At 49.9% G+C, this 57,671-nt stretch carries 48 protein-coding genes (2 of these 48 cut by a window edge); 5 read left to right on the top strand and 43 right to left on the bottom strand.

Annotation, left to right across the window (positions count from 1 at the left end):
* Positions 1-329, bottom strand: partial view of a hypothetical protein gene (locus tag VIS48_08765; protein ID HEY9166237.1) — the 5' portion only. 73 nt of this gene lie to the left of the window's left edge; 329 of the gene's 402 nt are visible here — the first part of the coding sequence; it begins with the start codon at positions 327-329; its stop codon lies off the left edge, out of view.
* A gap of 265 nt (positions 330-594) precedes the next feature.
* Here VIS48_08765 and VIS48_08760 point away from each other — a divergent pair, with 265 nt between their 5' ends.
* Positions 595-2,466, top strand: coding sequence for an ATP-binding protein (locus VIS48_08760; GenBank protein ID HEY9166236.1), 1,872 nt, complete (start codon positions 595-597; stop codon positions 2,464-2,466).
* Positions 2,463-3,776 carry a sigma-54 dependent transcriptional regulator gene (locus tag VIS48_08755; GenBank protein HEY9166235.1) on the top strand — a complete coding sequence of 438 codons (1,314 nt, stop codon included), beginning with the start codon at positions 2,463-2,465 and terminating at the stop codon, positions 3,774-3,776. The genes VIS48_08760 and VIS48_08755 overlap by 4 nt, the downstream gene beginning before the upstream one ends.
* A 4-nt stretch (positions 3,777-3,780) precedes the next feature.
* On the opposite strand, the gene VIS48_08750 is transcribed toward VIS48_08755, so the two are convergent.
* The 10 genes from VIS48_08750 to VIS48_08705 form a co-directional block, all read right to left on the bottom strand.
* Entirely contained in the window at positions 3,781-4,956 is a 1,176-nt protein-coding gene (locus tag VIS48_08750) for a redoxin domain-containing protein (GenBank protein ID HEY9166234.1), read from the bottom strand.
* A gap of 220 nt (positions 4,957-5,176) precedes the next feature.
* Positions 5,177-5,647 (bottom strand): universal stress protein, encoded by a 471-nt coding sequence (locus tag VIS48_08745; GenBank protein HEY9166233.1) that lies wholly within the window; start codon positions 5,645-5,647, stop codon positions 5,177-5,179.
* The gene (locus tag VIS48_08740; protein ID HEY9166232.1) at positions 5,628-6,206 is read right to left on the bottom strand and encodes a cyclic nucleotide-binding domain-containing protein; all 579 of its coding nucleotides are present in this window, start codon (positions 6,204-6,206) and stop codon (positions 5,628-5,630) included. Before VIS48_08740 ends, VIS48_08745 begins: the two co-directional genes overlap by 20 nt.
* A gap of 11 nt (positions 6,207-6,217) precedes the next feature.
* Positions 6,218-7,141, bottom strand: coding sequence for a branched-chain amino acid transaminase (locus tag VIS48_08735; protein ID HEY9166231.1), 924 nt, complete (start codon positions 7,139-7,141; stop codon positions 6,218-6,220).
* 18 nt (positions 7,142-7,159) lie between these two features.
* The gene (locus VIS48_08730) at positions 7,160-8,278 is read right to left on the bottom strand and encodes a hypothetical protein (GenBank protein HEY9166230.1); all 1,119 of its coding nucleotides are present in this window, start codon (positions 8,276-8,278) and stop codon (positions 7,160-7,162) included.
* 53 nt (positions 8,279-8,331) lie between these two features.
* Positions 8,332-9,567: an aminotransferase class I/II-fold pyridoxal phosphate-dependent enzyme gene (locus VIS48_08725; protein ID HEY9166229.1), complete on the bottom strand. Its 1,236-nt coding sequence runs from the start codon at positions 9,565-9,567 to the stop codon at positions 8,332-8,334.
* A gap of 135 nt (positions 9,568-9,702) precedes the next feature.
* Positions 9,703-11,949, bottom strand: coding sequence for a two-component regulator propeller domain-containing protein (locus VIS48_08720; protein ID HEY9166228.1), 2,247 nt, complete (start codon positions 11,947-11,949; stop codon positions 9,703-9,705).
* A gap of 8 nt (positions 11,950-11,957) precedes the next feature.
* A complete protein-coding gene (ribE, locus tag VIS48_08715; protein HEY9166227.1) occupies positions 11,958-12,422 on the bottom strand; it encodes a 6,7-dimethyl-8-ribityllumazine synthase in 465 nt (154 codons plus the stop codon).
* A gap of 11 nt (positions 12,423-12,433) precedes the next feature.
* The gene (locus VIS48_08710) at positions 12,434-13,267 is read right to left on the bottom strand and encodes a PHP domain-containing protein (GenBank protein ID HEY9166226.1); all 834 of its coding nucleotides are present in this window, start codon (positions 13,265-13,267) and stop codon (positions 12,434-12,436) included.
* Between the two features lie 31 nt (positions 13,268-13,298).
* Positions 13,299-13,982, bottom strand: coding sequence for a Crp/Fnr family transcriptional regulator (locus VIS48_08705; GenBank protein HEY9166225.1), 684 nt, complete (start codon positions 13,980-13,982; stop codon positions 13,299-13,301).
* Positions 13,983-14,153: 171 nt separating this feature from the next.
* On the opposite strand from VIS48_08705, the gene VIS48_08700 reads away from it, so the two are divergent.
* Positions 14,154-15,335 (top strand): cysteine desulfurase family protein, encoded by a 1,182-nt coding sequence (locus VIS48_08700; GenBank protein ID HEY9166224.1) that lies wholly within the window; start codon positions 14,154-14,156, stop codon positions 15,333-15,335.
* Here VIS48_08700 and VIS48_08695 read toward each other — a convergent pair.
* From VIS48_08695 to VIS48_08540, 32 genes are all read right to left on the bottom strand, one after another.
* Positions 15,316-16,629 carry an RsmB/NOP family class I SAM-dependent RNA methyltransferase gene (locus VIS48_08695; protein HEY9166223.1) on the bottom strand — a complete coding sequence of 438 codons (1,314 nt, stop codon included), beginning with the start codon at positions 16,627-16,629 and terminating at the stop codon, positions 15,316-15,318. The genes VIS48_08700 and VIS48_08695 overlap by 20 nt on opposite strands.
* On the bottom strand, positions 16,626-17,576 hold the full coding sequence (locus tag VIS48_08690; protein HEY9166222.1) for a Ppx/GppA phosphatase family protein: 951 nt from the start codon (positions 17,574-17,576) through the stop codon (positions 16,626-16,628). The genes VIS48_08695 and VIS48_08690 overlap by 4 nt, the downstream gene beginning before the upstream one ends.
* Positions 17,549-18,403: a 50S ribosomal protein L11 methyltransferase gene (gene prmA / locus VIS48_08685; protein ID HEY9166221.1), complete on the bottom strand. Its 855-nt coding sequence runs from the start codon at positions 18,401-18,403 to the stop codon at positions 17,549-17,551. Before prmA ends, VIS48_08690 begins: the two co-directional genes overlap by 28 nt.
* Positions 18,400-19,368: a M28 family peptidase gene (locus VIS48_08680; GenBank protein ID HEY9166220.1), complete on the bottom strand. Its 969-nt coding sequence runs from the start codon at positions 19,366-19,368 to the stop codon at positions 18,400-18,402. The genes prmA and VIS48_08680 overlap by 4 nt, the downstream gene beginning before the upstream one ends.
* 37 nt (positions 19,369-19,405) lie before the next feature.
* Positions 19,406-19,795 carry a hypothetical protein gene (locus VIS48_08675; GenBank protein HEY9166219.1) on the bottom strand — a complete coding sequence of 130 codons (390 nt, stop codon included), beginning with the start codon at positions 19,793-19,795 and terminating at the stop codon, positions 19,406-19,408.
* Positions 19,767-20,480: a ComF family protein gene (locus tag VIS48_08670; protein ID HEY9166218.1), complete on the bottom strand. Its 714-nt coding sequence runs from the start codon at positions 20,478-20,480 to the stop codon at positions 19,767-19,769. Before VIS48_08670 ends, VIS48_08675 begins: the two co-directional genes overlap by 29 nt.
* Positions 20,477-22,492 (bottom strand): excinuclease ABC subunit UvrB, encoded by a 2,016-nt coding sequence (uvrB, locus tag VIS48_08665; GenBank protein HEY9166217.1) that lies wholly within the window; start codon positions 22,490-22,492, stop codon positions 20,477-20,479. The genes VIS48_08670 and uvrB overlap by 4 nt, the downstream gene beginning before the upstream one ends.
* A 144-nt stretch (positions 22,493-22,636) precedes the next feature.
* A complete protein-coding gene (locus VIS48_08660) occupies positions 22,637-23,539 on the bottom strand; it encodes a proline dehydrogenase family protein (protein HEY9166216.1) in 903 nt (300 codons plus the stop codon).
* An 11-nt stretch (positions 23,540-23,550) separates the two neighbouring features.
* Positions 23,551-23,940 carry a DUF2203 domain-containing protein gene (locus tag VIS48_08655; GenBank protein ID HEY9166215.1) on the bottom strand — a complete coding sequence of 130 codons (390 nt, stop codon included), beginning with the start codon at positions 23,938-23,940 and terminating at the stop codon, positions 23,551-23,553.
* Positions 23,941-24,409: 469 nt separating this feature from the next.
* A complete protein-coding gene (locus VIS48_08650; GenBank protein ID HEY9166214.1) occupies positions 24,410-25,360 on the bottom strand; it encodes a serine hydrolase in 951 nt (316 codons plus the stop codon).
* A gap of 210 nt (positions 25,361-25,570) precedes the next feature.
* On the bottom strand, positions 25,571-27,526 hold the full coding sequence (locus tag VIS48_08645; protein HEY9166213.1) for a T9SS type A sorting domain-containing protein: 1,956 nt from the start codon (positions 27,524-27,526) through the stop codon (positions 25,571-25,573).
* 106 nt (positions 27,527-27,632) lie between these two features.
* Entirely contained in the window at positions 27,633-31,700 is a 4,068-nt protein-coding gene (locus tag VIS48_08640) for an FG-GAP-like repeat-containing protein (protein HEY9166212.1), read from the bottom strand.
* Positions 31,697-32,059 carry a response regulator transcription factor gene (locus VIS48_08635; protein ID HEY9166211.1) on the bottom strand — a complete coding sequence of 121 codons (363 nt, stop codon included), beginning with the start codon at positions 32,057-32,059 and terminating at the stop codon, positions 31,697-31,699. The genes VIS48_08640 and VIS48_08635 overlap by 4 nt, the downstream gene beginning before the upstream one ends.
* An 881-nt stretch (positions 32,060-32,940) precedes the next feature.
* Positions 32,941-33,582 carry a response regulator transcription factor gene (locus tag VIS48_08630; GenBank protein ID HEY9166210.1) on the bottom strand — a complete coding sequence of 214 codons (642 nt, stop codon included), beginning with the start codon at positions 33,580-33,582 and terminating at the stop codon, positions 32,941-32,943.
* Entirely contained in the window at positions 33,575-36,730 is a 3,156-nt protein-coding gene (locus tag VIS48_08625) for a two-component regulator propeller domain-containing protein (GenBank protein HEY9166209.1), read from the bottom strand. Before VIS48_08625 ends, VIS48_08630 begins: the two co-directional genes overlap by 8 nt.
* 194 nt (positions 36,731-36,924) lie before the next feature.
* Positions 36,925-37,686 (bottom strand): prolyl oligopeptidase family serine peptidase, encoded by a 762-nt coding sequence (locus tag VIS48_08620; GenBank protein ID HEY9166208.1) that lies wholly within the window; start codon positions 37,684-37,686, stop codon positions 36,925-36,927.
* A 218-nt stretch (positions 37,687-37,904) separates the two neighbouring features.
* Positions 37,905-38,900: a hypothetical protein gene (locus VIS48_08615; protein HEY9166207.1), complete on the bottom strand. Its 996-nt coding sequence runs from the start codon at positions 38,898-38,900 to the stop codon at positions 37,905-37,907.
* Between the two features lie 91 nt (positions 38,901-38,991).
* The gene (locus tag VIS48_08610) at positions 38,992-39,219 is read right to left on the bottom strand and encodes a T9SS type A sorting domain-containing protein (protein ID HEY9166206.1); all 228 of its coding nucleotides are present in this window, start codon (positions 39,217-39,219) and stop codon (positions 38,992-38,994) included.
* A gap of 167 nt (positions 39,220-39,386) precedes the next feature.
* Complete coding sequence (locus tag VIS48_08605) at positions 39,387-40,085, bottom strand: response regulator transcription factor (protein HEY9166205.1); 699 nt, start codon at positions 40,083-40,085, stop codon at positions 39,387-39,389.
* A 50-nt stretch (positions 40,086-40,135) separates the two neighbouring features.
* The gene (locus VIS48_08600) at positions 40,136-43,111 is read right to left on the bottom strand and encodes a two-component regulator propeller domain-containing protein (GenBank protein HEY9166204.1); all 2,976 of its coding nucleotides are present in this window, start codon (positions 43,109-43,111) and stop codon (positions 40,136-40,138) included.
* A gap of 424 nt (positions 43,112-43,535) precedes the next feature.
* Positions 43,536-44,894, bottom strand: a complete 1,359-nt coding sequence (locus VIS48_08595) for a hypothetical protein (GenBank protein HEY9166203.1) — start codon at positions 44,892-44,894, stop codon at positions 43,536-43,538.
* Between the two features lie 392 nt (positions 44,895-45,286).
* The gene (locus tag VIS48_08590; protein ID HEY9166202.1) at positions 45,287-46,300 is read right to left on the bottom strand and encodes an LPP20 family lipoprotein; all 1,014 of its coding nucleotides are present in this window, start codon (positions 46,298-46,300) and stop codon (positions 45,287-45,289) included.
* Between the two features lie 14 nt (positions 46,301-46,314).
* On the bottom strand, positions 46,315-47,694 hold the full coding sequence (locus VIS48_08585) for a hypothetical protein (GenBank protein HEY9166201.1): 1,380 nt from the start codon (positions 47,692-47,694) through the stop codon (positions 46,315-46,317).
* 8 nt (positions 47,695-47,702) lie between these two features.
* On the bottom strand, positions 47,703-48,302 hold the full coding sequence (locus tag VIS48_08580) for a penicillin-binding protein activator LpoB (GenBank protein ID HEY9166200.1): 600 nt from the start codon (positions 48,300-48,302) through the stop codon (positions 47,703-47,705).
* A gap of 106 nt (positions 48,303-48,408) precedes the next feature.
* Positions 48,409-49,128, bottom strand: coding sequence for a hypothetical protein (locus tag VIS48_08575; protein ID HEY9166199.1), 720 nt, complete (start codon positions 49,126-49,128; stop codon positions 48,409-48,411).
* A 25-nt stretch (positions 49,129-49,153) separates the two neighbouring features.
* The gene (locus VIS48_08570) at positions 49,154-49,726 is read right to left on the bottom strand and encodes a hypothetical protein (GenBank protein HEY9166198.1); all 573 of its coding nucleotides are present in this window, start codon (positions 49,724-49,726) and stop codon (positions 49,154-49,156) included.
* Between the two features lie 301 nt (positions 49,727-50,027).
* Positions 50,028-51,425: a hypothetical protein gene (locus tag VIS48_08565; protein HEY9166197.1), complete on the bottom strand. Its 1,398-nt coding sequence runs from the start codon at positions 51,423-51,425 to the stop codon at positions 50,028-50,030.
* Positions 51,426-51,435: 10 nt separating this feature from the next.
* The gene (locus tag VIS48_08560; GenBank protein HEY9166196.1) at positions 51,436-52,038 is read right to left on the bottom strand and encodes a hypothetical protein; all 603 of its coding nucleotides are present in this window, start codon (positions 52,036-52,038) and stop codon (positions 51,436-51,438) included.
* A 9-nt stretch (positions 52,039-52,047) separates the two neighbouring features.
* The gene (locus VIS48_08555) at positions 52,048-52,545 is read right to left on the bottom strand and encodes a hypothetical protein (GenBank protein ID HEY9166195.1); all 498 of its coding nucleotides are present in this window, start codon (positions 52,543-52,545) and stop codon (positions 52,048-52,050) included.
* Between the two features lie 604 nt (positions 52,546-53,149).
* Entirely contained in the window at positions 53,150-53,587 is a 438-nt protein-coding gene (locus VIS48_08550) for a hypothetical protein (GenBank protein HEY9166194.1), read from the bottom strand.
* A gap of 238 nt (positions 53,588-53,825) precedes the next feature.
* Positions 53,826-54,824: an L-glyceraldehyde 3-phosphate reductase gene (gene mgrA / locus VIS48_08545; protein ID HEY9166193.1), complete on the bottom strand. Its 999-nt coding sequence runs from the start codon at positions 54,822-54,824 to the stop codon at positions 53,826-53,828.
* A 115-nt stretch (positions 54,825-54,939) separates the two neighbouring features.
* Positions 54,940-56,409 carry a hypothetical protein gene (locus VIS48_08540; GenBank protein ID HEY9166192.1) on the bottom strand — a complete coding sequence of 490 codons (1,470 nt, stop codon included), beginning with the start codon at positions 56,407-56,409 and terminating at the stop codon, positions 54,940-54,942.
* A gap of 284 nt (positions 56,410-56,693) precedes the next feature.
* Here VIS48_08540 and VIS48_08535 point away from each other — a divergent pair, with 284 nt between their 5' ends.
* Complete coding sequence (locus VIS48_08535) at positions 56,694-57,653, top strand: NAD(P)-dependent oxidoreductase (protein ID HEY9166191.1); 960 nt, start codon at positions 56,694-56,696, stop codon at positions 57,651-57,653.
* Between the two features lie 4 nt (positions 57,654-57,657).
* Positions 57,658-57,671, top strand: the 5' end (the start) of a protein-coding gene (locus tag VIS48_08530; GenBank protein ID HEY9166190.1) for a beta-galactosidase. Its footprint extends 2,143 nt past the window's final position; 14 of the gene's 2,157 nt are visible here — the first part of the coding sequence; its start codon is at positions 57,658-57,660; its stop codon lies off the right edge, out of view.

Raw genomic sequence — 57,671 nt, 5'->3', positions numbered from 1 at the left:
GACGAGACCGCCCGACCGAGCTTCTTAAGATTAATGGGATGCTCCTCGAGGACGATGGAATTCTCATCGGCTTCCACTCCGGCTTCATCATACTGAAGTACGAGCAGAGTCGGCACTCTCTTTTTCAAATCTTCGAATAGATTTACTGTCTTGCTGAACTCACGCGTAGGCGCGAATACCATTACAGATATTTCTTCTGTCTCCGGTTTCCCATTCGGCACCAAGCTGACGCTGAAGCCTTCCTTTGAAAGGAACTTCTCAAGAAGTTCGGCCAGGGCCGATTCGTCCGTCATAATTCCGACAATGGGGTCAGATTTCCTGGTCTTCATCTTTTCTCTCTTAGTCAATAGCCGTGCCGGTTCTAATGATTGAGCAAAAGGTTGAAAAACCGAGTGTGATACAAACAAAATCATGCGGGTCGATGCTCAAAAAGTCTGCGCTGCGACATTTTACCATGAACCTCGGTGGAAATATACCGCAGAAGATGTAGAATGGCTTGAGAAATGGGCCCGAAATGGGGAGTCAGACCGGCAGGTAGATTGCAAATTAGAGCTGGGTTTGTAAACTTATTCATGACAACCGGACATCTTCAAAATGTTTAGCACGCTTCGAGCCAAAGTTGCAGCAGGATTCACGGTCCTTGTCGTTATCAACGTCGTTGTCAGCGTGTGGTCGATTTATAATTTCAATCAGCTGACACAAGCGATCACGACTCTGGTGAAACAGAATTACCAGAATGTCATTGCGGTCCAGAACATGGTGGTCGCTCTCGAGCGGGACAACAGCTCACAACTGGTAATGTTGAATGGCAGTCTCGATGTAGGATACGATGATTTCACGAACAACCACACGGATTTTTTCGTGTGGTTCAGGCAGGCTCAGGAGAGGTCGAATGCTTCGGATCGCGCGATAGACATACTTAAAGATATAGAGGCGAACTACAAGAAGTATTCGGATGCCACGGACATTCTGTACGGGCTCGTCATTACACGCAGTCACTTATACGCGCAACAATACCACAGCAGAACTATTCTACCCATCTTCGACAGGATCAAGGGAGACTGCTCTCAGCTTCTCGACATGAACAATAACGCCATGGTACAGACTGACACAAAGGCGGGAGACATCTCTACTCAGGCAACGGTCGCAGTAGTGGGCGCGGCCCTTTTGGCAATCGTACTTAGCATAGTGGCAAGCTGGCAATTTTCTCAGTACATACTCGAGCCGGCGGAGAAGCTGACCGACACTGTAAGGAAACTCGGTAGGGGGCTGCTGGACGTCAGGGCAAATATCAGCTCCAACGATGAAATCGGCGAGTTGAGCCGCGAATTCAACAGGATGGCAGAGCGCCTGTCGAAATATGAAGAGATCAATATCGAAAAACTGATCTCCGAAAAGAAAAAATCCGAGGCGATAGTAGGGACAATCTCCGATCCGATCATTGTAGTGGACAGCGAGCGGAACGTGGTCCTGATGAACCAGCTAGCTGAAGAGCTTTTTGACGTATCCGAGGAAGCGTCAGCAGGAAAAGCTTTTCAAAATGTCGTGCGCAACAAAGACCTGCAGAACTATGTCAGCCGGTGCATCGGAGGCGAGTCACTTAAGAATATCCCTCCGTATTTTGAAATGTCGTTCGGCGGAGAAGAAAGATATTTCCGGATCAAGCTGAACTCCTCCAAGGACAAGACCGGAAGTGTAACCGGCGTTATTCTCATTTTGCAGGACGTGACCCAATTCAAAGAACTCGACAAGATGAAGTCTGAGTTTCTCGCCCGCGTGTCGCACGAGTTCAGGACCCCCCTGACTTCAATCAATATGACGCTCGATATATTAAAAGAAGAACACGTCGGCCGGGTGAACAAGGGTCAAAGAGAACTTCTTGCTGCAGCAAAGGAAGACGCTGAAAGGCTCACAAAGCTGGTGAGAGAGCTTCTCCAGCTTTCCCGCCTGGAATCGGGCAGGACTCAAATCAAGCAGGATCGTATCGACGTGAAGTCCCTTGTAGATTTTTCAGTCCAGCCGGTGCTGCTGCAATTCAAGGACAAGAATGTGAGACTCACGTTGAACATTGATGAGGCCATCCCGGAATTCGTTGCAGACTTTCAGCAGTTATCATGGGTGATATCGAATCTGGTAACTAATGCCCTGCGATTCACAGACTCGGGCGGCAGCGTTACCATTGACGCCACAACGAACGGAGACGATCTACTTGTTGCGGTTCGAGACACAGGGTGCGGAATAGAGGAGGATGAATTGCAGAAAGTCTTCGATAAATTCGTACAGCTCAGGGACTCCGCAAATCCGTCGCCCGGCTCGGTCGGACTCGGACTATCAATTGCCAAGGAGATTGTCGAACTTTATGGCGGGCGGATAGGAGTTGAGAGCAAAGTTGGTATCGGCAGTGTGTTCACTTTTTCTATTCCCATCAAGAACAGGGTTTCCAGCGAGAAAGAGATACCCGCATGAGCGCTAGAGTACTTCTAGTCGACGACGAACACAATATTCTTCGTACTATGAAGATTTGTCTCGAGTCTATAGGGCTTGAAGTCACGGCGTTGTCGAAGCCGGACGAAGCACTTCGAGTCGCGGCGCAGAAACAATTCGATATCGGGTTCTTCGATTTGAAAATGTATCCGATGGACGGACTGCATCTCCTCAACGAGGTCAAAAAATTCTGTCCGGACATAATCGCAGTGATCGTGACGGCACACGGCTCAGTCGACACTGCCGTGCAGGCAATAAAGCAGGGAGCGTACGACTACCTTCAGAAACCTTTCGACTTTCAGGAGCTGCAGCATTTCGCTCAAAAAGTCTTCGAACATTTCAAGCTCCAGAAGGAACTGAAGGACCTTCAGCAGAAACTGATGGAATACGAAGCCGCTGAAGACATCGTGACGATCAATCCGCAAATGCTTTCCGTCCTTAACCTGGCTCGCGAAATCGCAAACACGAACATCAGCGTTTTGATCGAAGGTGAGAGCGGGACGGGCAAGGAGCTCTTCGCGAAATTCATACACAAATCAAGTTCAAGATGTTCTGCGCCTTTCATGACGGTAAATTGCGCAGCGCTCTCAGAAAGCCTTCTCGAGAGCGAATTGTTCGGCCATGTCAAAGGTTCGTTTACAGGTGCCGTGAAAGACCGGCAGGGTCGGTTTGAAATGGCAGACGGCGGGACTGTGTTTCTCGACGAGATAACGGAAATCCCGACGACGACACAGGCGAAGCTCCTTCGCTTCCTGCAGAGCCGCGAGTTCGAGCGCGTCGGTGATTCACAGACGATGAAAGTAGACGTTCGATTCATCGCTGCGACAAACCGAGACCTCAAGGAAGCACTGGCAGGCGGAAGGTTCAGAGACGACCTGTACTACCGGGTAAACGGCGTGACAATGAGGCTCCCGCCGTTGCGGGAACGGCCCGATGATATTCCCGTCCTCATCAAACACTTCATCAAGAAATTTGGCGGCGATTCTATTCCCGAGATAGGTCCGGAAGCGTTCAGACTCCTCACAGATTACCAGTGGCCCGGAAACATCCGTCAGCTCGAAAATGTCATCGAGAGGGCGGTTCTCCTGGCTCACGGGAAGAAAATTGAGATGTTCCATCTCCCAGACGAGCTCAGCAGGGAGGAATCCAAACGGCTCATCTCACTTGAGGAAATGGAGAAGGACTACATCGCGCGCGTTATCCACGAGACCGCGACTGTTGAGGAAGCCTCGAGAGTTCTGGGAATAGATCCTGCCACTCTCTGGCGAAAGCGGAAAAAGTACGGGCTCTGAGCAGTCAGTCCGAGTCCGCCTGACACGCCGTTATGAAAGTGAACGCGTAGGCGGAAAAAGCATCAGATGTTGGCAGAAGTGTCAGGACATGTCTTCCGTAAGCGGCGTTCATAGTGAGAGAATACATCCTCGCGCTTTCGACTACGATAAACGTTCGCCCGGAACTATCGACTTGCACATCGTCTCCCCGGGCGTCGGGCAGTAAAGGTTTCCCGTCCTGCAAAATGTAAACGGTAAGTGGATCAGCGGATTTTAGAAACGAGGCATCAGTCCTGATCACAAGTTCCGCTCCTTTCGCAATGTAGTTTATTGTGAGAGAGCCTTCGCCAGGCTTCCCGGCATATCGTACGTATTGGTTCTCAACATCCCACTTCCCCGTCAAGTAACATTTGTCTTCGGCAATCGAGGCGGGTGCAGAATATTCGTAATCATGTTCGCGCTCTGAACTCGATGTGTTCGCAATTGTGCCTCGTTCGTAACCGAGATAAGTCTCCGCAGTTGTCCTGTAACAGCAGGCCCCTGGCGTGTCGGTTGGGCGAACCGGTCCCATGACAGGTGGGAGAACGACTTTGGGATTAATATCGCGCAGGAGTCTCTGTATCGTTTCCTCCGTCGCGCCATAGTTTCCTTCGCCGAAGTGGACAGAGCGAAGTACGCCTTCCGAGTCGAATATGTACTCCGCGGGCCAATACCTGTTGCCGAATTCATTCCATATTTGAAAATCATTATCCATTACTACGGGATACCGGATTCCAAATTGACAAATCGCGTTCAATATGTTCTCCTTTTGTTTCGCAAATTCAAATTCCGGTGAATGGACTCCGATGATTACAAGGCCAAGTTTTTCGTATCGTGCGTACCATTCCTTCAGGTAAGGAAGCGTTTGAATACAATTGACGCATGTGTAATCCCAGAAATCGATCAGGACGATTTTTTCCTTGAGGTTTAGAGTGTCGCCGTATGTGTTGAACCAATATTTGTCGCTCACCCCAGGGAAAGTGGGCATCAAGACATGCAAGCTCCTCACGTCTTCATCCTGTTCCACAGGGTTGCGGTACATATCTGACATCCCGAGTCCGCAGCCGGAGAGGAGATTCCCGACCACAATCAAAAAGAGAAACATCCAGGGAATTTCCTGAGGAAGCACATTTCTGGTATTTCTCATGAGCTGTTTCTGCATGTTGATAATATCATGACATCCTAATCAACAAGTCATTAAGGACCAAAGATTCCGCGCCAGGTAGGTAATTGTAATTTTGCAATGAAAGAGAAGATCAGTTGGGAACGGGACTCACTTCACGTCAGAGCCGCGGCCAGGAAGCCGTGGAACACTAGAGGAACTAAGCGTCACAATCGTTTTCTTCGGGGCGACAAACCGTCCCTCGTTCAACCCACGATCCCTACGGGATTACGAACTCGTGTTCATGCGGTCGGATGGTGAGCACCGGGCATGGGGCCTTGCGGACGACCTTGTCGGCGGTACTTCCGAAGAGAACATGGTCCATTCCCGTTCTTCCGTGAGACGAAATCACAATGAGGTCGATGTTTTCCGATCGCGCGACCTCCACGATTTCAATAAATGGTTTTCCGATTCTTATCATCGACGAGGATTTCACTCCGGCCGGTATTTCACGTTCTACCAGTTCAGCGAGTTGTTCCTCGCTGTGCTTCCTTATTTCCTCCTCCATGGCAGGAATGCTCACCTGACCGAAGCTGAAATCCGCCGGATACACGATCGGCTCAACGATGTGCAGCACGAGAAGTTCAGATTTAAACAGGTCAGCCAGTGTAATTGCATACCGCAGTGCGTGAAGAGAATAGTCGGAAAAATCCTGCGGCACGAGAATCTTCTTAAGATTGACGGTTGCCATAGTTTCTTCCACCCCCTCTTGTGTTGCTCCGCTTTTCCAGCTCGTCGCTAATGATGGCGAGCTGCTCGTTGGTAATTCGGAGACGAGTTCCAATAACTTCTCCCAGTTTAAACAGGATCTTCGTGCCGGCCTTGGGCGAACGATCGAGTAAATCGATCAGGTCGGGCCTGAAGAAGCCGATAATCTTTGAGTCGTGCTTCACCGAAGCAGTCGCGCTTCGAGGAGATTCGTCAAGGAGGGACAACTCTCCGAAGAAATCTCCCGTTTCGAGCAACGCGAGCACTTTCGGGCTGCCGTTTGGCCCCGCAATAACGATTTCGACCTCTCCTTCCTCGATCACATACATCCCGAGGCCCGGATCTCCCTTGCTGAATACGAGTTCACCGGCAGTGTACTCTCGCTTGTGAACGATGGCCGCGAGCTTGGTCAGTTCGCGCCTGTCAAGCTGTGAAAAGATAGGGACTTTCGATAAAAGTGTCTCTACCGTCTTGTCCTCTTCTGCGTGTTGACGGAAGAAATTAAACCAGAGGCTATTCTTTTCCGATAATTGTTCTGTCATTTCCCGCGATGTTAGTCATAGACAAATGTCAGCCAATCGTGTTTGTCATTTCCTCTCTTTACGATGTCGAAGAATTGACTTTGCATCTCGCGAGTAATAGGTCCTGGATTACCACTTCCAACTTTAATCTTGTCGACGGAACGGATGGGAGTCAATTCGGCTGCAGTTCCGGTGAAGAAGACTTCGTCCGCAGTGTAAAGGATCTCCCGCAGCATGACTTCCTCTTTGACTTCGATCCCCGATTCTCTCGCAAGCTGGATAATCGTGTTTCTTGTAACGCCGGGAAGAATTGCGGAATAGATCGGAGTCGTATACATAACCCCGTCGCTGATTACGAAAATATTCTCACCGCTTCCTTCGCTGATATAACCATTCGCATCGAGAGCAATGCCCTCGGTGTACCCATTCGCGATCGCCTCGAGTTTGATCAACTGCGAGTTCATGTAGTTGCCGCCGGTCTTTGCCATAGTCGGGAAACTATCAGCCATAGGTCGCCGCCAGCTTGAAACGCAAACGTCGATTCCCTGCTCCAACGCACCGCTCCCGAGATATTGGCCCCAATCCCATACTGCTATCACCAGATCGATGGGGGAATTAAGGGGATTGACGCCGACCTCACCGTAGCCGCGGAATGCAACGGGGCGGATGTAACACGCCTCCATCTTGTTCGCGCGGATTGTGTCCATTACACCCTGGACGACTTGCTCGCGTGTATAAGGAGTCTCAGTGCGGTAGATCTTCAGCGAATTCTCGAATCGCTTCAGGTGATCGTTCAACCTGAATACTGCCGTTCCTTTTTCAGTCTTGTAACAACGAATACCTTCGAACCAGCTTGATCCGTAATGGACGACGTGTGCAAGCACATGAATCTTCGCATCGTCCCAGTTGACCAGTTTCCCGTTCATCCATATCTTCTCGACTTTCTTCACAGGCATCGATTCCTATCCTCCGATTTAGAAGTCTTTTTTATATATCCTATAAGTCTTGTATTTTCTCGCGTTAAGCAGTTCCGCGCTTCGGTTCATCATCAAGTTATCCTCAAGAACCCATGATGCTTCACCGTCTCTGTAGCCGAGTTTGATTGCCCGCTTGGCCGTCTCGTAGAAGAGGACTGCCGCGACTCCCGTCTGCTGATAGCTGTGGATCACCCCGAGGATTATTATTCTGATCCACTTTATATTCTTCTTCTTTGTGAGAAGATGGTACACCCCCGGAAGGAGTCTTCCCTTTTTATTAAACTTCAGAGCGTAGTTTATGTCGGGCAATGAAAGGGCGAACCCGATCGGTTTTCCTTTTACTTCAGCAAAGATGGCCAGATCCGGCACCACGATTTGTTTGAGATCTGCGGCAAGAAAATCGAATTCCTCGTCCGTCATCGGCACGAATCCCCAGTTTTTGCTCCACGCCTCGTTGTAAACGTCCTTGACTCTTTTAATTTCGTTGTCGAGGTCCTTCATGTTGATGCTGCGGAATGTAAGACCTTCCTTGTGGGTCACCATCCTCGTGACCCGTTCAAGCTTCTCAGAGAACACGTAATCCGCATTCACGTGATACGCGAAGAGATCCTTCTCCTTTTTCAATCCGTAACCGTCATAGAGGTCGAGATAATACTTCGGGTTATATGTCATCAGGATAAGCGGGCTGCTGTCGAACCCTTCGACAAGAAGACCGATCTCGTCATTCGTTGAAGGATTCATCGGTCCGCGCATCGATCGGAACCCTTTTTTCGCAATCCAGTCCTTCGCTGCGTCAAAAAGTGCGTTGGCAACACCCTGATCTTTTATTGACTCGAAGAAACCGAAGAAGCCGATCTTTTCATTCTGGAAGCTGTTATGATTCTCATTGATGATCGCCGCATTCCGGCCGACCACTTCGCCATCTCTCTTTGCGAGGAAGAGCTCGATCTCGGAATGTTTGTAGAACGGATTCTTTTTGGTATCGACCAGCTTCAACCTGTCCATGATGAGAGGCGGGACCCAGTTCGGATCGTTTCTGTAGATCTTCCAGGGCAGCTTGATGAAAGACATCAAGTCTTTTTTGGTGTGGACCGGTTCAATTCGGATATCGCTCATTCTTCCTTCTCCTCGTGCTACGGCAAATGAACTTTTAAAGTGGAAAGCTTTACTTAGTCAATGACTCCCAGCTCTTTCCCGATAGCGCCGAACAGCTCTATGATTTTGTCCAGGTGCTCAGGTTTGTGGGAAGCCATATAACTTGTTCGCAGCATCTCCAGGCCAGGTGGTACTCCCGGTCTTACAAACGCGTTCGCGTACACCCCGGCATCGAAGAGTTTCTTCCAGAACAGCAGCGTCTTCATAGTATCGCCGATTATCACGGGAACAATCGCGGTACGGTTTTCCAAAACGGTGAAGCCCAGATCTTTCAGCCCCTTTCTCACACGGCTGGCATTATTAATGAGCTTATCTACAAGCTCGGGCTGGGCTTCAAGTATCTTGAGTGCTTCTATTGCCGCGGCAACGGACGCAGGAGTCGGGCTCGCGCTGAAAATGAACGCAGGTGAATTATGTTGCAGATAGTTGATGACCGCTCTCTCGCCGACGACGAATCCGCCGAGAGAGGCAAAGGTCTTCGAGAAGGTGCCCATAATGAGGTCGACGTCCTTCTCGACTCCGAAATGGCTTGCAGTTCCGCGGCCGCCTTTCCCGATCACGCCGACCGAATGCGCGTCGTCGATCATCACTCTCGCCTTATACTTCTTCGCGACCTCTACCATCCTCGGAAGATCCACGATGTCACCAGAAGTTGAAAAGACTCCGTCCGACACGATGAGTTTCGGCGAATCGAGAGGCAGTTTCGAGATCACGCGTTCGAGATCGTTCATATCGTTGTGTTTGTACCTCACCAGCTCGGCCATCTCGCCCTTCGAGAGCAACGTGCCCATGACGATGCAAGCATGGTTGTCCCTGTCTGAAATAACATAGTCGCCGTGCTGAACCAGTGTAGAGATGACCCCGACCGCCGTCTGAAAGCCGGTCGAATAGGTCAGACACGCCTCTTTGTTCATGAATTTCGCGAGCCGCTCTTCGAGTTCAACGTGCAGATCGACAGTTCCGGTTAAATACCTCGATCCCGAACAGCCCGTTCCGTATTTGTCGATTGCTTTCTTCGCTGCCTCCATTACCTGCGGATGAGTTGTCAGGCCCAAGTAATTATTCGAGCCGGCCATTATTACTTTCCTACCGTCTATTATAACAACCGGTCCCTCGTTCTCCTGAAATGGATGAAAATAGGGATAAAGTCCCTGCTTCTTTACTTCATCAGCCAGAGTATATTCGTAGCATTTTTGGAATAAGTCCAATCGGCTATGCCTCCTTTGTACGGATTCGGAAATAGTCTCCATTGTTTTTTAATATAAAATAGGGCCAGAAAAAAACCAATTGCAGGTTTTTGGGCCGCTTCCGATCGGAGGATCGCAACCGGAGACTCAAGAATGCTAGATGGGTGATGTTGGCCCGCGCCAAACAATTGCGTACGATTACTGACGCACGATGGCAATTTTTGAGACGGCGCTCTGGCTGCCATCAGGTGAATATGCCACGACAATGTACACACCTGTCGGAACAAGCTTCCCGCTTGCATCTGATCCGTCCCAATATGCGATCTTCCCGCCCTGGGCGTCAAACTCATCAACCAGTTTTCCGTCCACAGAAAAGATCTTCACGTGACTATTCGCCACAAGTCCTTGAATCTGGATCGAATGCCTTACCGGAAGTTTTGCAGGATTAGGAAAGATTTTCAGGGTGGAAAAATTTGTGTTCGGCTCTACGACACCAGTCTTAAGAGAGATTATTCCGAAAGAGGTAGCGAAGTACACTACACCGTGTGCCCTGTCGCACGCAATGGCAGTCACGACGTCGGTAGGAAGCGGACTGTTGGTTACGTCGTAACTCGCGAGACGAGTGTTGCCGTCCCGTGAAAGGACATACACTCCCGTGTTGGTCGCGACCCATTTGTCATCCAACGCATCGTAGTCGATGCTGTTGACGGATTGATCCAGCATCGAGAAGATAGAAGTAATTGACGGTGACGAGGAAGGAATGGTAGGATCTGCCGGATAAACCAAGTCCAGGCCTAAATCCGTGCCTACCCAGACCTGATTCTCTTTGTCCACTGAAATGGAGCTAACGTGGTTGCTGATCAAGCCGGTGCTCTGCGTCAGCAAGTAGCTGATATCGTCACTTCTGTCCGAGAGAGTGCCGTTGGCGTTATAGTAAAAAAGTCCGTGATAAACCCCGTGTATATCGCTGAGAGCATCGCCCGTCCACACACCTCCGTAGGCATCGATGCCGATCGGTGCAAATCCCGATGACAGCGAATACGGGTTATTAAAAGAGTACCATGCCGTGTCTTGCGGGGAATACGCGTCCAATGGATTATTGTTGTACGCATATGGATTGGTCACCCAAACGTCGCCATGCGAATCGCAGACAGCATCCCCTGCGAGAACGTAGGCAGGATTGCTGCCGGGTGAGCTGGCCAACGACGAGTTCTGGTAGTTGAAAACTTTGCTGATTGTATCGCCGGTCAAAAGGACAAGACCATTTCCCCACGTGCCGACAAAAATCTGGTTTCCGCACACTGCGCTGATCCGAAAATAAGTGCTCGCGGATGGGAGTTTAGGATCGGAACTCTGGTTGAAGTTTATCCAACCCGCAGTTCCGTATTTCATTTCCATGAATGCCACTCCGATGTGTGTCGTATCGGATTGCGTAGAGCACCATAGATTGCCGGCTCCATCAACAGCCAGAGTCGAAATGATATTGGTAGCCGGTCCTGGAGGAAGTATGGTTTGAGCTGTCTGGTTCAAAAACACGAGTCCATGTGAGCTGGCGGCTGCGAAGAGAGAGTCGGAGACCGGCGCAACGCCTGTCAGCCCAGGGCCGCCGCTATAAATAGTACTCACATTGTTGCTCGGGTCAACCTTGAGCAACGTTCCATTCATGTTGACGAGAAGGTACGCGGGCTGACTGTTAAGCGCGAGCACTTTTCCGGTGACGCCGTTCACGATCTGAAAATTGGCTCCGTCGACGGAGAAGTAAAGTCCAGTGGCTGTACCCGCATATAGCGCGCCGTTAAAGACGGCGACTGCACTTGTGCCGCCTGACAGGCCAAGCGTATCGTTCACTCGCCAAAGATCGGGTGCAGACAGGTTGACTCCCGAGCGAGGGGCGACTGACAGTCCTGAATCACTTGCGACATAGATGTTATTCTTGAAAACGGCCACTCCGCGCGCATTCGTGTTCTGCGCCGCGACAAAGTGGGTGTAACTGTTGAGTATCTGAAAGGTCGAGTAAGAAATCAGGATTACTCCCATTTGCGTACTTGCAAATATCGAGTCGCCGGTAAAGTAGAAATTAGTGACTTCCTTTGTCAGCGCCGCAGATGCGACTATATCATGCTGCGTTCGCAAGACATTCCCGGCCGAGTCAAGTTCGTCGATTGCGCCGTTTGCTTCGCCTACGAGGATTCGGCTTCCCTTTTCCACAGCTATCGCGGTCGCCTGGATATAGGAGAGTCCTTCGGTCGTCGTCAGCTCCTTGAAAGATTTTGCAGCAATCGAATAGGAAAACACGCCGCCCATGGTAGCAGCCCAGACGTTTCCGCCCTGGATTGTGACGTCATTGACGTCATACATACTCGTCAGGTTCTTCCACGTGAGAGTTTGAGAGTTGGCGGGCAATGACAATACCACCAGAGAAAATAGGATTCCGGTTTTTCTCATCGCAGATGCTAAGATATTTTCTTGAACAGATTTACCATTTCAAGCGCGGTAAGAGCGGAGTCAAACCCCTTATTGCCGGACTTTCCGCCGGCGCGCTCTGTCGCTTGTTCCACCGTATCGGTCGTAAGTATTCCATAAACGACAGGGATACCGGAGTGAAGTGACAGCGAGGCAACTCCCTTTGCGGACTCAGCCGCGATATAATCAAAATGCGGCGTCTCTCCGCGGATCACCGCTCCCAGACAAATCACAGCATCATGCTTTTTCAGATCGATGACTTTTGCCGCGGTCGGAGGAATTTCAAATGCTCCGGGACACCTGTAGATCTCAATGTGGTTATCCGCAACGCCATGCCTTGAAAGGCAATCCATTGCCCCGTTGAGTAACCGCTCGGTAATAAGGCCGTTGAATCTGCTGACGATGATCGCAATTTTCAACCCGCTCCCGTCAAGCTTCCCTTCGTAAGTAACCAATGATTTCTCCTTTAGCTGAGAACCGACCTGCCTACTTTTTCCTTCATCGCGGAAAACCAGCTCTCATTAACAATATATTTTCCGAGGTTAACGTCATCGTTCTTGAGTCCTCCGTGAAAATCGCTTCCTCCGGTCTTGAGTATCGAATTCTCATCCGCAAACTTCGAGTAGAACGCCCTCTCTTCATCGCTGTGGGAAGGATGAATGACCTCGACTCCTTCCATCCCCAGCTTGAGAAGCCGGATCAAAAAGTCCTTGCTCACATAGTGGGACGGATGAGCCAGGACGGCAAGACCACCGGCCTCACTTATCAAAGCGATCGCACGCTCCGGCGGAAACTGGTAATTCGCCTCGTAAGCAGGGCGACCGATTCCAATATATTTATTAAAAACCTCATCGTAACTTTCGGCAAAACCTTCCTCAACCATTGAGTTTGCAATGTGCGGTCGCCCGATTGAGTTTGTCAAGCCGGCTTTTTCAATTACGGACTCCAACTTCAGAGGAATCTTTATCTTGTTCAGTTTCGCGATTATTCTTTTGGCCCGCATGATCCTTGCGTCCTGAAGTTCCCTCAGGCGAGCAAGGAAGTTTTTGTTAGTATAGTCGATAAAATACCCGAGGAAATGGAGTTGAAAACTCTTATACCTTGAAGTCACTTCAATCCCCGGGACGAATTCGATGCCCAATTCCGAAGCAGCCTTAGTCGATTCATCGAGAGCCGACACTGTATCGTGGTCTGTGACGCTCAGAGTATCGATCGCCGCGTTCTTGACTTTGCGAAACAATTCGCTAACGCTCAGCGCACCGTCGGACGAATTTGTATGAGTATGAAGATCTATCCTCAAGTGAAATCCTGCTGGAGTCGCCGCCGCTTGTTCAGGTGAACTTTTGCCTGAACGCTTCGTAGTCAAGAAGCGTTACTGAATTTCCGCTGACCGTTATGAGTTTGAGCTTCTCCATCTTGCTGAAGGTGCGCGAAACGGTTTCTCTTGTTGTCCCGGCCATGTTCGCGATTTCCTGTTGAACGGGAAGGTTGTCGATCTCAACCTTACCCTGCTTGATGCGCCCCTGGTCGTCGGCAAATCTAAGCAGGACATAACCCACGCGGTGATAGGCATCCTTCAGAGAGAGACTCTTGATTAAAGCGTCCGCTCTGCGAAGTCTTTGTGTCAGGTGCCTGAGTAATGAAATTGCAATAGTCGGATACTCGTGTAATAGAGCGAGAAAATCCTTGCGATGGAGCATGAACAGCTCTGAGTTATCGAGCGCGACGACACTTGCTGAGCGTGCTTCTCCGTCGAGGAGCGCCATTTCACCAAATATGTCGCTCGGTCCGAGGACGCTCAGTATTACTTCCCGACCATCGTCACCGATCCTCACAACTTTTACTTCGCCCTCTATGATGACAAATAGTGCGGATCCGGATTCCTCTTCCATGAGAATGACATCGCCCTTCTTGTAAGCCTTCCGTACACCGCAGGCACTTATCCGGGCGAAATCTCTCTCTTCAAGCTCCTCAAATATCGGAGCATTCTTTAGAAATTCAACTGGCTCTCTCATGACCGTTATCCCACCAATTTATTTTCCATAAATGGCTCACTCCTCGAAAAATATAGATGCGCATGGAGTCAAAAGCAATATAATCAGAAGAGAACGGACCCGGTCCCTTAGTCCTGAACTAATAATGCACTTAAATGGTTTTATATTGATATTCAAAACGACACAGACTCAATGAACAAGATATATCTCGACTATACGGCCACGACGCCTGTCGACAGGCGGGTGATAGACGCGATGTCGCCGTATCTCGACGGCACTTTTGGAAACGCTTCCAGCATTCATGCATTCGGGCGAGAGGCAAAGGCCTCGCTCGAAAACGGCCGCGATAAACTCGCCGGCTTCCTCGGCGTAAGGAGTTCGGAACTCTTTTTTACTAGCGGCGGGACAGAGTCGGACAACACTGCTTTGTTGGGCATCGCTGCTAAGTGTGAAGACACCAGGAAAAAGCATATCGTCGTTTCGTCAATAGAACACCATGCGATTCTCCACGGAGCAGACTCGCTGAGAAGAAAGGGTTTTAAGGTCTCGATCGTTCATGTCGATCCGGAAGGATTCGTTTCCTCCGAAGAAATCGAAAAAGTCATGACGGAAGAGACGATCCTGGTAAGTATTATTCATGCGAACAATGAAATCGGTTCGGTTCAAAGATTGTCCGAGCTCTCCGGTATCGTCCACTCAAGAGGCGCCTTGCTTCACACGGACGCAGTCCAATCATTCTGCAAGATCCCTTTGGACCTCACGTCGAGCGGGGTTGACCTGGCCTCCTTCTCGGCTCACAAACTATATGGACCCAAAGGAATCGGAGCACTTTATGTCAGGAGGGGAGTTGACGTGGAGCCGCTTCTCCACGGAGGCGCGCAGGAAAGAAACAGGCGTCCGGGAACTGAGAGTGTTTTCATGGCGGTCGGATTCGCGAAAGCCGCCGAACTTGCATCCGCTGAGCTGAGCAACGAGAGTACCAGACTATCTCGCCTGAACACTTCGATGAGGACTAAAATCTCCGAAGAGGTGCCGGAGGCAATTTTTAACTCGCCGGGCCATGACGCCATCCCGAACATTCTCAGCGTTTCAATCGATTCGAGCAAGATGGAGATCGACGGAGAGGCGCTCATAATCAACATGGACCTCGAGGGGATTGCGGTCTCGAGCGGATCGGCATGCAGTTCGGGAAGTCTCCAGCCGTCTCACGTTATAAAAGCTCTTGGAAGAGATGATGCTACCACGATGGCGACAGTCAGATTTTCGTTCGGCCGTTTCACAACCGAAGAGGAAGTGGTGACAGCGGTGGATCACTTCATCGGGATCGTCAGGCGAATTGGAAAGAGGAAGAAAGTCATTTCACCCGTCTCATGACTGCGATGTAAAAACCGTCCATGTCATGCCGGTGCGGATAGATCTCGATGCACCCCTTGTGAACCAATTGAGAAAAATCCACCTCAAGTCGCATATCACAGATATCCAACTGTTCGAAAGTGCTGTTCGACTCAAGAAAAGCGGCGGTCACGACACGGTTCTCAAGTTCAAAAATGCTGCAGGTTGAATAGACAAGAACTCCCCCGATCCGAACAAGTTGTGCGTAGTGGCGGATTAGCTCGCACTGATAAGCCGACATTTTCTCGACGAGCGATTCTGAAAGCTTGAATTTCTTGTCCGGATTCCTTCTAATTGTTCCGCTCCCCGTGCAAGGCGCGTCCACAAGGACTTTATCTGCCGTCGAGACAAGATTTTCTATTTGATCGAAGCTGTTTCTGTTCGCCCTGATGGCGGATATGTTTTTGAAACCATCTCTCTCCGAGCGCGACTTAAGCGTGGAGAGTCGATCGGGTTCGACGTCGAGCGAATATATCCGTGCCTGTCCGCCGGAAAGATCGGCCAGCTCTAGACTCTTCCCGCCGCCTCCCGCACATGCGTCCACCACAAGTTCACCCGGCTGAGGATTTACAACAAAGCCCACGAGCTGACTCGACTCGTCCTGGACCTCGACCATTCCGGACTTGAAGAGTTGAAGCGTATTAAGATTTACGCGCTTGTCCAGATTTATGCCGACAGGCGAAATCAAGGACGCAGTAGCTCCAATGCCGGCTCGCTCCAACTCCGCAATGACTTTGTCGCGTGTAATTCTGGATGTGTTCACACGAATGCTGAACCGTGCCTCGGTGTTGAGCGAATCCATGAGTTCCAAAGATTCGTGTATGATTCTATCGGGCAGAAGTTTTCCGAAAAATTCAGGAAAGGAACGCAAAGTGAATTCACTCTCTTTCAAATTCCGGATTCTGTCGATTCTCTCGGCAATGCATCTGGAAAAAATGTCGATGTCAAATTCGACTCCACTCAAGGTATAAGACGAGATGAGATTCGAGAACTGCTGATAGATCACGTCCGGTTTCAGATCGGAAATTTGCAGCTCATGCGCAATGAAGACACCGAAAGCACCCGAATGAGGTGCGCAGCTCGTTGACAACTCCTTGAGTAGGATGAAATTCCGGATGATGCTGTAGACTTTCTCCGTGATCCAGCGTCTGTCGTGGGAGCCGAGATATCGCCGCTCCTTGTAGAAATCAGCAACTATCCTGTCGGCCGGCGAATTCGACTTCACAATAATGTCGACTAACTCGATCGCGTGACCTGCGAGTGACGACGTGTTCATCGACCGACGAGCCGGTTATACCGGGAAATCAAGTATCCATGACGCAGCCCCCGGTCGGTCGAATAAAAGCTCTCCGCCCTCGAAGCAACAAGGACCTTGAGCAATATGATCGTACCGGCCAGAAGCACGTCGGCTCTCCCTTCAGCCGCCTCCGTAAGTTTTAGAATTTCTTCGGGCCGCATCGGTTTCAATTTTCTTTGAATGTCGGCCAATTCCAATGTGGTCAACTTAAAATGCTCGACAGACCCAATGTCAAACTTGAACTTACCTTGTGCGATGAGAGCCAGGGTTGTGGCTGTTCCCCCGACGGCAATTACCTGCCGCGGATGGATTTTCGAAAACGGGTAAGCTTTCATCGCATCTTCAATTAATGCCTTCGCCTCCTCGAGTTCGATTTCAAGAGGCGGCAAGTGCTTGAAAAATCTTTCCGTCAGTCGCACAGCCCCGACGTCGATGCTCAGCACCTGTTCCGGTGTCGTGCCTGCGCCGTAGCTGAGCTCCGTGCTGCCGCCCCCGATGTCGACGACCAACGTCGGAACAGAATCCTGCTTTGCCCCACTCATCGCGCCGAGGAACACCAGTCTTCCCTCCGTAATACCGTCGATTATTTCGACAGAGATCCCGGTTTCATTCTTGACGTGACGAATGAACTCATCGCGATTATTCGCGTCCCGCACCGCGCTGGTCGCCGAAGCGAAGATATTCTCTACATCCTGCTCCCTAGCGATTGAGGCATACTTCTTCAGCACGACCAATGCACGATCCATCGACGCCTGATCGAGTCGTCCGGTCAACGAGACGCTTTTTCCAATTCGGGGAACTTCATAGAAGTCGGAAATCGGTCTGAGATTCGATGTCCCTCCGATTTCCCCTATCAGCATCAGTATCGTATTGGTGCCGATATCAATTGAAGCACACCTCATCTCTTGAGGACTAGCGCGGACCACTCGGCATTTTTCAACGATTCAATCAGTTTAAATCCGACAGACGCGAACTCGTCGACGATAGATTTCTCATCGAGCGTAAGAATTCCTGAAAGCATAAGGAGTCCGCAGCAGCGCCGTGCAATTTCCGATTTTATATAGATGAGAGTATTCCTGTTCAGATTGCTCATGACGATATCGAATTGTCTGTCCGGTACTTTACCCACTTCTCCGAACATTAGATCCACCGCAGATTCGACTCCGTTCCTGGAGATATTCTCGCGGGCGTTGACTATCGACCACTCATCATTGTCAACCGCCACACATGTTTTCGCGCCGACCTTTACAGCCGCGATCGCGAGTACACCTGTCCCGGTTCCAATGTCCAGGACCGTGTTTCCATTATGCACATACTTCTCAAGGAGCTTGATCATCATTCTGGTTGTCTCGTGGTGTCCGGTCCCGAACGACATCTTCGGGTCGATCTCAATTACGATTTTTGCGGCGCCGTAATAAGTCTTCCAGCTCGGCTTGATGACAATATTTTCGGTTACCTCGACCGGCACGATGGATTCTTCCCAGAGACTGTTCCAATCGCGGTTCATCACCTCGGACAGATCCACGGTGAAAGTTTCAATTTTCCTCTCCGCTTTTAGTCTCGAGAGAAACTCGACTAAATCGTCCTTGTAACCGGGCTTCCACTTGTCTTCCGCTAAATAGCAAATGAGTTCGTTCCCTTCCTCGATAAAACCTTCTGCTCCCACGTCACTTAGGAATCCGACTATGAGATCGTTGATTGAACTATCCGAAGTTACCTTGAGTTGAAAATACTTCTCTGCCGTTGTTTTCAAATGGGAATTTTCCTATACAATACCTGCATAAGTACCTTTCCGACTGCGGTAAGACTTTCACTGCTGCATTTGTCCGGTGTATCTTCGAGCGTGTGCCAGTATTTGTTCGTCGCATCCGGGTACGCAAAGTCGATAATGTCGATCGCTTTCATCCCAATGTATTGGAGAGAAAGATGATCGTCGGAAATCGCTCCGCCGACCGAATCGACAAATTGACTTACGCCCATTTCTTCAGCCGTGTTCCAAATAAGATCGACAATATCGGGAGCATACTGGTACGAGCCGGCTTCTTTCGGCAAAGAGAGTTCCTTGTCTCCCACCATGTCAAGGTTAACAGAGAATATCGGGTAGTATGCAAGCTGTCGTGTTTGGGCCCAGTATTTCGATCCGAGGAAATAGTAGTCGAGGCTCCCTTCTTTGCCATAGTCCTCGCCATCCCAGAAAATTATGTCCACTCCGACCGGTGGCGGGTCCTGCTTGAAGTCGCGAGCCATTTCAAGAAGGACTGCAACTCCGCTGGCGCCGTCGTTCGCTCCAAGGATAGGTTTATCAGAACCGCCGCCTTTCTCCTGATCGGCACGCGGCCTTGTGTCCCAGTGCGCAGTGAGGAGGACGCGCTTATTCGACTTCATGTTGAAGTGAGCAATGATGTTCGTAAGATGGAGCATCATACCGTCATAGCCGGGGATATCGAACTTCTGCAGCTCGACAGAATCGGCATATTGCGACAAGACGTTCTGTAAATAATACAGACACTGTTCGTGGCCGCTGCTGTTCGGATTCCTCGGACCGAAGTCGGTCTGTTTTACCAGATAATTGAATGCTGATTTACCGTCGAATACCGGGACGGGGACTGTGGGGATTTGAGCAACATGTTGAGTCGTGTCTGATTCCTGTTGCTTATTTCGACCCGAGCACGAAAGCATTGTGATTGAAATTAAGAAGACAAAAGTAATTTTCTTCATAAGAGAGTTTAAATGCTCGGGCAGGAAAATCCAAAAATTATGATCTTTCAATAGAATCACATTTCTTCTTGGGTTCAAAGAAATGGATGAAAAAGCCCTTCTCGGGCGAAATCTCTATGAAGTTTCCGTAATCTCCTGTCTGCAATTGGGGTTCAGCCAGTTTTCTTTCAATGAGGACATCTCGCAGCTCTTCGAGACGTTCGACCGTAAACGTGATCACGAATTTTGTCTCTGATGCTGAAGTCACGGCAACATCGAGTCCGGCGACTTTGAATTCCGTCCACGAGCCATCGACATGTTCTGCAGGCCCGAACAGTGACGTGAGGAAATCTTTTGCTCGATCGGGGTCCGGAAAGGTGCAATGGACGTTTTCGACCCCCGTTATGAATTTTCTGATATCAGACTGTAATAGCGGCGGATGCGGCATAAATCTCCGAGGCTCCCCCCTTCTTTAGTTCTCCGGCACATTCCCTGATTGTGGACCCGGTGGTAATTACATCGTCCACCAGGAGTATCTTTCGACCCGCGACTCGATTTGCCAGCCGGTCATCGACCGTAAATGCTCCGGCAATATTTCGCCTTCGCCCTTCGGCATCGAACAGTGTTTGGGTCTGAGTCTGTCTCGTTCGCTTCAGAAGACGAGGCAGATGCAAAACCCGGAGCTCACACGCCACGCTTCTCGTTATCAATTCACTCTGGTTATAGCCTCGTTCGCGCTCGCGCGCAGAATGAAGAGGAACGGGAGCAATCACTTCGCAAGAAGACATCTTCACATCGGCTGCGATCTTTGCGGCTATGAGGACTCCGAATCTTTTCGCTATCGCTTCAGCACCGTTATATTTTAGAAGATGGACGGCAGTCCTGACGCGACTGTCGTCTCCGAACAGGAACACTGCATCCATCGCGTCGATGGATTCGTCCCTCAGAAATTTTTCTTCGATGCCCTGGATGATGGTTTCTGTGCGCGCGACACGCTCGAAGCTGTCCCAACATCGGCTGCAAATATAGAATTCTCCCCTTTTCAGATCTCTGGAGCAGGTTGTGCATGACGGAGGATAAACGAAGTTTACGAATGATTCGGCAATCCTTGAGAGTCCGTCAGTGGGTTTCAATTCTTCTTCGACAATCGATGAATTTCGTCGCGCAGCTCAGCGGCTTTTTCGAAATCGAGCTCCTTCGCGGCCTGGTACATTTCTTTAGTAAGGCGTTCTATCAATTCGGCCCTTTGCTGTTGGCTGAGGTATCGCTGCTGAGATTCAGCGACGACCGATCGCTGTCCGGTCCTCGCTTTCTCCTCGGACTCGGTCCGCACGTCCGCAATAGCCGTAGATGCGATTATTTCCTCGGTCGATTTCACGATCGACTTCGGTTTGATATTATGCTTAACATTGAAATCGGTTTGAATCTTCCTCCGGCGTTCTGTCTCATCCATCATCTTCTTCATGCTATTTGTGATATTGTCGGCATAAAGAATCACCTTACTTCCTATGTTACGGGCGGCGCGGCCGGCAGTTTGAATGAGACTCTTTTCGGACCTGAGGAATCCCTCCTTGTCGGCGTCAAGTATCGCGACAAGTGACACTTCCGGAAGGTCGAGACCTTCCCGAAGGAGATTCACCCCGACGAGCACGTCGAACTCGCCGAGTCGGAGATCCCTCAGTATCGACACTCTCTCAAGCGAGTCGATGTCGGAGTGAATATATTTCACCCGAACGTTCAGGTTTCTCAGGTATTCGGTGAGATCCTCGGCCATTCGTTTCGTCAGCGTAGTGACGAGCGTTCGTTCCTTAACTGCAACCCGGTTTCTTATTTCATGGATGAGATCGTCCATCTGGTTCTTGACTGGCCTGACCTCGACTTCAGGATCAATGATTCCCGTCGGCCGGATTACCTGTTCCACGATAACGCCGCTGCTCTTGGACAGCTCATATTCGCTCGGTGTGGCGCTAACGAACACGACCTGCTTGATCATCGATTCGAACTCTTCAAACTTGAGGGGCCTGTTGTCAAGTGCCGAGGGAAGCCGGAATCCGTATTCGACGAGCGTCATTTTCCTCGACCTGTCGCCTTGGTACATCGCGCGGACCTGAGGCAGAGTTTGGTGCGATTCGTCGATGAACATAATGAAGTCCTCGGGAAAATAGTCGAGAAGGCAGTAAGGTTTCTGGCCCGGTTCGCGGCCCGTGATGTGACGGGAGTAATTCTCGATGCCGTTGCAGTATCCAACCTCTTTCATCATCTCAAGGTCGAACCTCGTCCTTTGCTCCAGTCTCTGGGCTTCCAGATATTTTCCCATGGCTCGAAGGTCGGTCAATCTTTCGACGAGCTCATTCTCAATCGACTTGACTGCCCGTGAGAGGTTTTCCTCGCTCGTGACGAAATGTCGGGCCGGGTAAATATAGACGTCTTCCATTTCCAAAACCGGAACGCCCGTGATTGGATCGAACGTTTTCATCGATTCGATTTCGTCGCCGAAAAATTCTATCCTGATTGCCTCGTCGACCTCGTAGGCAGGAAAAACTTCAACCACGTCACCCCTTACACGGAATTTACCTCTTTGAAATTCAACATCGTTTCTCGAATAAAGGCTGTCAATAAGAAGTTCCTGAAGATGTCTTCTTCCCATTTTCTCGCCTTTATTTAAAATGACGACCTCGTCGCGGTAATCCGAAGGTGACCCTATTCCGTAAATGCATGACACCGATGCGACGACAATCACGTCGCTCCTGCCGCTAAGAAGTGAGCTGGTAGCGCGAAGTCTGAGACGGTCGATCTCATCGTTAATTGATGAGTCCTTTTCAATATATGTATCCGTTTGCGGGATATAAGCTTCAGGCTGATAATAGTCGTAATAGGATATAAAGAATTCGACGACGTTTTCCGGAAAGAGCTGCTTGAACTCTCCGTAAAGTTGAGCCGCCAGCGTCTTGTTATGAGAGATGACGAGCGCAGGTCTGTTGATGTTTTGCATGATCTGTGCCATGGTATAGGTCTTCCCGCTTCCCGTCACACCAAGTAGAGTTTGGAACTGGCGGCCCGACACGATACCATCGGTCAGCTCGCGAATCGCTTCCGGCTGATCTCCTGACGGTTTGTAATCAGAGACTAATTTGAATTTCCCGATCATAAGCGCTTCATCTCTCCCACTAATCTAAACCGAAAGATCCGAAAGTGAAATCCTTCTCTATCCAATGCGGCGTACTAGTCTGGTGATTCCTGAACAGACCCACCAGCTTACAAGATCGCAGACTCGTTCGTTAAGCGTTTGCTACCGTCCCGTGAAGACTGCCTTGAACACGTATCCCGCAACCTGAGGGTTCTCTTTGAATCGCCTGATCGAGTAGGCGTACCAGTGCTTGCCGAACGGGACATACACTCTAAGCATTTTTCCGTCCGCTACGATCCTGTCTCTGAGGTCAGCTCTGACGCCCAGGAGCATCTGGAACTCGTATTCGGACGGTTTGAGGCCGAAGCGCGATATCGACTCGTAAGCGGCATCAATCAGATAATCGTCATGCGTCGCGACCGCGACTCCGGATTTCGCTTCCATCAACATGTTCAGCAGCTTGACATAATTTTTCCTAATCTCGTCCTTTTTCTTAAACGCAATGCTCTCAGGTTCAATATAAATCCCTTTGCACAATCTGACGTTGGCTTTCATATCGATGAGTCTCTTGACGTCAGACTCGCTCCTTCGCATGTATGCCTGGATCACGACTCCGGTGTTATCAAACCCTGCTTTGCGAAATCGCTCGTAGATGTCGAGTGTAGCTGTTGTAGTAGAGGAGTCCTCCATGTCGATGCGGACAAAATTCCCACGGCTCCTTGCTGTGTCGAGAATCCTCTTTACATTATTAAAGCAAAAATCCTTGTCGATGTTAAGACCGAATTGGGTCAGTTTGATCGAAAGATTTGCATCCAGATTGCTCGCGCTTATGACCTGGAGCACCTCTTCCGCCGCTCTCGTCGATTCGAGAGCCTCGTCCTTGGTAGTGATGTTTTCTCCGAGGACATCGATAGTAGCCATCATCCGACTAGTGTTAAGTTTCCTGACAAGTGAGACTGCGTCCTCGATATGTTCACCAGCGATATAACGCATCGCGAATTTTTTTATGAACGATTTTGGGAATACCTGTAGAGTTGAGACCATCATGTTGTTCAGCGGGTTCATCTGGACTCCATTCACAATTGTGTTGTGCTTTTTCTTCCGGCAAATCCTGTTTTGATGGGATGCCAGAAAAGTATGTCGTCTTCCCCCAGTTTGTAACAGAGGTAGACTTCTTCACCATTTTTTCTGATATGTGGAAAGTCAATCAGACCCTGATCCAGGCTCTTCACAGCGACGCCGGCTTCAGCGAAGTGCTGCGCTATTTCCACCAACTCCTCAAGCTCCGGCGGATAGTGTTTGGTGCCGTTCGGACCGCCGCCGCCGAAATACGCATGCCGATAGACATCATAGTTCTTCGCGTTGAGGATTTTCTTCAGCTCCACCATCCGCGATAAGTCGGGAAGAAGTGTCCCGAGGACAGAACGAGCTTCGTCAAGAGTGAAGTGCCGAGAATTAGAAGACATTGAAGTAATTTATCAGCGAGGGCGCGGAGAATCAATCCAAAACGAGAACACAGTGCGACTAGTCGACCACTCTGGTCATCTCCTGTCTGTTTCCGTCTAAGCAATCCATCTATGTCTTTTTGGTGAACTAAACCACGAGACGCACACAGACACTGAGGATTGAGAGTTAATCCCGGTGTCTACCCTGGCTACGTCTCTGTTCATTTTCCTGGAATCAACCAGGGAAAAACAGATGGGTGCGCTTGGGAGGCACACGGAAGATGGTGTACCGGCATCAATGCGCGATTGCCGAAAGCAATTGCAGAAGGTCCATTATTTTGTAGGAATCAGAAGAAATTCAATCCGCGTCGAGGATCTTACGGAAGACCTGCGGACTAATCAGAAGTGGTCAGACGTAGGAAACGAACCCGATTGCCATTCCCCTCCCCGATTGGGTGGAGGGAGGCCGGAATGACCGCTCGGTTGAATATCAGTTACCGTCTCTTCGCTTCAACAAATCAAATACCTTGCGGGACAATTCTTTCATTCTCGGGCCAGCAGTGATTTCGTCGACGGGAGTGAAACACGAAATGATGTATTTCATTTTTCCGTTATCTACTATACCGACATCGTTTGTCCAAAAACTCCACCATCCTGTTTTGTGATAAAACATTGTGTTAGGCGGAAGTCCGGCCGATATTTTTGTCGTGTCGAGCTGTCTGCCGAGGAGAGCCTTCATTTGCATGCTGACCCATGGGCTTACGAGCTGATTCGTATAAACCCTGTACATGAAATCGGCGGCGTGAAGCGCGCACGTTTCGGTGCCGCGAATGGTTTTGTAGGCCGAGTCTTCAACATCCCTCCCTAGAAATTTTCTGGTGACTTCACTGCCGTACCATCCGTAGTCGTGCATTGTTTGATTTATGCTGTCTCTCCGTGCCACATCGATCAAACAATTCGCCGCGGAATTATCGCTTCGCGTGATCATGAGATCGAGGAGATAATTGATCGTGACCGTATCACCGTCCTTTAACGTCGGGCGGGGGTCCCAGTCGATCTGTTTACCCACATCCACTGCATTTGGTGACCTCACTACATATGGGGACGTCAGAAAATAGTCGCCACTATATATTTCCTTCAGCACCTGCATTGCGACATATATTTTGTAGACACTGGCGGGATAAATGAAATTATCGTAGTTAACTCCCCCGAGAATGGGTTCCGCTCCATCGAGGTCCACTACAGCGAAAGATACCTGCTCCGTGCCGTCGGCTCCGACATTAAAGGTACTGTCTAGACCGACTGACCTGACGAACTGTCTGAGGGAATCGGAAAGAAGAGTATCTACTTTGAAATATTCCGGGACTTTCACTTCTTGCGCGTTGGAGAATTGCGCGCAGGCGAAAAGCAACACGAACAACGAGCTAAAGCGGCGGCGCATAGTGACTCTCTTACAATTAGTGATCGACGCAGCAATATGGCGAATGAGATCTTCAAATGCGATTAATGAAACAGGAAGTCAAAAGCAAATTAATCGCAAATACATCACTGAGTGATACTCTTCGAAATGCAAGTCGTCACCATGCCTGTCCTAATACAATTCTGCGTAATGGGAATTAGACTTGGTACGGTTCTTCATTCGACGACAATTCTACTTCAACAGCACCAGCTTCTTCATCGAAACAAATCTCTCGTTGTCGATTCCCTGTGCGACGATCCTGTAGAAGTACACGCCGCTTGCAAACCTCGACATGTTTATGCTCTCGCTGTACCTACCCGAAGTCAAGGTGCCATAATTCAACTCTTCGACGCGTTGGCCGAGTGTATTGTAAATGTCTATTGCCACAGTCGAAGTCTTTTTCAGGTCGAAGCTTACGGTTGTACCTGGATTAAAAGGATTCGGATAGTTCTGGTACAATGCATAACTCTTCGGTACGTCTACAGTAACGGTTAGAGTAGATAAGTCTTTTGTAGTTCCATCAGTAGATACGCTCTGGATTTTGTAGTTATATGTTTTACCTGAAATGACTTTATCATCGGTGAATGAATAACTTCTCCCGGAACTGCTTGTACCTAATCCTTCAAGATTCTTGTCTGTCACGTAACTACCAGCTAACTGCCAACCGTTAATACCTGACTGCTCTCTCATCACCACAAATCCCGCATTATTCACTTCCGATTGTGTTCTCCACGAAAGCGAAATCGAACCTGCGGCGGCAGTAGCCGTAAAACCGGTTGCCTGGACAGGAAGTGAAATATCAGTCGTACCTATTAGGTATGGATATCCACTATTCACTGCGACGTTTATTGCCCACGTTCCGCTGAAATCCCAGAGCGCGTTTGTGAATGTAGATCCTGTCTTCATCTCAGCATCGGTCTTCCCTTCACCGCCCGCGCTCGTACTCCAGCCGGACGAGTCCATGTCCCAGAATGAGCTGTCGACCGTCGAACTGTTCACATACCCTGTGAAGCCGCCGGCAAGCGCGCTACCGCTCACATGTCCAACCGAATAGCATTTGCTTACGACTGCGCTATTCATGATCTCTGCGGAATAGCCGCCGACAAACACGCTGCCTGTCGCGTTTGAAGTGCTGTAACAATTGCTGTCCGTTGAGTTTTGGATTTGCCCAACGAATCCGCCGACCCAGTCGCAGGATGAAGCGCAAACGAGGGTCGTCGTCGAATAGCAATCTGTCGTTAGAGACGTTACGTTGTACCCGGAGAACCCTCCGATTATCGAGCCGTTGCTCGTGACTGTCCCATTGCTATAGCAGGTGCTGATGGTGTCTGTCGGATAGCTTTGCCCAACGAATCCGCCGATGTAACTCGTGCCGGTCCCCGGCGCTGAAACCGAAGCGGTGCTGTGACTGTGAGTAATGGTCGATGATGAACTTTCACCTACGAATCCTCCGACTGGTCCCCCACATCCCGGCTCAGCGCTCACGACTGCCGTACTGTAACAGCTGTCGATCGCGGAAAAGTCGTTCCAACCCACGAGTCCTCCCACCGGACCGAGCGAAGCCGATACACTCGCGTGGCTGTATGAGTGAATCACACTCGAGCTGGTTTCCGTCCAGCCGATCAGCCCGCCCACCAGACCTCCTCCCGATACATTTCCCGTGACGTAGCAATTTCTGACGACCGTGTTCCCGTAAAACTCTCCTCCCAATCCGCCCACGGCGGTCCCTCCGGTTACGTTCACGTTGATGAGCCCGAGGTTTAATATCGTCGCACCCTGAGTGTATCCGAAAAGGCCGTCGTAATTGCTGTCCACCTTCGAGATGTAGAGACCTGTTATCGTGTGCCCGCCGCCGTCGTATGTCCCGCCGAAATACACGCCGGGGTAAAAACCGATGGGAGCGAACCCGTAATGAGAGTTCCATGTAGAGTCTGACGAGGCATCAATGTCTGCGGTCTGGACATAGTAAGAATTCCACGCAGTATCGTTCGCCACGTCCTGGATCCATGCAAGATTGGACAATGTGCCGACCTGATAAGGATCTCCCATCGTCCCGCTCCCGGGCGGCTGAACGGGGGTTTGAGAAAAGGCGTACTCACAAAAGATGAGTGAGAGTACAATCGAACAGCTGTATATCAATCTGCGCATCTTTATCTCCTTATAAAACTTTAGTCGACCTTGCGAAGGTTACACAGTGAACCTTGCGAAGGGTATCCAGCAATAACTAAGGAACCTTCGCAAGGTTACTGCCCTCTTATTTCAACAGAACGAGTTTCTTTATCGACACGAATCTCTCGTTGTCGATACTATTTACGATGATTCGGTAGAAGTACACGCCGCTTGCAAACCTCGACATGTTTATGCTCTCGTTGAATCTTCCCGCGTTCATCTGTCCATAATTGAATTCTTCCACTCGTTGTCCGATGGTGTTGAAAATTTCCAGAACGACATTCGAACTTTGTTTCAAATCGAACCTGATGGTCGTCGAGGGGTTGAATGGATTTGGATAATTCTGGTACAGTGCATAGGACTTCGGAATTGCCGTTGTGACACTCAGTGTGTCGAGATAGTTGCTTGCTCCGCTCGACGACACGCATTGAAATTCGTACGAGTATTTGCTGCCGGAGTTGATCCTGTTGTCCGTGAAATCATAGCTCCTTCCCGTCGGGCTTGTTCCGATGCCTCTCAGACTGTCATTCGACGCATAGGTGGAGATGAGTTTGAATTCAGACGATCCAGGATCCTTGCGTAGAACATTGAAGCCGGCATTATTGAGTTCCGATTGAGTGCGCCAGGAAAGGGTGACCGAGCCGATATCGGGCAATGCTTTGAAGTCAGTCGCCTGGACGGCGAGTGAATGGTCCGCCGCGGTGAAGCTCCTGACCTCGGAATATCCGCTTGTCCCTCCGTCACCTGATGCCGTCACTCGCCAGAAATACCTCGTGCCGGCAGAAAGCGAACTCAATGTATCTATGAACGTCGTCAATCCTGTCCGATCGCTTACGATTGTATTAAATAAAGAATCCGTAGCCAACTGCAACTCATATGAATTCGCACCGAGTGTGGAATCCCACTTGAACGGGACTGTTGTCTGCATGTTGGTCTCTCTCGGAGTCGGTGATGCGAGAATCGGTGCACGCACGACAGTTCTGAACGAATAGTCGTTGGAATAGGCGCCCTGAACCGTGTCGAGGTACACCACGACACGCCAGACGTAATTTCTGTAATTCCATAGACCCGAAACCGCTAGTTGAGTCCCGGTGATACCGCTCGAATCGACAATGATGGTCCCGTTTGAAGAGTCGGCGACGATCTGCACCCGATATGAAGTCGCCCCGGACGAAGCGTACCAGCTGAACGTCGTGTCGGTAGGTACAGCAGTTTGAGAATGACCCGGGTAACTGAGGGCGGTGCCGTACGGCAGCACGGTTATGGTGGGCCTTGTTGTCTTTACCGTATCACCATTCACAGTCGCTATGAGAGTGCGCGCGGTCCCGACCCCGGAAGCCTGCCATATGTATGAATAATATCCTGAGTTCGTGTATTGGAGTGCACCGAGCGCTGAGCCGCTCGCCGTGCCGTCGTTCGTAAGAGTAATCGCGACAGTAATGTCCTGCTGCGTGTACGCTTGGTTCAAGTCATTATTGGCGATAAAAGAAAAGTATACCTGACCTCCGACAATTGTCGTCGCTTGGCTCACGGCCACATACGAGTTCGCGAAAGAGAATGGACGAGGATTGACAGTCACCTGCGAAGGGAAGGAATACACCATCTGATATGTCATGTAACCGGGATTGGGATTATAGATATAAGCGATTAAACCCGTCCCGGATCCCGGAGAAAGGCCTATAAACTTCGCCGAGTAGGTTCCATTCTGATTGTCGACGACAGACGTCAAATAACCCTTGCCATTGTCGTAAGGGTTGGTGCTACCGAATATCTGAATCTCGACATCCAGGCCCCCGACCGTCACGTTGTTACCCGAGCCGTCTTTAACCTGCAATGTCACGGAGATCGAGTCATAAATCAGTACTGAAGTAGCCGAGACGCTTAGCACTGAGGTGCTCGTGGAAAATGTTCCTGCGTTTACGGTCACCGTCGGAAGAGTTGTCTTCACGGTGTCAGTCGAAGATCGCGCGCTAACGCTTCTTGCGGTACCTGAAGTGGACGCTGTGAATGTCGTGTAATATTTCCCGTTACCGCTGTCAGCAACCGTTCCGAAAGAACCCGAGCTTGTTCCTGAGCCGGTAAGGAAGAATGTTATTCCTGTCAGGCCGCCTGTAGTCAGCGAGTCTCCGTTCGCGTCTCGTGCCTGCAAGCAGACGGTTGCGGACGATGAGGCTGCCAGCTGCGAGCGCGAGATTGTTATCGTCGAATGCGCGATCGAAGCTGTACCTGCCGAAACTGTGATCCCCGCGGGAGCTGACGAAAGAGGCGAACCGTTTATGTTCGCGGTGACTCCGTTCTGAGTTCCGACTGCAGTTCCGGTAAATGTTGCCGAATACGTTCCGCTACCATTCGTGGTCGCACCGAATGTGCCAGAGCTGGTGCCGCTCCCTGTTAGCGAGAACGCAACTGAAAGTCCGGAAGTGGAGAGACTGTTGCCGTTCACGTCCTTGATCTGGAGTGTCGCAGTAGAGGTTCCATTTTTCAAGATAGAGTCGGGAGACATGTTGATTGTGGAGTGTGATAGAGAATAAGGAGGCACCTCGTTCTGGATTACGCCAACTTCGTCGGAAACTTGTTTTACTGTCACTACGTCCGGCCGACCGTCTCCATCGAGGTCACCGACGGCAATGGCGCCCGGGAAATCGAATCCCGAGACATTGACCGATACGGGGGATGCAAATGAAATCGATCCTGATGTGCTTGTATTCCGCGCGATCTTTATGTAGTTACCTCCCGCTTCGCTTGCCCAAACAAGATCTGGCATCCCGTCGCCGTCATAGTCTGCAACCTGTAATGAGTTCTCACCCAAGGTGGATGACAATACGACAGGATCGGAAAACTGGATCGTATCGCCGGAGCATTCGTTCCTTCGGACGCGAATCGTGTGATCGTCGATCGATTCATATCCAATGTCGGGTTTCGAATCGCCGTCAAAATCGGCGACGACCACGCGCTCGGTACGCGCATTCTGATACCAATTCAATGCGGGCACGAAACTATTTCCGTTCACATTCATCAAGACGCTAACCATGCCAGATGAAGAGAAGGCATCGAAGTTTCCTCCAACGACCAGGTCGGGTCTCCCGTCGCCGTTGAGATCGCCGACGGCGAGGCTGTAAGCGTCCAGTTCGTTATTGAATACCGGCTGATGTATCTCGGCATCGTACGCTAGATTGAAAGTGGTGATCCCAAAAACCTTCTGGGTCAGATACACCCTCACTCGACCGTTTACATTCACGGCCGGATCTCCTGCATAGGCTATTGCGAAATCCGGCATGCCGTCTCCGTTGAAGTCGGCGACTACGACATCTTCCGCTCTCATGTTGGTGATATAATTCGGGACCCAGACCACGCTGTTATCCGGGAATGACGAGGGAGGTTCCTCGCCGACAATAAGCGCCAGGATACCGATGGACTGCCCTAATTCTATCTCTCCTGATTGAACCTGCCATGAACCGCCGGTCATATCGGGATTATTGAAAGTCTGCCAAAGAGTGAAACTCGGATTCGAAGAAGTGCCGGTGTTTCGGAAGAGGTTTACGCCCGACTCCGAAACTACAAGGAAGTCTGTCCTGCCGTCTCCATCAAAGTCGGCCGTTACGATTCGTTTTGAATAAGCAGTACCTGTTGACAGTTCCTGTGGTGAGGCAAATGAAATGGTTCCGGACGAACTCGTGTTGTGCAGATACGAAATCGTGCCAGCAGATGGACGGGTTATCAGAACATCAGGCTTTCCATCACCGTCCATGTCGACGAGAAATGGCACTGACGGACTTCCGCCGATAGAGATTGTCTGACTGAGTGTGCCGGATGAGGTGGACAAATCGCCCGATGAAAATTCCGGATCGAAGGATAGAGTGGAAATCGCAGTCCCTGAGCCGGCGACTTCGACGCTTATGGGGCCATATGAAGCTGAGACCGGCACGACGACAGTGAGCGACGTGGAAGTGGCGTTGCTTACAGTCGCTGTTTCCTGGCCGAACCGAACGGTGTTATTCGATGCGGTGGAACTGAATCCAGTACCGGTGATTACAACGGTGCTCCCCACTCTTGCTGCCAGCGGGTTGAACGAGCTGATCGTTTGCGCATACAAACCCGCAGCAGAACTTATCATCACAATTGCAATCGCGACAAGCCTTAGCATCTCTTTCATTTTGCTCTCCTTACTATCAACTGTAATTCAGACAGTTCGTCCTTTACAACGAAGCCGACCGCCCCTGCTTTTTCAGCAGCGCGACGGAAGAACTTATCGCCATAATCAGTCACGATAACAACCTTCGCCTGCGGATCGACTGCTATTATTCCGGCGGTCGCCTGGATGCCACCGACATCCTTCATGTGAATATCCATGAGCACCCAATCCGGGCGGTGGAGAAGGTATGCTTCCGGAGCCTCATTCCCATCTTCGCATTCAATCACCTCATCTCCGTCAAGCTTGACAAACCGGGTCAGAGTTTCACGAAATGTTTTGTTATCGTCCACGATAAGAAATTTCAATATGAGTCTTTCCATTTCACGACTAAAATTCCAATTCAAAAGTAACTGCGTTTTAGCAGATCGGAAATCGGGGTATACTCACTTTTTAATGTGGATTAACTCATGACTTCCGTGAGTTAACGCACGAGGGGCAAAGGAATTGGGCTAAAGCCCGCTTAGGAGGTTTGTTTTATGATGCGACCTAAAGGTCGCATCAAGTGCCAGACACCGTCGCATTAAGTGCCGGACACCGTCGCATTAAGTGCCGGACACCGTCGTATCAAGTGCCGGACACCGTCGCATCAAGTGCCGGACACCCTCGCATCAAGTGCCGGACACCGTCGCATCAAGTGCCGGACACCGCCGCATCAAGTGCCAGACACCGTCGTATCAAGTGCCAGACACCGTCGTATCAAGTGCCGGACACCGTCGCATCAAGTGTCTTGCGACATCGCAGCAAATGGCTTGCGGGGTGGCAACAAATGCCTTTCGATGTCGCATGATGTATTTTGCACCGGCGCATCAGATACATTGCACAGCTGCATCAAGTGTCTTGCACTTTTGCGTCACGAGTCCTGCAGTGCTGCATCAGGGGTCCTGAGCCATCGAGCAACTGAATTGCACCGTCGTAGCAGATGCCCAGTGAAATGACAACAAATGCGGTAGGCCGACTTTCACAAATCGAGGTGATGTTTGGAGAGGGCGGGTTTGATTTCTTCAGCGGGTCAACGGTCAGAGCAATTGGGCGGCGCGGACTAATCAACAGTCTGAAGTCTGAAATGAGATTTGTTTTTGATCAGCAGGCGAGAATTGAGGCAATCCGATTCAAGAGAAAGCAAACGATTCAGCGGGATTGCCGATTTGCGCCCGGCACGCGCTATCTAATATTAGATCAAATGGATTTTAAGGTCAGAATACTAGAGGACGGATTTGTGCTTTAGGGCAAGTTTCAGGAGTGAGTTGGTACCGTCGAGTTTGAGCTTTCTTGATATGTTTGCCTTGTGATTCTCCACAGTACGTTTGCTTATGAATAGCTCGTCAGCGATTTCCTGGTTTGATTTCAGCTCGGCGACAAGCCTAACTATGCGCTGCTCTGTCGGAGTCAGTTCTTTTAATTCAGGAGGGAGATGTCCACCCTTCCTTCTTTCCACCAGCAAACCCGAGAGCGAAGGGCTGATGTAATATTTGTCGTCCGAGATTGACTCGATCGCGTGGTTGATCTCATTTACCGCGCTGTCTTTCAAAACATATCCCCTCACTCCGCACTCCATTGCTTCAAGAAATATTTTGCGGTCATCTATCATGGTGAGGAGAATAACTCGGGTCTGCAAGCCGATCTGCTCTGCGCGCTTTGCCACTTCCAGTCCTGTCAATTTCGGCATCTGGATATCTAGAATCGCGAAATCCGGTTTCAAATCTTGAATGAGTGTCAGGGCGTCGGCACCATTGTCGACCTCTCCCACGATTCGCAGCGTGTTGTCTTTCTCCAACGACTGTCTCACACCAGCCCGAAATAGCGGATGATCGTCTGCAATGACGACTGTCCTCGTGTCAGCCACTGTCTTTCGCTCCAAGTGGGACTTTCAAAGTCACCTTCGCTCCTTTCCCGGGACTCGATTCCAGCCGTAGTTCACCGCCGAGTATTCTCGAGCGTTCCACCATCCCCGTGAGACCAAGTCCTTTATTCCGACTTCTGCCCGCTTCGCGAAGATCCATTCCCCGTCCGTTGTCTTTGATTTCAAGCGTCAACATCCGGTCAGATTTTATGATTATCACGCTAAGCTCCGATGCCTGCGAATGTTTGATGATATTATTCAGGCTCTCCTGGACAATACGGAAAAAATTTATCTCGCTCTCTTTACTCAGAAGATTGTCAATGTTATCGATCTGTAAAGTAGGTTGAATTTGGGATGATTCCGCTGCGACCTCCACCACGGACTCAAGCGCAGAGGTGAGTCCGATCTGATCAAGTTGAATCGGTCGAAGATTTCTTGAGATTTCCCGCACATGTTTTATAGATCCGGTAACATGCTCGACGACTTCTTCGAAATCTCTTGACCCCCCGTCAGCACTATTTCCAGATTGCAGACCGAGCAACAACTTGTTCTTGATAACGAGCAGATCCTGGCCGATGCTGTCGTGAAGCTCTGCTGCAACACGCTTCCGTTCCGCCTCCTGCGACTCGATGAGTCTCCTTGAGAATTCCTGTTGAAGATTCTGCTTCTTCTTTAGTGCGCTGACACGTTTGAGATACACGAGCGGACCAAAAGAAAGGAACATGAGCGCGACACCCGACCGAAACCACCATGTTGCCCAGAACGGCGGCGATATCAGAATTGATATTGACTTCGGAGTTGTGCCCCAGAGTCCGTCACTGTTCGCTGCTTTAACTTCAAAAACATATTTGCCCGGATCGAGATTTGTGTAGGTGGCTTCACGCCGTGATCCCGCATAAACCCAGTCCTTGTCAAAGCCATCCATCTTGTACGCATACCGGTTCTTTTCGGGATTAGTGTATTCAAGAGCGGCGAAGTCGAATGAGATGACGGCGTCGTTGTAGGATAGCCGCACCTCACTCGCGGCACTTATGTCGCTCGTGAGAGGACCGTTGCCGGGTCTCACCGATTTGTTGAAGATCTTGAAATCCGTGATTACCACGTCAGGAATGTTTTTGTTTTCTGGAAGACTATCCGGGTAGAAGATGCTGAAGCCGTTCACTCCACCGAAGAGAAGTTCACGTTCCCGCGTGAGATACTCGGCACCGTGGTTGAATTCGTTGCTCTGGAGGCCGTCACCGGCATCGTAGTTTCTAAAAGTGTGATCCGAAATCGAGAATCGGGACAACCCGCTGTTCGTACTGATCCACAAATCGCCTTCATGATCGTCCGCGATCCCGTACACGACATTGTTCGGCAGACCGTCGCGTACAGTGTAGTGCCGGAACTTGCCGGAGCGTGTGTCAAATTCATTCAGCCCTGAGTAGGTTCCGATCCAGAGAGAACTGTTCCTACCTTCCACGATCGCGGTCACTTTATCATCGCTCAGACTCGATGGGTCGCGCGGGTCGTGGCGGAAGCGGGTGAATCGTCCGTTCGGGATGTCGAGCTTGTCGAGTCCATCGCCACCTGTGCCCACCCACAAGCTTCCGGAACTGTCCTGGTAAAGGGACCACACCTCGTTACCGCTGAGACTCTCAGGATCCGAAGGGCTATTGACGTAACGCGTAAATGTCCCTGTCTTCTTATCGAAGCGATTCAGTCCTTCCCACAGCGTCCCGATCCACAGCGTGCCATCACGGGTTTCGTATAGCGTTTCAGGCGATGGACTACTGATGCTGTGATTATCTCCACGACGTGGGATGAATCTGGTGAATCCTTCCGAGCCGCTCTTACCGACAGTCATTCTAATCAGGCCGTCTCCGTTCGTGCCGACCCAGATCGTCGGCAATTTGTATGTTTCGTCTTCCAGGAGCGACCAAATAAGTCGCGGGGTAGTTGCAGATTGATACCAGGAATTGTTCGCGACGCGCGCCAGGACGTCTTTCTTTCGGTCGTAAGTCATAAGCCCTTGCTGAGTGGCGACCCAGATTCTGCCGTACGGGTCTTCGCAAAAGCTCCTGATCTTGTTCCAACCTTCGGGCTTGGCAACATCCGGACTCAGCTTCACGTGTCGAAACTTAAATTCCGCGGGCGCATACTTGTTGACCCCATCATATGTCCCGACCCAGAGAATTCCCTCCCTATCCTGGTACAGCGACAAAATTGAATTTCCGCTTAAGCTCAATGGATCGTTTGATATATTAGTAAACCTGTCCAGTTTATTCCTATGCTTATTGTAGCGTAGAAGGCCGCCGTTCCCGCCGTACCACATTACACCATCTCGATCCTTCAGGATTCTGTTTATGATTTGAATCGTGTCGCCCTTGATTTTCGTTGAGGCGGGACTCCACTTACCGTCTTTATATATGTAGAATTGATTCTGCATTGCGATCCAGATATGGCCGCCATCGTCCTCGGATATCCAGACGCAAAGTGTGCCCGGAACGGGAAGAGCCACCGGTGAGAATTTTCCCGTGGATTTCTCGAAGATTTCAAGCGATCCGAGCATCCCAATCCACAAATTACCTATCGCGTCCTCGAACAGACATTCCACAAGGCCTGGAGGAATGCTCGCGGCGTCACGCGGGTTGTGAGAGCACCTGATGAATCTGTCAGCCGCTCGGTCGTAGCGATCGAGGCCGCCCGAAGTTCCCACCCAAAGGGTACCGTCACGATCCTCACATATGCATCTCACCTCATCGTCGCTGATTGTGTTTTCACTTGTTGAGCTGTGTCGGTAGCGCACGAAACTTCCCGTAGCAGGAACGAACCTGTCGACACCTCCACCCCTGGTTCCCGTCCATAGCGTACCAGTGTGGTCCATGAAAACTACATTTACATAATTATCGGAGAGAGAGGTGGAATCGCCGTCGTCATGTTCATAATGGACAAACGAATATCCATCATAGCGGTTGAGTCCGTCCTGGGTAGCGAACCACATATAGCCGCTCCGGTCCTGGGTGATTGAAAAGACGGAGCTCTGCGACAACCCTTGTTCTATTGAAAGATGCTGGAACCGTATGTCTCTCTCCTGGGCGCGGGCGAGCTGAGGAGCGAGAGTAGCGCAGAGCAGACAGCCGAGGCACAACAATCTGAGAAAAATCAACAATCCAGGGAGACTCAAGCGGCAGTTCGTTTCCAATGAAAGTCATCAGCGAATCTGCGGAACGAGATTCGGAAATTTTCGTTCCAATCGGTCGATATAGTCATAATTGGTTGCCGACTCCCCTCGTATTATCGTATGCCTCAACCCAGACGGTAAAATAGAAGTTCCCCTCACCGCGGATGATAATTGAAATTCGTTCAGCGATCCGACCGGGCGAAGAAGCGAGAGATCCTGTCCCAGTATTTTGTCACGACGAATTCCGTTCTCAGGTGGCCGCCTTTAGTAAGAAGTACCAGTTCGATTCCGGTCCTGTCGGAAAACCTCTTTACGTCTCTCCAAGGGACAAACGGATCGTCCTTCGTGTGGAACATAAGGACTTTCGACGCATCGAATTCATCACTATGATATGAAGGATTAAAGAATTTTCCGGAAAACAACTTGTTCCAATTTTTTTGAGAGAGACGATAGCCGTTCCCGAATGCGGACCGGATGTAGTCCGAGTACTTGATTTCGGACGTCTCCTTCTTCTGTTCGGACGGTAGAATCTTCCAGTCGACTACCGGACAATTCGCAACAACTTTCTTGACTCGATCGTCCAGCGAACAAAGGATAGAAACAGTTCCGCCAAAACTTCCGCCAATGATGTATAGTTCATCCGGGACCAGCTTGAACTTTTTCCCGAATGCAGTTTCTGTAAAGCCTTTCGGGAGTGCGTCGAGAATTATCGCAATATCCTTTTCCGGAGACTCTTTCAGAAATTCACCGCCGCTCTCCCATGCTCCGCGGTACCGAGGATATATTACCCAAAATCCTTTGGCTGAAAGGAACTCAACGAGCTGCTGCTTCCTGGGAATCCCGGGCATGCCGTCGCAGAGGATTATGATTTTCTGCTTGGTTGCAAAGCGAGCCGGCGGAAGAAATTCCGCGACTATTTGTTTACCAAACCTGGTCCTGAACATTTTCAGCAAAAGATAATAATGCCGGTTATTTCCAGGAGCAAACTAGATTGCAGGATAATGTCCCGCCTGCTTGACGGGTAATTTTGGTTGGCAGGAGATCCGGCAGGTTAGCAAAGTCTCGCTGCAAAGGAAAATCCCGAAAAAATTTAGAACCGCACCCCCACATCATTGCGTTTGAGGTAAACGCATAAGTGAGGGCGCAGTTCTATTTGTGGCATTTAGTACGAGCCTAAACTCGTCATCGCTCCGCTACCGAATGAATTAAGTTCGCCCGAGTACAGTGTCTTCCCTTTGTCAGTCGCCATCTCATACTTCACGACTCCTCCAGGGACTCCGGCGGCCCTCCAGAGTCGCAGCGTCATGCCGGCATTCACGCCGAACTCAAGTTGATCACACGAGAAGGTTCCGGCTGCTACCGTCACGCTCACGCCTTTTTTAACCACGGCGCCGTCAATTGATTCGGGAGTTAATTGCATTGGCGATGTGTACCAGCCCTCTGTAACAGGCACTTCCTTCGGCGCATCATTACCCCACTTCTGCCTCATTCTCCTGACTGACTGCTGCTTTTCGCTGAACAGGACTTCAATTACCATCGTGTCCTTCTTATTCGAGATGTAATTCATCTGCCACCACTGCTTGCCGTCCGCAAGCTGGGTTAGAAAAGCCTTATGGGTTTCGAAGTCGTGTCCATTTTCGCCGGACATCGTCCAGTTCGTATACTGGCCGGCCTGGTAAGGAACGAGCTCGAGGCTGTATCCGTAGGCGCTGAACATATACTGGAACAGTATGGGGTACAACCGTGTAGCCATCATGGCCAACCCGCTGTTGTCGCCGCCGCCGGATGGAGCACTCTCTCCAGCGTTGGCAGGCGCGGGCATATAATTCGTCGTGAGTGTCTTGCCTCCGTCTGATGGCATCGAGACATTGTACGATGAAATGACTCTATCCTGGTACTCAACAGAGATGTAGTACGGACCCATATCGGAGAAATGAAGTGTGGCGATGCCGCTCGTATCGACAGTAACGGTTTCGCCGCAGCTGCAGTGCACGACCGCCCCCACAAGAGCAACGTTATTCGGTCCCTTCACTTCGACCTTCATGGAGAAAAGATGGATCCCCATCGTATTATAGCCGAAGCATCCACCACAGCCGCCGGTGGTAACTGCAAGAAGAGCTACCAGCATCAATCCTTTCAGATACCTCAAACGCAACATGAGCATAACCTCCTCTAGGTTTGTTGAGACAATTGATAGAAGAAACACAACTCAACTACAAATGTAACCGTCGCGCCGGTCAATTGAAAACTTATTTGACAACTGTCAACTTCCTGATCTGTGAATAACTCCCGGCCGATAGTGTGTAGAAATATATTCCGCTGGGCAGACTCGCCGCATCGAATGTAACCGCGTAATTCCCGGCACTTTGCTGGCTTTCGACCAATGTCCTGTTTTCCCTGCCCAGGGTGTCGTAAACCTTGAGGGAAACCATCTTATCGGTCGGAACTGATACTCGATAACTGTGGACGGATTTAATGGGCTCCGATAGTTTCGTGAAAGTGAAAAACGAGCGGTAACGTCCGCGCTAACGGTTCCGATAGCATCTCTCCTCCTGTATCTCAATCGAAGATGAATAGGAACGCGTATAGCAGAAACTGAACAAATGTACGGTTTTTCGAAAAGGTGAATTATGACAACGAAGATTCAAATCAGCTTATTTTTCACAGCTTTCGCTACGAGCTCGGCGCGCGACCTGACGTGAAGCTTCTCGTAGATATTGTGGAGGTGAAACCTGACTGTATGCGAGCTGATGAAAAGCTTGTCGGCGATTGCTTTGTATGAGTGCCCGTCGACAAGACACTGGAGCACTTCGAGCTCTCTTTTCGAGAGCGTCGCGGTAAGATTACTGCTGTCGCTGACGCGGAAGTAGCCCATCACCTTTCTAGCAATCTCGGGCGACATCGGCGCTCCTCCGTGGTAAGCGTCTCTGATGGCGTCAAGGAGTCTCTCGGAAGATGTGTTCTTCAAGATGTATCCGACGGCGCCGTTGCGGATGGACTGGAATACCTTCTCATCATCGCCGTAGATGGTGACCATCAGTACTTCCACCCTCGGGTACTGTTCCTTGATCATCTGAACGCATTCGATCCCGGACATTCCGGGAAGGCCGATGTCCATCAGGATTACGTCAGGAGTGTTTTCCTCGACACCACGCAGCACTTCGGAACAGTTCCGGTAAGCTGCTTCACAAGTGAACCCTTCTGAGTGGTTCAGAAGCCATGACAACCCGTTCCTAATCTCGTCATCGTCTTCAACGATCGCCACATGGACGATGCTGTCTTCGGGAGGGGGAGAGGTCATCTTCCCGCTTTCTGCAGAATTACTCTTCTTAGTATCACGCAATGTCAATCCTAACGTTTATGTCTGGGAATCGCAACTGAACAAATGTACAGTTAGGGCCGGAGCGGAATGGTGAGCATAATGCTTGTGCCCTCGCCTCTTGACGACTTTAGCCTATATGTTCCTCCGAGCTTTTCTGCCCGACGCCTCATATTGACGAGCCCATGTCCGCCCGAGTGTTCTTGAGGGACGAATCCGCTTCCGTCGTCAGACACTCCGAGCTCGATGTTCCTGTCCACCACTTTCAAGCCGATGCTGACCGATCTGCAACCGGAGTACTTTATCGAGTTATTCAACGCTTCCTTCGCCACGAGAAGAAGTGTCCTTAATATTTCCGGATCTATTTTTGTAGAAGAAAACGATTCGTCGATTTGAAGTGCAAGAGCGACTCCTTTTCCCTCGCACATCTCATACGAATACGACCGCAGCCGGTTGACAAGATCGCCCATAGTCATATTCTTCGGATCGATCGACCACACCACGTCGCTCATAGCGTCGACAAGCTCACGGGCGTTCGCTCCGATCCTGAGCACAATACTGTTTGGAGCAAAGTCCCCGGACTCCGAAGTCTCGCTCCGTGTTTGAGCATCTTGAAGTGCGTCCGGTGTTTTCCCCTGCTTTAGCGCGACGTCCGCGAGAATCGCTATCCTGGTCAAGCCTGAGCCGATATCATCGTGAAGATCTGTCGCAATTCTCGACCGAACCCTCTCTATCGCGAGGAGCCTGTTTATCCGAAGTCTGAAGAGAATGTAGATGATGGAAACGATAAGTAACGCAACACCGGCTACAAACCACCACGTACTCCAGAAAGGAGGCGTGATAAGAATGGAGATTACAGCTTTGCCGGTGCTTTCCAGTCCAGCCGTGTTTACTGCTTTCACTTCGAAAATGTAATTCCCCGGCTTCATCGAAACATAGGTCACCGGTGCCTTTGTGGCAACTTCCCGCCATTCATCATCCGCACCGCGCAGGATATATTTATATCTCAACTTCCCTTCGTCACGTAGACTCACACCGGCAAAATCAAACGTAAGAGTATTACTGTAATAAGGAAGTCTGATCGAAGAATTGACTGGCGTTCTATTTCCGTTCACACGGAGATCGGTAATATAAACGAGAGGGGGAACCCCATTTTCAACTTCTGCATTTTCATCCATAATCAGAACGTCGGCGGGTCCTCCAGCCCAAATGAGTCGACTCACTGAGACGCCGCACGAATGAATGGGAAAGTTCCGGGTGAATTCTTTCCACGTATTCCCTCGAGTGTCATTGCGAGTGCGCCCCTGAAGCCCGAGTTGTGTGCCGACGAGTATGCCTATCCGCTGATCGAAGGTGACAGCCCAAACATCGTCGCTCATCAGACCATCCTTCACTGTCAGCGTCGAGATAGAGTCACCGTGCATTAAAGCGACTCCGCCGTATCTTGTTCCTACCCAGATGGTTCCGTTGTCGTCCTCGCAGATGGCACGGATGGAATTGTCGGGTAAGCCGTCCTTCGTGGAATACTTCCTCACTGTGAACTTGTCCCCCGAGTAAGTGAATTCCGACAATCCGGCTATGTAGCCCCCGAACCAGACATTCCCTCGAGAATCGACAAAAATGGATCTTATCGAGTTGTCCGGCAACCCATCGCTCGTTCCAAGTAAGCGGGTGTGTCTGTTATCTCCGTCAAGTTCGATTTCAAGAACTCCCATTCGGTCTACGCTCATCCACCCTCGACCAAATTGATCGATATACAGAAATATCGTTCCCAGACCGGCATGAATGAGCTCCACCTTGAACGACTTTGTCAACTCAAGATCGGATTCGGAATCGCCCTTTGAGATTATACGAAGGCAAATAATCCGGCCGAGAGTTGAGACCAGCCAAAGCTTAGTCCCATTCATTAATTGCACGGAGACATATGGATCGGTCAGGCTGTCGTTCTTCAGGAAGTGGAACGCGCTCTTAGCAAGTCCTGATTGCTCGCGCCAGATTTCCAGCACGCCGTTCTTTACAAGGACCCACATGTGGCCATAGTTATCGGACGACACCTGGGAATTATTAATTGGAAAGGCGAAATCATCTGCGGGGAATAAAAGATTGTTTCTGCTCGAGAGTTTCGAGATTCCATTTCCAGCGAAGCCCACCCATAAATCGCCTTCCCGGTCCACTATTCCGGACGTCAGGTCGGTCCCTTTCAATCCGTTTGAAGTCGTCAGGAGAATGTGATCGGACATTTCAGAACCATCCTCATCAAATTTGCAGAGTCCGTCAACAGTGCCCAGCCACATTCCTCCCTCACCATCATCGATCATAAAGACTGCTCCATGTTCAATGAAGTGCCTGGAAAGGTTGTTCCCGTATCGCACGATCGTACCGTCGGCGCACGAGATCCATAGCTGGTTCCTGGAATCGAATGCAAACGAAGATATTTCTTCCGTCGCTCTTTTTGAGATACTTAAAGCATGATAGTCCCCGCTCCTGACGTTGTATGCAACAAGAAAGACCCCTTCAGATACGAATAGAAGAGTGTCTCCTTTACAGACTATCTTCTCGTAAACACCTTTGCTAAACTCCCGACTTAAGAACGTCGATGAGTCGTCCTTCATTTTGTAGAGGCCATCATCAGTGGCACAATACAAAGTTCCAAAGTCATCTTCTGCGATGCCGTTTATCCTGTCAGACCATGCAGTGGTACCGACTCGATAGTTCGTAAATGTCCCCTGCTCAAACCTGCTGATTCCCCCTCCATTGGTCCCGATCCACATCACTCCTCTCTGTTGCTTGTCTTCCATGATGCAATTGACCTGGCTCGACGGAAGACCGTTCGCGAACGTGTAGTTTTGAAAAGTCAGGCCGTCATACACACTTACGCCGTCACTGGTCCCTATCCACAAGTACCCGATCGAATTCTGACACAACGCGCCTACGGCGTTAGACAGCAATCCTTCGCGGACAGAGTAATTCTTGAAATCGGCGATTTGTGCCCCACATTGCCGGCACAAGGCGATAAGTAATATTTGAAGCACTACGATGCGAGCAGTCAATCTGATACGCCAAAACAATTTCTGCGCAGGGAAATCAACTCGTTTTGCTTTCAGTCAGATCCTCCTTCTCTTTCGACAAAAAATAATGAGTCCCGTCCTCATGAGCAAAAGGTCCGGCGCCGACTCGACCGACCCTCACCGTCATGCTCAGACGGTCCGACCGGCTCCATCGTTTGGTGAGGTCCAAAGGACTATTGCGGAAATGGTACACTGAGGGAGAGAGAATAATTATGCCGAATAAAAAAGTTATAGATTGGGTGGTATACAATTTGGTGCGCTAGCATAATCTTCGACACCAGCATATATGACTCATTCACGTGTGTGTAAGTTCTAACGAAGGGGTGACCCGTTCAGCGGCTCGGGCACTGTGGCTCGCACTGGTTCGACGACACTTCGCATCGAAATTCAAATCCGTTCTTACCGGTCAGGCAGTCATATTTGTGAGCATCAGAATTTCAGCCACCGCTTGAACTTTCGCGCCGGTCATGCCTGTCATGCCCGCGGTGACGGACGAATTAACTGTGGCAAAAAAGGAAGCATAAGCTTGAGCCAGAGACTGGGGCGTTAGCTGCGTGCTAACCGCGGAGAGAAGTATGGTCTTCGCCGCTCCGCCAGCGTTTATCTGACCGTCCAGATCTGCCATCGTCGAGGCGTTCACTCCACTAATTCCACCGGTGAGTGTAACTATCGAACTATGATAAGACAGAAAAGAAGCGGCAATCAAGTCGATTGTGGATGATGCCGAAATAGATGTCACAAGAGTTGAGTAAGCGGTGTCGGCGTTATTTAGTTCTTCGTGGGTTGCTCCGAGCAATTGCAGCTGCGCCCGGACCGCTGTGCTTATCATATACGCCCTGATATCCGCGGCTTGTCTGCAAAGCGCCAGCCTGACATCGGTGCTCGCATTGACTGTTGCGTTCATCATCGCTCTGGCGACTACCTCGTGGACCTTAGCCGCCCCATCGGTGCTCAAATCGCCTGTAGTGTAAAGACCAAGCTCGTCTGCCTCATAGCTTCTGAATGCCGTCTGCACCGAGGTTTGGTTTTCGCCTGCGGCGTAGAGCGCCGATTGATAATCCCCCTGAGCGGACATCCTTGCATATATTATCGCCTGAATTCCCTGCTGCGAAGAATTTCCGATCGAGGAGTTCACCATCGCACTTTGCCAGGCGGATTCACCAGCTTCAATGGCTCCTGCCACCTGTGAATGAGCGGCGAGATTATATTGGACCGCGGCTGCAACTTCTGAGCTTACGTAGAGTCCCACATCGTCAAAGACAACCCCGTCTGCACCGACATCAGTCACCATCTTAATGTACACTTCGGCTTGAGCTGTTGTCTGAGTATTTAACGGCGCGCACGTTTCAGTCGCTCCTTGCGCAAGATTACTACTCACGACTCCTTCCCATTTGACTCCTGCCTTTGTCGCTATCACGACCGCGTTGGTGATATTTGTGGCGTCGCATGTCACCATAAAGTGACCGTTGGCGTCAGTCTGTGCCGAATCGGACATAGGACTGAGTGTTCCATCCGCAAGTACGCGTGCGGCTAAAACCACCGCACCCTGAACAGCGGCATCTGTCTTTCCTAACTTGCCCGCAGAAAGTGTACCCTGATCGTCCGTCACGGTTCCACGAATTGTCGACGACTGAGCTGTTGGGCCAGTTGAGCTGCTCTTACTACAACCGACGAGCGAGAGAATGGAAATCGCAACTGCGACCGCCGCAAACCTCGCGACGCACTCGACGAGTTTCTGTCTATCTATGATTGATAACGTTCTCACTACTCTCCTCCAGCTATTCCGTGTTGAACTGTTAAATCTAAGCTCAATTACTGTGCCGCTTCCAGCCATCAGTTTTGGCGAATCCTAAGAAAATGTCGCGCAATATCTGCATCCAACGCGTGCATATTCTTCAGGCCATATGACACTGTCCGGCCTTAGAAAATTCCCCGGAGCAACAAAATTCAGATCCGTGTGCTGAGAACTTACGGACAACTGCATCAATGATCAGGGTATACCATTGTACGGGGGGTAGTGGGTTCCTTACGCTGTCAGTGCCGCATATCCGTTCGGGCTGACAGAAGGGCTGGTCAGGATAATTCTCCTGCCCGGCGATCGGCAAGTACTTCTTTTTTTTCAGAGATGCAGGAGAATGTTGCGACGCAAAGAGAATCTTATTTCAAGACCATGCCGTCGAAATAGGAGTTGATCTCCTTAGCGAAATTAGATTTTATCTTCTCTTTCATTGTACGGAGCGCACGAGCTTCGGCTTCTTCGTAATTCAAGTGACCTTCCCTACCGTTTTCGGACAGTGAGATGATCGAATTACCGGCAAGATCGTAAACTGAGAGAGTGTAGCTCCACCTCACAAATTTCTGCTCGCTGTTTAGATCGATATGGACGATCTCCGTACTCCCCTTGATTATCAATTTGCCTTCTTGCGAGTTTATGAAACCGAGATCCGATAGGGTCTCGTTTATCATCGACGTGACCTTATCAAGGTTTCCGCCAGTAATATGGATTTCAAATGGTATGCCTTTCCTAGCATCCGAGCACATTTCGGAAATTTTGTCCAGCGTGTATCCGGATTTGGGCTCATATGTCATTCCTGGCATGATTATCAGTAGCTGCTGTCTCAAAACATCATTTATCTTGCATATAACTTGTGCGGCGTTCACGACAGCGTATCGCTTAATCGGATCGGTGAGCTTGTCGTATCCATCAAGATACGATGATACCCGAGCGTCGTTCTCATCTATCTTCTTAACATATATCGCAGCCGTCGGCTCTCTTTCGATCACCGCCAGGATATAAATTCTGCCAAGCTGGTCCGTATAACTTTCCGCATATCGAATATTGTACAATGTTTGTTGCGAAGAAACGGAAACATTCTTGTTTATATTTGTCTCACTCTCAAGTGATGACTGATTTTCCGACTTCATCAATTCCTTGTAGCGAGCATTTATGGTCTCTTCCGACTTGATATTTGATTCAAAAATCTTTGAGAGGTTCGATGCTGCGGAATTCTCCGCGTCCTTTCGCGAATCCCCCGATCCGACCGCAGTAAGAAATTGCGCGTTGGGGTAGCTCTTGTCGGGGTTATCAATCCACAAAGGACGGCCTACCTGCGTCGCAGGACCGGCAAGATTCAGCATCAATATGAACTGGCACAATATCGAGGTCGTCATTTATTCTCCGTTTCTTAATTGAGAAAAACAGACCTGAACAGATTGAGAGCATTCGCTCTCACCGTGATAGTTCCTTTGTCGTCAGCGTGCAGAAGTGTACCATCAGATGAATAGTACTTCAGAACCAGATGGTACGTTCCCGGATCGACTCTCACTTCCTGTACAAGTGCCCTTGCCGGAAAGTACCTGGAGAGTCGGAGATCCGCGTTCTCGCTGACGTCCACCGCGGCACTTGTGGCTGCCCTCGTCAGACTTCCCCAGACTCCGCCGCCAGTTTTCTTGTCAAGCTCTTCGTTCGCTTTCTCATTCAGGAGTCCCTTCACGATCGTCCGGATGATGGTCTTTAAATATGTAATTCCCTCGTGGAGTTTGTAAGTCTCCTCGGCGACATTTTCGATACTTTCAATCGTTTGCATGTTTCCCACTTCTCCGCCGTTGAGTTCCACCGTTACTCTTGCGACCGAAGTCCCCTTCTTCTCCATATATGGGAGAGAAAACTTGAAATGATAACCGTCTTTCATGCCGTCCCACGGGAACATCTCCAGTCTCTTCTCCTTTTTTCCATCCGACTGGTAAATTGCTACGGCGTCCTTGAAGGTATGTATGGTAAGGACACGAGCAAACAATTCGGGGGATTTGCCGACCAGGCTGACCACATCGAGCCTTGCTTTATCCTCGTCCTGGATCCAGCTGGAGACATCTGGTTTGTCAAAATCATAAAGTGCAGCTTCAGTGTTCCATGCTTCGTTGATCTTGTCAGCGTCGATCCTGGCATCGTCGTACTTGCCGTCGGTTCGGTACATCAGCATGCTTATAAACCTCGCGAAGGCAGAGTTGGTAAAACGATTCTCCGAAACCGAAAACCTTTTCTTGGCGTCGGGCGATTGGTTATACATATCCGCCATCTTTGTGTACTTGTCTTCCAGTGTAGCCAATTTGTAATCAGCACGTCTGACTTCGACAAACGCGTCGTCGAATTTGTTCTCCTCGACGTAATTCAGCGCTTTAAAAATGTTTAGATAGACGTTTTCGTAATCTTCCCCGCTATACGCGAGTGCGTTGTCATTCAGCAACAGCGATTCGATGCCAGCCGAAATACTCTTCGTATAAAGCTCGTCAATATCGTCTTCGGCAGAACTCAGAGACTGGTTGCTCCGATCTGTTTCATCGCAATAGTGATACAGCATCCCCGTGTCAAGATAAAATAGGACCCTGTCCTTTTCGGAGAAGTACTTTTTTTTGGACTCTTCAAGAGAACGCGCGGCCAGACTATAATTTTGCTCCGCGACCGCGTTGTCAACCTCCACGAAACCCTTCTTCTGAGTATACGTGGAGGAGCATCCTGCAACCACCAGAGCGCACAGAACAAGAGGCGCGATCCGGCTCCTCAACATCTTCCCATTCACCAGTTGTAGTTAGACCGCTCGACGATCTTCTTTATCTTCTTCGTATCAATCCACACTTTTTCATTCGTCTGGAGATCGACCAGCTCCAGGTCAACCTGGTAATACTTTACCTCGGTTCCTTCGACGCGATCGTTAATGTCCTTGATACTCCCGCGGAGTATGTAATCGGCGCCGGTTTCAGCTGCAAGTTTCTTTGCAGATTCTTCGGTCGCGTTGCTCTGCTGGTCGAGTCGTTCTTCACGAACCTCCTTGCGTTCCTGCTTGCTTGCTACGAATGTCACTTTTCCGCTATTGACGAGTTCTCGCTCAATGTCGCTTATAAATGTGTTCGTCTCGATGTGCTCCGAACTCAGATTGCGAACAGTCCCGACGATAACGGCGGGCTTCTTATCGTTCTTCGACACAAAGTCGTCAAGCCACGGACGCGACGTGAGGCTGGACACCATCTGTTCGGCAACCAACCGAGAATCAGTGTCATTCCATTTGCCACTCAAGTCGGTCACGTTATCGGAGGAGACCCTCGATACCTGCCTCGAGGAAGAACAGCCGGCAAGAATCAGGGTTACGAGCATCAAACTAGAACTTAGCTTGCGCATTTGGATATTCCCTTCATTGTATTCTTAAGAGGAAATCGCCTCACATTGAGTACAGCATGCGTTAATTCATCCATATTATCCACATGACATGGCTCTCGGCGCCTCATTATTCCGAAGGTGCCCGCATGAGAACTAAGTACAATCCCTGACGAACGTCACGCCAACGGTATACAACTTCCATTTTCGATACGGAACCGGAAATCTCTTCGCTCCTTATCTCTTGTCCCGAAGATTGATCGACCTTTTGCAGTGCTTTGAGAGAGACTCTAATTTCCCTGGCGAGATTGAAGCGCGCTTTTTTCTCAGCGGACCTCCAGGAGCTCGACTCGTAGAAGTACTGCGGCGCGACTCCCGTAGCGTATATGTAGCCTGGTACATCAGGGATCGTGTCAACCCATGCTGGTGATTTCCCGGAACATCTGACAACCTTGCTCATCGAATCCGGGATGATGCAGTCACGTTCCGACACGAGGACGAGCTCAATGCCGGGAATAGCGAAGACTGCTGCTCGGTTCGCTTTGGAGATGCATTCTGCAAGATAGGAACTGTCAATCTTCTCCTTGAAATCATTCCCCATCCAGTAAACACCCGCTTCCGTTTCCCAATAAGATTCACCGCCGGATATTTCAGCAAAGTGCTGGTGCGCAAGATTCTCGCAGCCGTTGAGGAAAGCCGCAGAGTCGGACGAACTTCTATAGAATGATGGTGTTACATACCCGCAGGCAGTCGGGCCGCACGTAAGACCGATCGGCTCGAGAAACCATCTCGGATAGGATTGGGCGTTCAACGATCCATATAACGCCAAAAGGATCGAAAGCGCCTTCATTCAATGACTCTGCGGCCGCTATGATCTACTTTGTTCCCTGATCTTGTTTGTACTTGTCGTACTTGTCAACTTCGTCCTGGAGCTCTTTGAAACTTTCCGAAGCCCTGAAGCGCGTGTACATTTGGTCGCTCTTCTTCAGCTGATCCATGAACGCCTCGTTCGCGGCTCCGACGGGATACTCAACGAGGACATAAGCTCTCCACATGTTCCCATCTTTCATTTGCCTCTGGTACTTCACACGACTTCCGGATAGAGTTGTGGAGACCACCGTCTTCTCGGCTTCTGTAAACATCTGGAGAAGCTGGGCATCATTTCCCGTTCCTGTTTCTTCGGTGAACTTTTTTTGCAAACCTTGTAACCTTACTTCGACCTGCCGCCCGACCTCTGACCGACCGCCTGTGACTGCCTTGTCGATAGCGAGTTGCAAATCCTGAGAGACCTGTGTGTTAGCAGCATAGATAAAATTCGGATCCTGTGGCACATTTGTGAACCAGTCAGGAATTTCTCCCGTATCTGTTGACTGCATCGGCTTTGAGCCGCCGCAGCCCATTAGAATGACTACCGCAACAGCAGACAGCAACGAAACTAGATAACGCATGACCATCCCTCCTGATTAGTTTGGTTAATACTGGAGATGCTTGAACGCGGTACTGAATCTGCGCTCACGATATTATTTTTAACTGACACTGATGACAACACCTCGCAACGCCCATAATGATGACGTTGTAATATATCTCAAGTCTCAAACAGTCTCAAGCGTCTTTGGGCACCATGTGAAAACAATCATACATGCCGCACCTAGTAGATTAAGGAAACAGGCGGCAAAACAAAAAGCGGCCATAAATGTTGGCCGCTAGTTATTCTTAACAAATAAATCCCTGCAATCGCAGACGATTCAGCTACTCACGCCATGAGAGGATATTGAATTTTCCGGTGGTGGGGAAATATGGGGGCGCGGTCGACGCAAACCTTGTATCGTATAAGTAGTTCTTCTTGTATCCGGTTACCACGGTCCCACTGTTGTTCGTATTGACGGCTCCGCGTGTGGACTGGCCGACAGAGCCAAGAATGTTCAGCGTTCCCATCGAGCTTCCCTGGTTATAATCCTGGTAGAAGAAGCTCCCGGATCGAGCGAATAATGCGGCTTGGATTGCCAGATTCTGAGTGGTTTGCTTCTTGATCATGATACTGTTGTCAGCCACAAGTCCAAGCATGTTCGTACTTGCGGGATTTGTCACCGGATTGTTCGCGTACGTGATTCCCCCCTCAATAATTATGTTACCGTTATGGGAGTTGCCATTTGCGTCAGACAGGTCGAATCCGCCCGATCCTGAGGCGCTAGCATCTAGACTCGTGCGGGTACCGGCTTGAGCGACAAAAGTGATGTCTCCATTCATGTTCCCAGAAATGTGGATGTCTCCGTTCTGGATCACAACAACACCGCTGCCGCTGGCGCCGCCGCCAAGTGTCGAAATAGGGATAGTCGAATCTCCCGAGGCGGGGACTCTTGTCACCATCGTTGCACCGTTCTTCAGTTCGGTGTGAAAACTGATCTTGGTCGGATCAGTGCTACTGAAAGTCGCGTAGAAATCATAGTTGTATGAAGTGTGAGTATCAGTGTTGTTGAAAATAACGGTTCCCGGAATGGAAGTGTATTGTGCAAGCGAGGTCGGAAGAGGAATGATTACTCCCGATTGGTAGCTTGCGCAATTCAGTCTATCTCCGTGCGAGTCGGGCAGCGACGAGGGATTCACTGGATTCGCGTATGGAGTCGCCAGTCCGGTGCCGGTAGTCACCGAACCCAGAAATGTCGGCGAGCCACTGATGAGGAGGCGACCATTAGTGTGGTACGGCCCATTCATCACTTCTCCCGTAATCCAGTTCACATTGTTATCATTATTTGTAAAGTAGGCGTACTCAGAGAATCTTGCAGGATGAAGGAGAATCTGCACGGAGTCTTTGATAACATGCCCCCTGAATCCGTTGTAACTCGACGCAACGGTAGCCAGAACATCGCTATCTCCGTTGACCACCATGTACTGAGTCCTCAGAGTGAAAGTACCCCCATTGAACGTGAATGGGGAGGTGGTGCTCATATTTGCGGCACTCGAATTCCAAAATATGGAATCTGCAAGGATGTTCGCAGCACTGATAGCTATGTTGTGGGCCGCAGTCGAGTCATAGTAATTTGCAAAATTCTCCATCGCATCGGTACTCATCCTGTTCCAGTACTGTCCCGCGAGTCCGAATATCATGCTGAATCCTAAGATGACTATTAATGATCCTTTTCCAACCATGATCCTTCTCCTACCTGTTCATTTTCAGGTTTCTTGATACGAGTCTGGTTTGCCTCCAGTATGAGTAGCTCTGAGTATAAGCTGTGTCGTAGGCGACAGTGGGCTCAACTCTGAGAGTAAGCTCGATTAGCTGAGGGGTAACCGAATCACCTGCGCTGTAAGGAAGCACAATCGTGTCTCCCGACGCCCCGAAATATATCATGCTGAATTGTGTCACTCCGAGATTTGCCTCGAGCGCGGCTCCTCCATCGACTTTTCTGCAGAGCTTTCTCACTCGAGGATTCGGACCTACATATGATCCCAAATACCATGACACCGTGTTTGCCGTCCCACTATTGTACAGGTCCGCGATAAATGAAATGCTGTCGGATTTGCCTTTCAGGATGTAATGAGTTGGATCAGATGTCAACATAGGATTCTTACAGTATCCGATCTTTCGAAAGTCCCATTCAATGTTCTGAATTATAGCCGTCATATTTTGTTGCACTGTAAGACTCGCCTGACTTGAATATGTATTCATTGTCGCTTGCGAGTTCATTCTCAACGCCACCAGAAGGAGCAACCCTCCGATGACAAGCGAACCCAGTATGTCGAGTAAACTTGTGCTGCCCATATTAGCTCCTCACCTGAAATACCAGTAACTGTAGATTGCAGACATGTAAACCTTGTCGGTCGTGTCTACCGTATTCCATACCCAGACATCGATTCGTTTGTGCCATGTTCTTGTTGCAGACGTACCCTGCAGATTCCCCACGTTGACATAGCAGACTTTAGATAGGACTTTGTAAATCCCGGTGCTTAAGTTGTACGTTTGTGTCAAGCCAGTATGATTAGGTCCGTTCCAGTCATCAAAATCATCCATGTCTCCACTCTCCTGACCAAGCGAACTCGGTGCAGTCAATTCACTCACCGCAGTGTCGTTTTGAAGGATCGTTGTTTCGTCGAAACTCTTGCTCTCGGCTTCCTCAATTGTGGAAGTTGCCAGTGAAACCGACTCCAATCCGATGTTAGAATAAAGGAGAATATTGCGGCTTCCATTGATGCCCCTGTTTGTGGTCAGGATAATACTTCCCAGAAGTACTATCGCGCCGATCGTGATCAACATTTGTCCGCTGCCCATTAACTCACCTTCACTTTCTCCAACTTTAGAATCAAAACCGCCTCAAAATGAACTTGACGGCCGCGGCCTATATTTCAAGATCTACCTAACGCTTTGAAAAAGAAAGGTGCAACGGCAACTCTGATCTATATCTAAGACTAATGGTTCTTCGCGTGCTCAAACGTCACCGGATGCGACCCGACTCGTGGCTCTCACATCCTCAAGTGTTCCATTTCTATGCCAAAGGCTGGACAGTACTGCCTGCGTAGATTCCGAGTACATGTTACTCAAAAGAGGTAATTTTTTCAGTGATTGAGGTCATTTAAGGAGCTTTCATCAAGGACGGGGTCTGCCGGAAAAAATGTAAGCGACATCTTGGTACCCAATTGTAACACTCATGTGCCGGAGTCGTAATGCGGGTTCAGCGATGACCGGTCAAGCTGATGAAATGCATCTACCTTGCGTATTCATCCCCCGAAATTAAGATCCAGTACCGGTTAATTCGACTTTAGGTCAAATTAACCCCTCTGAATTTTGAATCTCCACATTATATGATTGATGATCCCCAGATTGACCGCGATGAGCACTTTCCTACGGTCGCCATACTGACAATTTGGCGAGTATACTAATTGAGGATAAATATATCCTGTGTCATATGAGTAACGGTTACGTAAACTTTCACAAAACTTACTTCGTCGTTGCCTATGATCTTTCCACAACCGATGATATATATCTTCTGGGATGCGGCCTGGATATGCGTCGTATCTCCCGGAACATAAGCATTTCCGGTTGGAGCTGTAGGGCTCGCCGTGTAACTACCGTTGTCATTCCCCGTGTCCGCAGACATGATGTAGAATCCTTTGAAGTCTTCACCGCCGCCGGCCATCGACACGGGCCTTCTGTAATAAGCCTGCGCCTTCCATGCAAGGTTCTCAAGATCGTTGATCACCTGATCACGGTTCGAACTCTGTTGATTGCTTTTGAAGAGCGTTATCCCAATTGCGATGGCTATCCCGACAATCACCACCCCAAGTACGATGAGCAAAAGCTGCTGGGTACCCATTTGCTAACTCCTTATGTGGACGTCTGGTTTTGACACACGACATCTCGACGCCCCCTCTGGCGGTGAATTGTCATCTGGCAGAAATGCATGGCCTTATGCACTTTGTTCTAAACAAGTTAGGAATTTCCTTCCAAATTCAAAAATGATGCAGGACACTTTGCCCCCTTTTTTACCTCACATCAACCGGGCTAACCAGCGGCCTGCTGAGCCAGCCGTTCAAGCTCTTGCCAAAGGTGCATCATTGCAGGACCATCTCTATTGCGTTCAGTTCAGCGTCTGTGAAACTCAGATTATCGACCGACTTCAAATTGTTTCGCAACTGGTCCACGCTGCTCGCCCCTATGAGTACTGATGTTATTCTTGTATCCTTGAGGAGCCAGGAAAGCGACATCTGCGCCAGACTCTGACCTCTCGACTTAGCTATCTCGTTGAGCTTTTTAGCTTTCGAAATCTTCTCCTCTGTAATTTGCTCAGGTCTGAGGAAACCATGAGGCTTGGAAGCACGCGAGCCGCGCGGAATTCCATTGAGGTAGCGATCCGTAAGCAAGCCCTGGGCGAGAGGTGAAAACGGGATACAACCAACTCCATACTTGGCGAGTACGTCTAGTAGCCCCTCTTCTACCCAGCGATCGAACATCGAGTAGCGTGGCTGGTGAATCAAGCAATGAACCCCCATTCTCTCAAGCGTCTGGATCGCCGTGGCAGCGACATCGTTTCTATAATTTGAGATTCCCACGTACAGTGCTTTCCCCTGCTCCACGATGTCGGCAAGTGCGCCCATGGTTTCCTCCAGTGGAGTATCAGGATCCGGTCGATGAGAATAGAAAATGTCGACATATTCAAGACCCATTCTGAGTAAGCTCTGGTCGAGGCTGGCTATGAGATACTTGCGCGAGCCCCACTCTCCGTAAGGACCAGGCCACATGAGATAGCCGGCCTTTGTGGAGATGATCATCTCATCCCGGTAGGACGAGAAGTCTTGTTTCACGATCCTGCCGAAGTTTGATTCTGCCGAGCCGGGCGGCGGGCCATAATTGTTCGCAAGATCAAAATGAGTGACACCAAGATCAAAGGCACTCCAAAGAATTTTTCTGTAGGTCCGATCCGAATCAACCCCGCCGAAGTTGTGCCATAATCCAAGCGACACCGCCGGCAACATAACGCCGCTTCTTCCACAGCGCCTGTAGCTCATTCTGTCGTATCTCTTGTCTGAAGACTTATACTTCTTTTGACTCATTACGATGGTTCCACTTTAGTTGACGATTAGTTGGTAAGAGATTATATCTCTCCATGACCGTAAAAGTCAAATCGATCGCTCCGTGCCGGGCCGGGATAGTTGTGCCTTCTGCAATTCAATCTCCACCCTGAGGAGCTAACATTTTCAGATGCGTGACGTCATTATCGAGATTCCATTTCTTCAATTCATCCGGGAACCAATTCAGATCTCCGATCGCAAAACCGCCGATGGCGCCCGAATAGATTCTCTTGCTCGCATAAGAAAGATCTTCGGGAATTGGATATGTACCACGAGACGAGTTGTTGTAAACAAGTGTCAGTTCCCTTCCAGACACATGCGCGATTGGATCATTGAGACTGTCGGGGTCATAACCCCAGAGTATATTGTTCCGCGGATGAACCGAGTACCTGTCTCTCAAAAATCTTACAATCTCTGTCACGTTTTGAGGCATTCTCGTGACAAGTGGATTTACTCCTTCGATCGATCCGGTATCTTTCATTCCTGTATGCCAGGTGAACATAGATGCAGTTCGTGAATTCATTACCGGTTCCGGGAGAATCTTTCCTTCCGTCGATGTAACTGTGTCGTTGTATGAGCGGTAGAAAGGATAAAAGCTGGACGTATCGAAATAGACAGCGTTGTTCGCGTAAATCAGAACACGCCCCGACTCTCTTGGGTCAGAGGCGGCAATCGTTTTGCCGTCGACTACAAGAGTATCCGCGCTTAACGCCTGCCCATACAGAAGAAGATCGGGATCCTGCCGCGGACGGTCCTGCTGCCTTTCACCCGTGAAGTGGCAATTGATAAGCAAATTGTTCGCGATGTATGCTTCAGTGTAGTAACTCTCCAGCCAACAGAACTTCGCACAATTTACTACCGTGTTATGATCACATAAATAATAATTCAACCCGATCCCCTGCGACTGCAGCAATCCGAATCCAACGTTCTCAACTGTATTGTTTACCTCCACAAGTGTGTCTGCAGGAGCCGTATAGTAGATTACTCTCCCTGCCCACCATTCGTTGGTGTAATTCGCATTGCGAAACAAATCGTTAGTAAGGTGTACGGTGGTCCACTTCGATGCGGCGTGAATAGCCGGTCCCTGGCACCATTCGAAGATGCAATGGTCAACACTCAGGCGCGCGCTGTCCTGCTCCACCAATATAGGCTCCCAGAGCTGCGCTCCTGTGGACACCCAGGCCAGGATCCAGACATTCTGAAGTTCGAAGTCACCACGGACGACAAACAAACGATCCGTATCATAATGACCTGTGCTATCAGGAGAATGTTGGAGCACCGGAGGCCCCGGGTCAATTCCGGTCTGAGGAGCAGGCTGGCCGACGATCCGCAACTTGTACCCTTCGTTGATCAACGGAAGACTGGTCACATAACGCTCTCCTCTCAAGAGGACATACACCCTCTTCAGATCAGCTCTTTTCCCGTTCGTCAAGGTATCTCCTGTAATTATTCTCACCATCTCGTTCGGTTCGCGATTGGGGATGAGGAGGGTGTCGCCCTGCTGTGCCTGAAGAGACAAGGGTGCGAGGAGGATCAGACAACTCATTTCTCGAAAGGTAGCGTTCATCATGGATTCTCCGAGATTTTTCCAGCTATGGAGTCCCCCGCGCAAATGCAACAGTTGCGAAGAGAAGCGGACGATTAAAGCAACGCTTCTTCAGGAACCCTGCAATCATTTTACTGTGCCCCCAAAGAAGAATCAAATTTCTTCGACACTTTTAGGTTTCCGTCCCATCATCGTCAGGACTTTTCAGTTTGAGGTTTCAAGTTCATCGAGCTTCGTTTGCGCATTATCAATTGTGACTCCGTCTTATTAACTTCCTTCTGCCGTAGGACAATGGGAAAATTGGAATGAACGTGTTTCTAACCGGCGGTACTGGCTTCATCGGATCATACGTCGCCATGGAACTCCTCTCACGGGGGAATAACGTCACTATCCTCGCAAGGGACAGGAATAAGGTCCCGGCATTATTGGACCAGTATGGCCTTGAAGTCGTGGAAGGCGACCTGGGGGACGGAGCTCTCCTTGCAATGCTCGTAGAAGGCAAGGATGCGTGCGTGCACGTGGCGTTGAAGTATACAAAGGAGTCTGCCGCGGAAGTCCTCGTAGAAGACACACTCCCCACCGTTCTTATGGCCGATCTCGCCGCAGCAGCCGGGGTGAAGCAATTCTTGTACACTTCTTCGACTGCAGTCAACGATTATGTATATATGGTTGAACAGAACAAAATAGACGGGCTGATATCGAAAGTCGAGACCACTACAAAACATCACCCGACCACTCTTTATGGGGCGACCAAGGCTGCGAGTGAGAACTACCTGCTCGCCGTGTCATACAATACTCATATGCGGGTGAACATCATCAGACCCGGATATACATTCGGAAATCCCGTTGTCACGGGCGCAAGCACACAGCGCGATAGAAGATTTGAGACAATCGTGAAGAATGCGCTGCGAAACGAACAAATAGAAGTAGTGAAGAACGACGGGACTCAGTTTATTTGGGCAGGGGATCTTGCAAAACTCTATGTCAGTGTTCTCGAGAGTAACCTGAACAGAAGGACTTATTTCGGATTATCGAGGACATTTGTTTCATGGGAGAATATCGCAGCGGAGGCGGTGCGAAAGTGCCGCTCAAAGAGTAAGATCATCGTCAGAGACAAGGGATGGAGCGACAACGTTACCCTCTTCGATGTCTCCGATATGAAATACGATTTCGGTCTTGAATTCCAAGCATGGCCAAAAATTGGACAGCATCTTGATTACCTCATCAGCTGTTTGTCAAGTCTGAGAGAAACTCCCCGCGAATAATCCCATGACATTCTCCGC

It is taken from the genome of Candidatus Kryptoniota bacterium, from assembly GCA_036567965.1.
Lineage (GTDB): Bacteria > Bacteroidota > Ignavibacteria > Kryptoniales > JAKASW01 > JAKASW01.
The sequence above is the reverse complement of the archived record's forward strand: the minus strand, read 5'-3'. Positions and strand labels throughout refer to the sequence as shown.

Excerpts from the sequence above, each read along its gene's own strand:
- VIS48_08675 (HEY9166219.1), bottom strand. The coding sequence starts at position 19,795 with ATGCCGCATCCGCCGCTATTACAGTCTGATATCAGAAAATTCATAACG.
- VIS48_08720 (HEY9166228.1), bottom strand. The coding sequence starts at position 11,949 with ATGAGAAAAACCGGAATCCTATTTTCTCTGGTGGTATTGTCATTGCCC.
- VIS48_08640 (HEY9166212.1), bottom strand. The coding sequence starts at position 31,700 with ATGAAAGAGATGCTAAGGCTTGTCGCGATTGCAATTGTGATGATAAGT.
- VIS48_08650 (HEY9166214.1), bottom strand. The coding sequence starts at position 25,360 with ATGCGCCGCCGCTTTAGCTCGTTGTTCGTGTTGCTTTTCGCCTGCGCG.
- VIS48_08585 (HEY9166201.1), bottom strand. The coding sequence starts at position 47,694 with ATGTTGAGGAGCCGGATCGCGCCTCTTGTTCTGTGCGCTCTGGTGGTT.
- VIS48_08555 (HEY9166195.1), bottom strand. The coding sequence starts at position 52,545 with ATGGGCAGCGGACAAATGTTGATCACGATCGGCGCGATAGTACTTCTG.
- VIS48_08645 (HEY9166213.1), bottom strand. The coding sequence starts at position 27,526 with ATGCGCAGATTGATATACAGCTGTTCGATTGTACTCTCACTCATCTTT.
- VIS48_08705 (HEY9166225.1), bottom strand. The coding sequence starts at position 13,982 with ATGAGAGAGCCAGTTGAATTTCTAAAGAATGCTCCGATATTTGAGGAG.
- VIS48_08580 (HEY9166200.1), bottom strand. The coding sequence starts at position 48,302 with ATGCGCAAGCTAAGTTCTAGTTTGATGCTCGTAACCCTGATTCTTGCC.
- VIS48_08660 (HEY9166216.1), bottom strand. The coding sequence starts at position 23,539 with ATGAACCCGCTGAACAACATGATGGTCTCAACTCTACAGGTATTCCCA.
- mgrA (HEY9166193.1), bottom strand. The coding sequence starts at position 54,824 with ATGAGTCAAAAGAAGTATAAGTCTTCAGACAAGAGATACGACAGAATG.
- VIS48_08750 (HEY9166234.1), bottom strand. The coding sequence starts at position 4,956 with ATGCAGAAACAGCTCATGAGAAATACCAGAAATGTGCTTCCTCAGGAA.
- VIS48_08615 (HEY9166207.1), bottom strand. The coding sequence starts at position 38,900 with ATGTTGCGTTTGAGGTATCTGAAAGGATTGATGCTGGTAGCTCTTCTT.
- VIS48_08570 (HEY9166198.1), bottom strand. The coding sequence starts at position 49,726 with ATGCGTTATCTAGTTTCGTTGCTGTCTGCTGTTGCGGTAGTCATTCTA.
- VIS48_08620 (HEY9166208.1), bottom strand. The coding sequence starts at position 37,686 with ATGTTCAGGACCAGGTTTGGTAAACAAATAGTCGCGGAATTTCTTCCG.
- VIS48_08730 (HEY9166230.1), bottom strand. The coding sequence starts at position 8,278 with ATGAGCGATATCCGAATTGAACCGGTCCACACCAAAAAAGACTTGATG.
- VIS48_08550 (HEY9166194.1), bottom strand. The coding sequence starts at position 53,587 with ATGGGTACCCAGCAGCTTTTGCTCATCGTACTTGGGGTGGTGATTGTC.
- VIS48_08680 (HEY9166220.1), bottom strand. The coding sequence starts at position 19,368 with ATGAAGAAAATTACTTTTGTCTTCTTAATTTCAATCACAATGCTTTCG.
- VIS48_08740 (HEY9166232.1), bottom strand. The coding sequence starts at position 6,206 with ATGACAGAACAATTATCGGAAAAGAATAGCCTCTGGTTTAATTTCTTC.
- VIS48_08725 (HEY9166229.1), bottom strand. The coding sequence starts at position 9,567 with ATGGAGACTATTTCCGAATCCGTACAAAGGAGGCATAGCCGATTGGAC.
- VIS48_08560 (HEY9166196.1), bottom strand. The coding sequence starts at position 52,038 with ATGGGCAGCACAAGTTTACTCGACATACTGGGTTCGCTTGTCATCGGA.
- VIS48_08535 (HEY9166191.1), top strand. The coding sequence starts at position 56,694 with ATGAACGTGTTTCTAACCGGCGGTACTGGCTTCATCGGATCATACGTC.
- VIS48_08745 (HEY9166233.1), bottom strand. The coding sequence starts at position 5,647 with ATGGCAACCGTCAATCTTAAGAAGATTCTCGTGCCGCAGGATTTTTCC.
- VIS48_08575 (HEY9166199.1), bottom strand. The coding sequence starts at position 49,128 with ATGAAGGCGCTTTCGATCCTTTTGGCGTTATATGGATCGTTGAACGCC.
- VIS48_08755 (HEY9166235.1), top strand. The coding sequence starts at position 2,463 with ATGAGCGCTAGAGTACTTCTAGTCGACGACGAACACAATATTCTTCGT.
- VIS48_08655 (HEY9166215.1), bottom strand. The coding sequence starts at position 23,940 with ATGTCTTCTAATTCTCGGCACTTCACTCTTGACGAAGCTCGTTCTGTC.
- VIS48_08565 (HEY9166197.1), bottom strand. The coding sequence starts at position 51,425 with ATGGTTGGAAAAGGATCATTAATAGTCATCTTAGGATTCAGCATGATA.
- VIS48_08760 (HEY9166236.1), top strand. The coding sequence starts at position 595 with ATGTTTAGCACGCTTCGAGCCAAAGTTGCAGCAGGATTCACGGTCCTT.
- VIS48_08695 (HEY9166223.1), bottom strand. The coding sequence starts at position 16,629 with ATGAACACGTCGTCACTCGCAGGTCACGCGATCGAGTTAGTCGACATT.
- VIS48_08700 (HEY9166224.1), top strand. The coding sequence starts at position 14,154 with ATGAACAAGATATATCTCGACTATACGGCCACGACGCCTGTCGACAGG.
- VIS48_08540 (HEY9166192.1), bottom strand. The coding sequence starts at position 56,409 with ATGAACGCTACCTTTCGAGAAATGAGTTGTCTGATCCTCCTCGCACCC.
- VIS48_08590 (HEY9166202.1), bottom strand. The coding sequence starts at position 46,300 with ATGACGACCTCGATATTGTGCCAGTTCATATTGATGCTGAATCTTGCC.
- VIS48_08635 (HEY9166211.1), bottom strand. The coding sequence starts at position 32,059 with ATGGAAAGACTCATATTGAAATTTCTTATCGTGGACGATAACAAAACA.
- VIS48_08735 (HEY9166231.1), bottom strand. The coding sequence starts at position 7,141 with ATGCCTGTGAAGAAAGTCGAGAAGATATGGATGAACGGGAAACTGGTC.